This window comes from Methylophaga sp. UBA3613, from assembly GCF_002375415.1.
GTDB lineage: Bacteria > Pseudomonadota > Gammaproteobacteria > Nitrosococcales > Methylophagaceae > Methylophaga.
Map to the genome: position 1 here is coordinate 1 of NZ_DFLS01000004.1, position 57,671 is coordinate 57,671.

At 46.1% G+C, this 57,671-nt stretch carries 54 protein-coding genes (1 of these 54 running past the window's edge); 49 read left to right on the plus strand and 5 right to left on the minus strand.

Annotated features, from left to right (window positions below; genetic code table 11):
• Positions 1–423 precede the first annotated feature (423 nt).
• From pqqA to B3S93_RS02195, 11 genes are all read left to right on the plus strand, one after another.
• Positions 424–495, plus strand: coding sequence for a pyrroloquinoline quinone precursor peptide PqqA (gene pqqA, locus B3S93_RS02145; RefSeq protein ID WP_081443609.1), 72 nt, complete (start codon positions 424–426; stop codon positions 493–495).
• A 139-nt stretch (positions 496–634) separates the two neighbouring features.
• A complete protein-coding gene (gene pqqB, locus B3S93_RS02150) occupies positions 635–1,549 on the plus strand; it encodes a pyrroloquinoline quinone biosynthesis protein PqqB (protein WP_292400490.1) in 915 nt (304 codons plus the stop codon).
• Between the two features lie 20 nt (positions 1,550–1,569).
• Positions 1,570–2,298, plus strand: coding sequence for a pyrroloquinoline-quinone synthase PqqC (gene pqqC / locus B3S93_RS02155; RefSeq protein WP_292353450.1), 729 nt, complete (start codon positions 1,570–1,572; stop codon positions 2,296–2,298).
• Positions 2,295–2,579 (plus strand): pyrroloquinoline quinone biosynthesis peptide chaperone PqqD, encoded by a 285-nt coding sequence (gene pqqD, locus B3S93_RS02160; RefSeq protein WP_292400487.1) that lies wholly within the window; start codon positions 2,295–2,297, stop codon positions 2,577–2,579. Before pqqC ends, pqqD begins: the two co-directional genes overlap by 4 nt.
• Positions 2,551–3,744: a pyrroloquinoline quinone biosynthesis protein PqqE gene (gene pqqE / locus B3S93_RS02165; RefSeq protein WP_292400485.1), complete on the plus strand. Its 1,194-nt coding sequence runs from the start codon at positions 2,551–2,553 to the stop codon at positions 3,742–3,744. The genes pqqD and pqqE overlap by 29 nt, the downstream gene beginning before the upstream one ends.
• Entirely contained in the window at positions 3,734–4,666 is a 933-nt protein-coding gene (locus B3S93_RS02170; RefSeq protein ID WP_292353453.1) for an ABC transporter ATP-binding protein, read from the plus strand. The genes pqqE and B3S93_RS02170 overlap by 11 nt, the downstream gene beginning before the upstream one ends.
• Positions 4,663–5,448 (plus strand): ABC transporter permease, encoded by a 786-nt coding sequence (locus B3S93_RS02175; RefSeq protein WP_292400482.1) that lies wholly within the window; start codon positions 4,663–4,665, stop codon positions 5,446–5,448. The genes B3S93_RS02170 and B3S93_RS02175 overlap by 4 nt, the downstream gene beginning before the upstream one ends.
• A gap of 203 nt (positions 5,449–5,651) precedes the next feature.
• The gene (locus B3S93_RS02180) at positions 5,652–6,311 is read left to right on the plus strand and encodes a protein-L-isoaspartate O-methyltransferase family protein (protein ID WP_292353455.1); all 660 of its coding nucleotides are present in this window, start codon (positions 5,652–5,654) and stop codon (positions 6,309–6,311) included.
• 15 nt (positions 6,312–6,326) lie between these two features.
• Positions 6,327–6,653, plus strand: a complete 327-nt coding sequence (locus tag B3S93_RS02185) for a rhodanese-like domain-containing protein (protein ID WP_292353456.1) — start codon at positions 6,327–6,329, stop codon at positions 6,651–6,653.
• Positions 6,654–6,662: 9 nt separating this feature from the next.
• Positions 6,663–7,979, plus strand: coding sequence for a TolC family outer membrane protein (locus B3S93_RS02190; protein WP_292400480.1), 1,317 nt, complete (start codon positions 6,663–6,665; stop codon positions 7,977–7,979).
• A 21-nt stretch (positions 7,980–8,000) separates the two neighbouring features.
• Positions 8,001–8,552 carry a hydrolase gene (locus tag B3S93_RS02195; RefSeq protein ID WP_292400477.1) on the plus strand — a complete coding sequence of 184 codons (552 nt, stop codon included), beginning with the start codon at positions 8,001–8,003 and terminating at the stop codon, positions 8,550–8,552.
• Here B3S93_RS02195 and B3S93_RS02200 read toward each other — a convergent pair.
• The 4 genes from B3S93_RS02200 to hemL all read right to left on the minus strand — a co-directional run bounded on the left by B3S93_RS02200 (position 8,549) and on the right by hemL (position 13,159).
• Positions 8,549–8,749 (minus strand): DUF1289 domain-containing protein, encoded by a 201-nt coding sequence (locus B3S93_RS02200; RefSeq protein WP_292400474.1) that lies wholly within the window; start codon positions 8,747–8,749, stop codon positions 8,549–8,551. The genes B3S93_RS02195 and B3S93_RS02200 overlap by 4 nt on opposite strands.
• A 131-nt stretch (positions 8,750–8,880) precedes the next feature.
• A complete protein-coding gene (locus tag B3S93_RS02205; protein WP_292400469.1) occupies positions 8,881–10,392 on the minus strand; it encodes a B12-binding domain-containing radical SAM protein in 1,512 nt (503 codons plus the stop codon).
• A 28-nt stretch (positions 10,393–10,420) separates the two neighbouring features.
• Positions 10,421–11,872, minus strand: coding sequence for an exodeoxyribonuclease I (gene sbcB, locus B3S93_RS02210; protein WP_292400466.1), 1,452 nt, complete (start codon positions 11,870–11,872; stop codon positions 10,421–10,423).
• Positions 11,873–13,159 carry a glutamate-1-semialdehyde 2,1-aminomutase gene (gene hemL / locus B3S93_RS02215; RefSeq protein WP_292400462.1) on the minus strand — a complete coding sequence of 429 codons (1,287 nt, stop codon included), beginning with the start codon at positions 13,157–13,159 and terminating at the stop codon, positions 11,873–11,875.
• 129 nt (positions 13,160–13,288) lie between these two features.
• Between hemL and B3S93_RS02220 the strand changes: the two genes are divergently transcribed.
• From B3S93_RS02220 to B3S93_RS02275, 12 genes are all read left to right on the plus strand, one after another.
• Positions 13,289–14,626: an ATP-binding protein gene (locus tag B3S93_RS02220; protein ID WP_292353462.1), complete on the plus strand. Its 1,338-nt coding sequence runs from the start codon at positions 13,289–13,291 to the stop codon at positions 14,624–14,626.
• Entirely contained in the window at positions 14,623–15,258 is a 636-nt protein-coding gene (locus tag B3S93_RS02225) for a response regulator (protein ID WP_292353463.1), read from the plus strand. Before B3S93_RS02220 ends, B3S93_RS02225 begins: the two co-directional genes overlap by 4 nt.
• Positions 15,259–15,591: 333 nt before the next feature.
• A complete protein-coding gene (locus tag B3S93_RS02230) occupies positions 15,592–16,359 on the plus strand; it encodes a DUF3450 domain-containing protein (RefSeq protein ID WP_292400459.1) in 768 nt (255 codons plus the stop codon).
• Positions 16,360–16,364: 5 nt separating this feature from the next.
• Complete coding sequence (locus tag B3S93_RS02235; protein ID WP_292400456.1) at positions 16,365–17,717, plus strand: MotA/TolQ/ExbB proton channel family protein; 1,353 nt, start codon at positions 16,365–16,367, stop codon at positions 17,715–17,717.
• Positions 17,710–18,222, plus strand: coding sequence for a MotA/TolQ/ExbB proton channel family protein (locus B3S93_RS02240; RefSeq protein WP_292353466.1), 513 nt, complete (start codon positions 17,710–17,712; stop codon positions 18,220–18,222). Before B3S93_RS02235 ends, B3S93_RS02240 begins: the two co-directional genes overlap by 8 nt.
• 8 nt (positions 18,223–18,230) lie before the next feature.
• Positions 18,231–18,638 (plus strand): ExbD/TolR family protein, encoded by a 408-nt coding sequence (locus B3S93_RS02245; RefSeq protein WP_226074860.1) that lies wholly within the window; start codon positions 18,231–18,233, stop codon positions 18,636–18,638.
• On the plus strand, positions 18,610–19,317 hold the full coding sequence (locus B3S93_RS02250; protein ID WP_292400453.1) for an energy transducer TonB: 708 nt from the start codon (positions 18,610–18,612) through the stop codon (positions 19,315–19,317). Before B3S93_RS02245 ends, B3S93_RS02250 begins: the two co-directional genes overlap by 29 nt.
• 2 nt (positions 19,318–19,319) lie before the next feature.
• On the plus strand, positions 19,320–20,543 hold the full coding sequence (locus tag B3S93_RS02255) for a tetratricopeptide repeat protein (RefSeq protein ID WP_292400450.1): 1,224 nt from the start codon (positions 19,320–19,322) through the stop codon (positions 20,541–20,543).
• The gene (locus B3S93_RS02260; protein ID WP_292353469.1) at positions 20,536–21,102 is read left to right on the plus strand and encodes a class II aldolase/adducin family protein; all 567 of its coding nucleotides are present in this window, start codon (positions 20,536–20,538) and stop codon (positions 21,100–21,102) included. Before B3S93_RS02255 ends, B3S93_RS02260 begins: the two co-directional genes overlap by 8 nt.
• A gap of 80 nt (positions 21,103–21,182) precedes the next feature.
• On the plus strand, positions 21,183–23,330 hold the full coding sequence (gene ovoA / locus B3S93_RS02265) for a 5-histidylcysteine sulfoxide synthase (protein WP_292400448.1): 2,148 nt from the start codon (positions 21,183–21,185) through the stop codon (positions 23,328–23,330).
• On the plus strand, positions 23,317–24,489 hold the full coding sequence (locus B3S93_RS02270; protein WP_292400445.1) for a MalY/PatB family protein: 1,173 nt from the start codon (positions 23,317–23,319) through the stop codon (positions 24,487–24,489). Before ovoA ends, B3S93_RS02270 begins: the two co-directional genes overlap by 14 nt.
• A 61-nt stretch (positions 24,490–24,550) precedes the next feature.
• Positions 24,551–24,754 carry a winged helix-turn-helix domain-containing protein gene (locus tag B3S93_RS02275; RefSeq protein ID WP_292400443.1) on the plus strand — a complete coding sequence of 68 codons (204 nt, stop codon included), beginning with the start codon at positions 24,551–24,553 and terminating at the stop codon, positions 24,752–24,754.
• Here the strand turns inward: B3S93_RS02275 and B3S93_RS02280 are convergent.
• Positions 24,751–25,323, minus strand: coding sequence for a Tll0287-like domain-containing protein (locus B3S93_RS02280; protein ID WP_292400441.1), 573 nt, complete (start codon positions 25,321–25,323; stop codon positions 24,751–24,753). The two genes, B3S93_RS02275 and B3S93_RS02280, sit on opposite strands and share 4 nt — an antisense overlap.
• Before the next feature lie 345 nt (positions 25,324–25,668).
• Here B3S93_RS02280 and parE point away from each other — a divergent pair, with 345 nt between their 5' ends.
• From parE to B3S93_RS02405, 26 genes are all read left to right on the plus strand, one after another.
• Positions 25,669–27,567: a DNA topoisomerase IV subunit B gene (parE, locus tag B3S93_RS02285; RefSeq protein WP_292353474.1), complete on the plus strand. Its 1,899-nt coding sequence runs from the start codon at positions 25,669–25,671 to the stop codon at positions 27,565–27,567.
• Positions 27,568–27,581: 14 nt separating this feature from the next.
• Positions 27,582–29,822: a DNA topoisomerase IV subunit A gene (gene parC / locus B3S93_RS02290; protein WP_292353475.1), complete on the plus strand. Its 2,241-nt coding sequence runs from the start codon at positions 27,582–27,584 to the stop codon at positions 29,820–29,822.
• 53 nt (positions 29,823–29,875) lie between these two features.
• Positions 29,876–30,346 (plus strand): DUF3305 domain-containing protein, encoded by a 471-nt coding sequence (locus B3S93_RS02295; RefSeq protein WP_292400438.1) that lies wholly within the window; start codon positions 29,876–29,878, stop codon positions 30,344–30,346.
• Entirely contained in the window at positions 30,343–30,804 is a 462-nt protein-coding gene (locus tag B3S93_RS02300; RefSeq protein ID WP_292400435.1) for a DUF3306 domain-containing protein, read from the plus strand. Before B3S93_RS02295 ends, B3S93_RS02300 begins: the two co-directional genes overlap by 4 nt.
• Position 30,805: 1 nt before the next feature.
• Positions 30,806–32,341, plus strand: coding sequence for a 4Fe-4S binding protein (locus B3S93_RS02305; RefSeq protein ID WP_292400602.1), 1,536 nt, complete (start codon positions 30,806–30,808; stop codon positions 32,339–32,341).
• Positions 32,342–32,346: 5 nt separating this feature from the next.
• A complete protein-coding gene (locus B3S93_RS02310; RefSeq protein WP_292400432.1) occupies positions 32,347–32,922 on the plus strand; it encodes a TorD/DmsD family molecular chaperone in 576 nt (191 codons plus the stop codon).
• Positions 32,923–33,053: 131 nt separating this feature from the next.
• Positions 33,054–33,263 (plus strand): Tat pathway signal protein, encoded by a 210-nt coding sequence (locus tag B3S93_RS02315; RefSeq protein ID WP_292353479.1) that lies wholly within the window; start codon positions 33,054–33,056, stop codon positions 33,261–33,263.
• A 12-nt stretch (positions 33,264–33,275) separates the two neighbouring features.
• Complete coding sequence (locus B3S93_RS02320) at positions 33,276–36,152, plus strand: formate dehydrogenase subunit alpha (RefSeq protein WP_292400429.1); 2,877 nt, start codon at positions 33,276–33,278, stop codon at positions 36,150–36,152.
• A gap of 16 nt (positions 36,153–36,168) precedes the next feature.
• Positions 36,169–36,753, plus strand: coding sequence for a formate dehydrogenase FDH3 subunit beta (gene fdh3B, locus B3S93_RS02325; protein ID WP_292353481.1), 585 nt, complete (start codon positions 36,169–36,171; stop codon positions 36,751–36,753).
• 2 nt (positions 36,754–36,755) lie between these two features.
• Positions 36,756–36,935 (plus strand): hypothetical protein, encoded by a 180-nt coding sequence (locus tag B3S93_RS02330; RefSeq protein ID WP_292400426.1) that lies wholly within the window; start codon positions 36,756–36,758, stop codon positions 36,933–36,935.
• A 10-nt stretch (positions 36,936–36,945) separates the two neighbouring features.
• The gene (locus B3S93_RS02335; RefSeq protein WP_292400423.1) at positions 36,946–37,953 is read left to right on the plus strand and encodes a formate dehydrogenase subunit gamma; all 1,008 of its coding nucleotides are present in this window, start codon (positions 36,946–36,948) and stop codon (positions 37,951–37,953) included.
• 334 nt (positions 37,954–38,287) lie between these two features.
• A complete protein-coding gene (locus B3S93_RS02340; RefSeq protein ID WP_292400420.1) occupies positions 38,288–39,985 on the plus strand; it encodes an NAD(P)H-dependent oxidoreductase subunit E in 1,698 nt (565 codons plus the stop codon).
• Positions 39,985–42,786, plus strand: coding sequence for a formate dehydrogenase subunit alpha (gene fdhF, locus B3S93_RS02345; protein WP_292400417.1), 2,802 nt, complete (start codon positions 39,985–39,987; stop codon positions 42,784–42,786). The genes B3S93_RS02340 and fdhF overlap by 1 nt, the downstream gene beginning before the upstream one ends.
• Positions 42,787–42,952: 166 nt before the next feature.
• A complete protein-coding gene (gene surE / locus B3S93_RS02350) occupies positions 42,953–43,705 on the plus strand; it encodes a 5'/3'-nucleotidase SurE (protein WP_041354362.1) in 753 nt (250 codons plus the stop codon).
• Positions 43,702–44,364, plus strand: coding sequence for a protein-L-isoaspartate(D-aspartate) O-methyltransferase (locus B3S93_RS02355; RefSeq protein WP_292400600.1), 663 nt, complete (start codon positions 43,702–43,704; stop codon positions 44,362–44,364). Before surE ends, B3S93_RS02355 begins: the two co-directional genes overlap by 4 nt.
• On the plus strand, positions 44,361–44,936 hold the full coding sequence (locus tag B3S93_RS02360) for a YqaA family protein (RefSeq protein WP_292400414.1): 576 nt from the start codon (positions 44,361–44,363) through the stop codon (positions 44,934–44,936). The genes B3S93_RS02355 and B3S93_RS02360 overlap by 4 nt, the downstream gene beginning before the upstream one ends.
• 1 nt (position 44,937) lies before the next feature.
• The gene (locus tag B3S93_RS02365; RefSeq protein WP_292400411.1) at positions 44,938–45,771 is read left to right on the plus strand and encodes a peptidoglycan DD-metalloendopeptidase family protein; all 834 of its coding nucleotides are present in this window, start codon (positions 44,938–44,940) and stop codon (positions 45,769–45,771) included.
• A gap of 88 nt (positions 45,772–45,859) precedes the next feature.
• A protein-coding gene (gene prfB / locus B3S93_RS02370; protein WP_292353489.1) for a peptide chain release factor 2 occupies positions 45,860–46,937 on the plus strand; the annotation gives its coding sequence in 2 pieces (ribosomal slippage) (positions 45,860–45,913 and positions 45,915–46,937; 1,077 coding nt in all).
• Positions 46,938–46,948: 11 nt separating this feature from the next.
• Positions 46,949–48,442: a lysine--tRNA ligase gene (gene lysS, locus B3S93_RS02375; RefSeq protein WP_292400408.1), complete on the plus strand. Its 1,494-nt coding sequence runs from the start codon at positions 46,949–46,951 to the stop codon at positions 48,440–48,442.
• 214 nt (positions 48,443–48,656) lie between these two features.
• On the plus strand, positions 48,657–50,528 hold the full coding sequence (locus B3S93_RS02380; protein WP_292400405.1) for a hypothetical protein: 1,872 nt from the start codon (positions 48,657–48,659) through the stop codon (positions 50,526–50,528).
• Positions 50,529–50,621: 93 nt separating this feature from the next.
• Complete coding sequence (locus B3S93_RS02385; RefSeq protein WP_292400401.1) at positions 50,622–51,593, plus strand: phospholipase D-like domain-containing protein; 972 nt, start codon at positions 50,622–50,624, stop codon at positions 51,591–51,593.
• A gap of 267 nt (positions 51,594–51,860) precedes the next feature.
• Positions 51,861–52,919: a nucleoid-associated protein gene (locus B3S93_RS02390; protein WP_292400398.1), complete on the plus strand. Its 1,059-nt coding sequence runs from the start codon at positions 51,861–51,863 to the stop codon at positions 52,917–52,919.
• Complete coding sequence (locus tag B3S93_RS02395; RefSeq protein ID WP_292400396.1) at positions 52,916–54,391, plus strand: hypothetical protein; 1,476 nt, start codon at positions 52,916–52,918, stop codon at positions 54,389–54,391. The genes B3S93_RS02390 and B3S93_RS02395 overlap by 4 nt, the downstream gene beginning before the upstream one ends.
• Positions 54,392–54,577: 186 nt before the next feature.
• Positions 54,578–54,835 carry a TIGR02450 family Trp-rich protein gene (locus B3S93_RS15610; protein ID WP_414673847.1) on the plus strand — a complete coding sequence of 86 codons (258 nt, stop codon included), beginning with the start codon at positions 54,578–54,580 and terminating at the stop codon, positions 54,833–54,835.
• A gap of 591 nt (positions 54,836–55,426) precedes the next feature.
• A complete protein-coding gene (locus B3S93_RS02400) occupies positions 55,427–55,759 on the plus strand; it encodes a thioredoxin family protein (RefSeq protein ID WP_292400391.1) in 333 nt (110 codons plus the stop codon).
• A 328-nt stretch (positions 55,760–56,087) separates the two neighbouring features.
• Positions 56,088–57,671, plus strand: partial view of a lytic transglycosylase domain-containing protein gene (locus tag B3S93_RS02405; protein WP_292400388.1) — the 5' portion only. The gene runs 264 nt beyond the window's last position; 1,584 of the gene's 1,848 nt are visible here — the first part of the coding sequence; its start codon is at positions 56,088–56,090; the stop codon falls past the right edge of the window.

Here is a 57,671-nt window from a genome sequence, read left to right on the forward strand (position 1 = left end):
TGGTTGGGCTGGTATCGGTATGGCTATCCCAAGTTTGGAAAATGACTCAGACGGTCTTGGTGCAGTTGGTGCTTACAAAGCACTGTCTAGCTGGACTAACCTGGGTGGTGTTCTGAGCGTATTTAGCCTGTAATACAGCTAGCAAAAGTCTATAGTTAATAAATAGACAGTTAAGTAAAATTAAGAACCCGGCATCGTTGATGTCGGGTTTTTTTTTGCCTGAAACAAAGTTATCTTACTTTAAAAATCTAAAGTCACTTCCATCAAACAAAATCAGGCTATTTTTCCTGGCACCCATTCAGGAAAATCCTGAACCCCAAGGCGTCAATTGCTGACGCTACTTATTCCACATCACCGTAACATTCACCTACCGTGTGAATAGTTCAGACGGTTTTACTTACAATTAATAGAGAGGAAATTATTATGTGGACTAAACCAGAATATTCAGACATGCGTTTCGGTTTTGAAGTAACCATGTATATCTGCAACCGTTAAGATTTAACGACCAGATATGTGTCCGGGGTTTATCCCCCGGGCATCTTCAACCGACCAGCAAATCAGACTGCTTTACGTTACGATGACTATCTTTAATAAATCAGTGTGATTTGCTGAATAGTCGACAGGAAAGAGAAATATGCACATACATGTCATGGGATCAGGAGCCGGCGGAGGCTTTCCACAATGGAATTGCAACTGCAATAACTGTAAAGGTGTGCGTGAAGGAACAGTAAAAGCAAGCAGACGTACACAATCCTCAATTGCCATCAGCTCAGATGGTGTGGATTGGATTTTGTTTAATGCCTCACCGGATATCAAAAAACAGATGGATGATTTTCCGGCACTGCAGCCGGCAAGAGAAGTTCGTGATACCGCTATCAAAGCCATATTGATTACTGATGCTCAGATTGACCATGTAACTGGTCTGTTGACATTACGTGAACATAATAAACCATGGGATATCTACTGCACTGAAGCAGTACATGATGATCTGACTACAGGGTTTCCGGTATTTAATATTCTTGGTCATTTTCGTGGCATAAACTGGCATGAAATAAAAACTGATTTAGAATCATTTACCATCCCGGCAGCACCAGGCCTGATATTTACTGCAGTGCCTTTAAAGAGTGAAGCGCCCCCTTACTCACCGCATCGCCATAACACCGTGCCAGGAGACAATGTAGGCATTCGGGTTGAAGATACCCGTACTGGTAAAAATGTATTTTATGCGCCGGGTCTTGGGGTAGTTGAAGATCACGTACTTGAATTTATGCGTAATGCTGATGTAGTTCTGGTGGATGGCACGGTATGGACCGATGACGAGATGTCAAAAGAAGGCATCAGTGATAAACGGGCTCAGGAAATGGGCCATATTAATCAGTCTGAAGATGGCGGCACCATCAGTTTTTTAAATTCGATGGAACGTCCCCGCAAGATTTTGATTCATATTAATAATACTAATCCGATCCTTAATGAAGAATCGGCAGAACGTCAGGTGCTGAACAACGCAGGAATTGAGTTGGCATATGATGGTATGGATATTGAGCTATAACAATCGGGAAAGGGCAAACGATGGCTGACAACACACCTTGGTCAAAAGAAGAATTCGAACAAAAGCTGCGTGATAAAGAGCAGTTCTATCACATCAATCATCCGTTCCATAAATTGATGCATACGGGTAAGTTGAATCAGAAACAGGTTCAGGGGTGGGTAGCAAACCGCTTTTATTACCAAACCGCGATTCCTATTAAGGATGCGGCGATTATGGCCAACTGTGAAGATGCCGAGGTACGTAAACACTGGGTACAACGCATTCTGGATCACGATGGTTTTGAAGGCCAGGAAGGTGGTATTGAAGCTTGGTTGCAACTTGGAGAAGCCGTAGGCCTGACGCGTCAGGAACTGACTTCCTATGAACATGTTTTACCGGGTGTGCGTTTCGCAATTGATGCCTATGTCAATTTTGCTCGCCGTGCACCTTGGCAGGAAGCTGCCGGCTCTTCTTTAACCGAATTGTTTGCACCAAAAATTCATCAGGCACGTTTGGACAATTGGCCGGAAATGTATCCGTGGATAGATGAGCGCGGTTACCGTTATTTCCGTAAACGGTTAAGTGAAGCGCGTCGTGATGTAGAACACGGCTTGCAAATCACGCTGGATTATTGTGATACACGCGAGAAACAACAGCGTGCGCTGGATCTGTTGCAGTTCAAGCTGGATATCTTGTGGACCATGTTGGATGCAATGTGGATGGCGTATATTGAAGATCGCCCACCTTATTGTATGGATGTTGAAAAATGACAAATCGCGTATTTAACGCAGACAGTGTGCTGGTACTGGCACTAGGTTACCGCTTTCAATGGGAGCCCATGCAGGATTGTTATGTTTTATTGTATCCCGAAGGTATGGTCAAACTGAATCCTGCGGCCGGTGAAATATTGAAACGTATCAGTGAGAAAAAACAAACCGTCAGCGAATTAATTGCTGAACTTAAAGTCGCCTTTGATGGCGCAGATTTAGACGATGACGTCTATCAGTTTTTGGAGGAAGCACATGGCAACGACTGGATCAGAGCAGAATAAAGCGCCCGGCAGCACCGGTGGTGCTCTGGGGATGAATGTACGTGATGCTATCCGACAGCCTTTATGGCTATTGGCAGAGCTGACCTATGCTTGCCCTTTGCAGTGCCCGTATTGTTCAAACCCGATGGATTTCGCCAAAATCAAAAGCGAATTGACCACCGAAGAATGGATTGATGTATTCAAACAAGCTCGGGCAATGGGGGCAACACAGCTGGGATTATCCGGAGGTGAACCTTTGGTTCGTCCCGATATCATCGAATTGATTCGTGCAGCACGGGATTTAGGTTTTTACACCAACCTGATTACCTCCGGTATCGGGCTGGATGCCAGCAAAGCAATAGCCTTTAAAGAGGCGGGACTGGATCATATCCAGGTCAGTTTCCAAGCGAGCTCAGAAGATTTGAATAACCTGATTGCGGGTACTGATGCCTTTCAACATAAAATTGAAATGGCCAAAGCGGTTAAAGCGGCGGGTTATCCGATGGTTCTGTGTTTTGTTACCCATCGGCAGAATATAGATAAAATCGACGAAATCCTGGATCTGGCAATCAATCTGGATGCAGATTATGTCGAGCTGGCCACCACTCAATATTACGGCTGGGCGATGCATAACCGTGATCAATTATTGCCTTTGAAAGAGCAGCTGGTTCGTGCTGAGCGCATTGCGCATGAGTATCAGGAACAGCAAAAAGGCAACATGAAGATCTATTATGTTGTGCCAGACTATTATGAAGACCGTCCGAAAGCCTGTATGAATGGCTGGGGCAATGTATTCTTGACGGTCACTCCAGATGGTACTGCATTACCTTGCCATGCGGCACGTGAGCTACCTGGGATGACATTGCCAAATGTCCGCGATACTAGCGTGAAGGAAATTTGGGAAGATTCAAATGACTTTAATCGCTTCCGTGGTTTTGACTGGATGAAAGAGCCTTGCCGCAGCTGTGATGAGAAAGTAAAAGACTTTGGTGGCTGTCGTTGTCAGGCGTATATGCTGACAGGCGATCCCGCAATGGCTGATCCGGTTTGCAGTAAGTCACCTGATCGTCATGTGGTTGATGAAGCAATTGAACGTGGTCGCAGGGAGTCTGAAAAATCAACTGAAGTTGCCAAGCCATTGGTTTTCCGTAACCCGAAAAACTCGAAACAAATCAGTGGGTTCTGAGTTTGCGATAAAAACCAGCGGCCTGACCAAACAATATGGTCAGGCCGTTGTCGTTAATGGACTGGATCTGCAGGTCAAAGCGGGTCAATGTTATGGCTTGTTAGGCCCGAATGGCGCTGGCAAAAGTACTACCATCCATATGCTCACCACTATGACTTCTCCATCAGCTGGTGAAGCCTGGATTGCCAATCAGTCCATCTCGGCTGATCCGGTGGCAATTCGGGGGTTGGTCGGTTTAGTGTTTCAGGATTCTGCTTTGGATCGCACCATGACGGTGGATGAAAATCTGCAATTTGCTGCAGCGTTGTATGGCATGACTAAAAAACAGGCCAACGAACGTATCGAAGAATTACTTGCCGTCTTTAATTTAGGTTCACGTCGTAATGCCAAATTGCTGGCGCTTTCCGGTGGACAGCGTCGAGCCGTGGATATTGCCCGCGGTGTATTGCATCAGCCGCAAGTATTATTCCTTGATGAACCAACCATTGGTCTGGATCTGCCGAATCGACGTTCTATTTGGCGATTTGTCGAACAGTTGCGCAGAGATCATGGCATGACAGTCTTTTTAACTACCCATTACCTTGAAGAAGCCGTAGCCTGTGATCATGTTGATTTCATTCAGCGTGGCGTATTACAAAAAGGGGGGAAACCAGTTGATTTGATGCGTCAGTTGGCGGCTTATGTACTGGAAATTGAAACTGTCGATATTGAGCCGGTGGTTACTAAACTAACACCACAGTTTGGCAAACCCATTATTGAGGATGAACAGTTAAGCTTTCTCATAAAGGATGCCGAGACAGATCTTCATTCTTTACAACAATCCCTTGGAGACAGCATTACGGCGATGCGTTGGCGTAAACCCAATCTCAATGATGTGTATCTGTGGAAAGTCTGTCCCCCCGAACAGGAGCAGTCAGCATGAGTTGGTTACCAGTTAAAGCTGTTGTAGGTCGAGAGCTGACAAAATTATTTCGTCAAAAAGCCCGCTTATTCAGCTCAATGGTACGTCCGATGATCTGGTTACTGGTGATTGGTTCGGGTGTTGGCAGCATGCTTAGTGGTGCGCAGCAGGAGGGCTATCTACAGTTTCTGGTGCCTGGCGTATTGGCCATGACGTTATTATTTGCGGCATTGCTATCGGCCTTAACTTTGGTCTATGACAAAGAATTTGGTGTGATGCGAATGATGATGATCGCACCGGTTGCACATTACTGGATCGTATTATCCAAACTGATTGCTGCGACAATTACTGCCATGGTGCAGGCTTTATTACTGTTAATTATTCTATTACTGATCGGCTTGATTGATTTACAGATTGCCCTATTATTAATTCCACCTGCTTTACTAACAGCAGTGGCCTGTGCGTCGATGGGCGGTTTGATTGCAGTATTTTCCAAAACATTGGATAACTTTGCGGTCATCATGAATTTCTTTATCTTCCCGGTGTTTTTCCTGAGCGGGGCGTTGTATCCAGTGAGTCAGCTGCCTGATTTCCTGCGCTATGTGGTGCTGATTAATCCGTTCAGTTATGGCGTAGATCTTTTAAAACATGCCGTTCCCGGAGCCCAGTCTGATTTTTCGATTTGGACAGATATGACGGTTCTTGCTGCATTTTCTGCGGCTGCGATTGCCATTGCCTGCTGGCGCTTTTCACGAGAATCAGTTCATGAACCGTTATTTCATCGGGCGACCAAGCGCAGTTAAAGTTAATACTCCAGCACTTCTTTTGCTTATAAACTTCGTTATCCATGAACAATCAAATTCTGCTTCGTATACCTTGCATACAGCAGTGGTCAGATAGCAATTAGCAGCGGGCATCTTCAATGCAGATGCGGTTGCACCGCTTTTGGAAAGGTCATATCCTAGCCGATTGATAAAAACAAGCGGCAACCACTTAGGAATTATCCATGACATTCACCATGAATTCAGCGCATTCCAATATGGTCTGGCAGCAAGTGCGGCCCAATGAAGTTTCCAATCCTGAAGTTTTGAAGGCATTACAGCAAATTGATCGGGCACAGTTTGTCTCGGATGATTACAAAGCGTTGGCGTATTCAGACACACGATTACCAATTGGCTGTGGTCAGTTTATGTGGACACCGCTGGAAGAGGGACGAATATTACAATTTCTGCAATTAAAACCATCTGATTCGGTGCTGGAAGTCGGTACCGGCAGTGGATTTTTTACAGCATTGATTGCACAACTGTCATTAAACGTCATTAGTATTGAATATTTTGCAGAATTGTCCACTTTGGCGGGTTCACGATTAAAAGCTGCAGGCTTACAAAATGTAAACTTGCAGTGTGGTGATGCCAGTCATGGCTGGAAATTGGCAGATCGCATTGATGTTATTGTCCTGACAGCCAGCTGTCAGCAGGTACCGGAAGATTACCTCCATGCACTCAAAGTCGGTGGCCATTTAGTCGCTATCACCGGGCAGGCACCTGCAATGCATGTGCAACGCATTACTCGCACAGGCGAGTGGCAATGGCAAACAGAGAATTTATTTGAAACGGTGGTCGCACCATTGGTGCATGCTGAAACAAAACCAGAATTTAACTTTTAACCCAGAGAGCTTGTTATGAAACAAATGTCAGCAACTCAATTAAATGAGTTTTTGCAGGAAAACGCACAGGAAGCGATTCTGATTGATGTGCGTGAAGCACACGAACTTGCCAATGGCATGCTGGAAAATGCGAAACATATGCCAATGAACAGTATTCCGGTACATGTTGAAGAACTTGAATCTGAAAAAGACAGTCCGATAGTGTTGATTTGTCGTTCAGGCCAACGCAGCGCACAAGTCGGTCAATATTTAGAACAATTGGGTTTTACCGACGTCATAAATCTCGAAGGTGGCATGAATGCCTGGGCAGCGCAGATCGACAAAAATATGAGAGTTTATTAAGGATAGATAATGAAAACGCTGTTTATTGCAGTTTTTTTCGCAGCAGTATTTTCCAGGCCGGCATGGGCGGTTCAGGATCTGGTCGATATATATAATTTATCTGTCCAGAGCGATCCGATATTAATGGCACAGGCAGCGTCGCTTCTTGCCACGAGTGAATTAGAAGATCAAGCTGATGCAGCCTTTTTGCCCCAAGTGGATATGGTCGCTAATAACAGTAAAGTATGGACAGACAGCTCTTCCCAACGTTTTGGTGGCTCCAGCGAATATAACGATCATGGTTATACACTGAGTCTGGTGCAGCCGATTTATCGACGTAACAACTTTGTACAATCACGGCAGGCAACTATTGCGATTGAAGGCGCTACAGCGGATTATCAATTTGTCGAGCAGGATTTGATTGTTCGTGTGGCTGAGCGCTACTTCGCTGTTTTGGGTGCCGAAGATGATTTAAGCTTTGCATTGGCAGAACTTGAAGCCATTGAAAAACAACTTGAGCAAGCTGAGCAGCGATTTGAAGTTGGCTTGGCTACTATTATTGATGTCACCGAAGCCCGTGCGGCTTATGATCTGGCAACTGCCGCCGTTATTGAAGCTGAAAACTTATTGGCAAATGCTCGCGAGGCTTTACGGGAAACCGCCGGTCAATATCCCAGTGAACTGGCTGAATTAAAGGAAGAAACACCTCTGGTCAAGCCTGAGCCAGAAAATATTGATGAGTGGAGTGAGCAGGCAATCGTCATGAATCCGGTATTACTCTCTGCCAATAGTAATGTTGGACTGGCCAAGGAAAATATAGAATTTGAACGTAGTGGTCATTACCCAACGCTGGATTTGGTCGCGCAGAAGGGCTACACCTCTCAAAGTGACAGCAATTTGAGTGGTAGCAATAAAACGCATCAGAAAATTCTGGGGTTGCAGATCAATATTCCTATCTATGCAGGTGGTGTTGTTAATTCAAGGACTCGCGAAGCCAGTTTCAGGTTGGATGAAGCCATGCAAAATGAAGAAGAACAGCGGCGAGCAATTATACGTCAGACCCGTGCCGCCTATAACAGCGTCATGTCAGGCGTTAGCCGGGTCAATGCGCTGCAGCAGGCGGTATATTCCAATAAAAAGGCACTGGAGTCCACTGAAGCGGGTTTTGATGTCGGCACAAGGACAACCGTAGATGTTTTGAATGCGCGTCGAGAATTATTCAGCGCATTACGTGATTACTCCCGCTCCCGCTATGAATATGTCGTCAATACGTTAAGACTCAAACAAGCTGCTGGTATTGTCAGCGTGAATGATATCGAGCAAATTAACCAATGGCTGGTACCCTGAACCTGAGGAGTGGTTATTGCCATGATGGCAAATTCTGAAAACAGTGTTTTAGTGATAATTGATGTTCAACTGAAATTAGCTCAGGCCATGCCTGATGGAGTACGTGAGCGCCTTAATAAACAGATTAGAATTTTACTTTCTGCCGCCAAGGTGCTGAATATTCCTGTTATTGTGACGGAACAATACCCCAAAGGACTTGGACCTACAGAGTCAGATTTACAGAATAATTTGCCCGTAGGCACCAAAACGATTGAGAAAACCTGTTTTTCCTGCCTGCAATCTGAGGATTTCCGCTTTCAACTGGCTGCAACGAACCGTCAGCAGGTTATTCTGGTGGGAATGGAAACGCATATATGTGTATTGCAAACTGCTTTAGCGTTACAGGCTGAAAACTTCAATGTTCATGTAGCTGAAGATGGGGTCTGCTCCCGTTCAAAATCCAATCAATACAATGCTATTCAACGCATGCGCCATGCCGGCGTGGTCATTAGTAATGTGGAATCGCTGCTGTTTGAATGGCTTGGCGATGCCAGCCATGCAGAATTTAAAACACTTGCCAAATTGATTGTCTAACGATTGCGCTGTGCGTTAGCTCTACGCTGCCGCCTTTCTTTGCAGTTCATTACCGTTACCTGCCTGTCCGGTTCACTCATATTTTCCCAGCGTAATATCTCATCCATCGTCCGAAAACAGCCCCGACAGATATCCTGTGTATCAAGACCACATTTGCCAATGCAGGGGCTGGGAGTGAATGATTTATCTGATTCCATATTAGTGTCTGATCGTAGGTTGGCGCTGAGCGTGTGAAGCCCAACATTCAAGGGCAGGGCAGGGCAGGTTGGGGTGAGGTGCGAAACCCAACATCTTAATTTAACTCATAACCAAATTTGATTGTGAAAACTCAAGCATGAAACCGCTGGCGTTTATTGGCCATACCGACTTTGGCAGGTTTGTTTAACGTTGGCAGCGCTTCATAATCCGGCTGGCCTTTAAGACCGGCACGGGCATAATCCAGCCGCAGATGATCTTTCACCAATTCAACCGGTTGATGCATATCTTCTGTCAGCACAACATAAATCAGTTCAAAAAGACGTTTCAAGGCAATTTTGGCAGTTTGACCAGTACGCTGATAAATCTGATCTGACAGGGTCATGAAATGCCAGAACGGTTGATCATCAAGCAGCAACGGCAGGGTATTGATGAACCGCCCTGAGTTCCCGATCAAATCCCAGTAACGGGCAAAACGATTGACCCTTTGCATGGTGATAAAGTCGATTTCACGGCTGCTGAGCAGGTTATACGGCGGCAGAGGATTAAAGCGTAAATCACTGGGTTCATTATGCCGGTTCAATGGCGCGCCACGCAGACGTTTGAGAATGCCGACCTGAATTTCATGAGGATTCAATGCGATTAATTGCTCAAAGCTGTCAGCAAAATTTTCCAGAGTATCGCCGGGCAAACCGAAGATCAGATCGGTGTGTAAATGCGCACCGCTATGTTCACGCAACCAGCGAATATTGTCTTTGCTCTTATCGTTGTTCTGCTTGCGGCTGATTCGTTCCTGGATTTCGCTGTCAAAAGTTTGAATGCCAATCTCAAATTGCAGACTGTTGGGCGGAAATTTCTGCAAGACCGATTTCAATTTATCTGGCAGATTATCCGGCACAACTTCAAAATGCAGATATAAATCATCGCTCATGCGTTCCAGGAAAAACTCCAGAATGGCAATGCTGGTGGTGATTTTCAGATTAAAGGTACGGTCTATAAATTTAAAATTTCGCACACCACGCTGCCACAGCTGATCTATTTCAGCGAGAAACTCATCGAGTGGAAAGGCCGTCGCGGTTTTATCCAAAGCCGATAAACAAAACTCACATTTAAATGGACAGCCACGGGAAGCTTCAACGTAGATCAACCGGTTACGAATATCCTCATCGTTGTAAAAACGATAAGGCAGAATCAACTGTTCCAGTGGTGTTGCTCGGCCATCAATATATTTAGTTGCAGGATTATCATTGGTCAGTAATTTTTCGCAAAGCTCACGAAAATCCTGTTCACCGGGTCCGGCAATCACATAATCAGCCAGCTCACAAACTTTTGGCAAATCAGGTGAATGACTGACTTCCGGGCCACCGAGAATAATGCGAATTTCAGGCTTAATCGATTTTAATAAGGCAACAACGGCTTCAATTTCACTGACATTCCATATATACACACTGAAACCGATAACCTCAGGCTGATAACTAAGCAATTTTTCAGCAATGCTCAGCGGTTGTTCCTGAATAGTGAATTCGATCAGTTCGGCGGCGGATTGATGCTCACCCAGATTGGCATATAAATAACGCAAACCAAATGCCGAGTGCATATAACGGGCATTCAGGGTGGTGAGCAGGATTTTGGCAGTAGTTGACATGCGCACATTGTAAATCAAACGCGGCTGTTCAATTAGAACTGTTCATTCCTAATGCGATTTGTTGCTCAGTGACATAACGTTGCAAGTCGTCCAAAGTTTGCTGTTGGGCTGCGGTGAGCTCTTGCTGCCGACACTCCGCTAAAGCAGCATTAAATTTTTCAAATGTAAGTCCAGGCGATGCAGTTGCGGTTAATTTGGTCCGACAGAATTGCTGCCATTGTTCTGCTTCACTTTCATTTAATGATTCGGGCCAGTTACGCGCTCGGTAGCGAAACAGCATTTCCGGTAATCGCGAATCGTTAAAAGGTATCGATAACGTGCCCAATTGATCAGGAGCCGCTTCGCGGATCAGGGTCATTTTGTTTTTATCGCTGTCATCAAAGAAACCGCCGCCATATAAGCTGGCATCAACATCGTCTATCTCATCAAATGATTTCTGACTGAAAACTTTCTGCAATTTTTGCTGTAATGATTCACCAGCCTCACGTAGAAGTTGCAGATGTTTATGACTTAATTCCCGATCAATCTGCAGCCGCTCGGCAGCAGCATCATCCAGCGTAGCTGCAGGAACAATGACCGGACATTTATTGATATGCACGGTTTTGATTGCCGGACGCGAAACACCCTGGGGGAGATCTTTGGTTGGGGTAAATAACCATTGCCGAATGGTATCGGCATCCTGCTCCAGTAAAGCCGAAGGATCATGGCGCAGATCATAAACAATCACCCCATTATTGTTGTTTGGTTCTTTGGCTAGTGGCACTACCAGTGCCGTATTGCAGTATTCTGAAGGGTACATGCGTGAAGTATGTAATACCGGATCAGCCTGATGCAGGTTCAGTAATGGAGCGAGCTGCTGTTTTCGGCGTAACTGATAAATATAGTCATAAAGTTTTGGCTGACGATCTTTAATCAGTTTTGCCAATGCGATGGTGGCATACACATCCACTAATGCATCATGCGCACCCTGATGTTCAATACCGTTTGCAGCAGTTAAGGCTTCCAGACGAAAACTGGGCTGGCCGTCTTCACGATTAGGCCACTCGATTCCTTCCGGACGAAGAGCCCGGGTGAGACGCACCATATCAATAATGTCCCAGCGTGAATTACCGTTTTGCCATTCGCGGGCATAGGCATCGTAAAAATTACGAAACAGGGCGAAGCGGGTAAATTCATCATCAAATCGCAAACTGTTATAGCCCACACCGCAGGTACCTGGCTGTGACAGTTCATCATGAATTTGTTTAATGAATTCGGCCTCAGTCAGGCCTTCCTGTTGTGCTTTCTGTGGCGTGATGCCCGTTATTAAACTCGCCATTGGATGCGGTAATACATCGGCTGCCGGTTTGCAGTAAATCATCAATGGTTCACCGATGATATTCAGATCTTCATCGGTGCGCACGCCGGCGAACTGTAGTGGCCGATCAAATCGTGGATCGGTGCCAGTCGTCTCATAATCGTGCCAGTACAGCGTATTCATTTATAAGCTCGCCAAAACCAGCTCTGCTGCTGCCAGAGTGGCTTCAATTTCATCATCACCATGTGCAGCAGAGACAAAGCCTGCTTCAAATGCTGAAGGTGCAAGATAGACCCCACGATCCAGCATGCCGTGATAAAACTTTTTAAAACGTTCCTGATCACATTGGGTGACCTGCTCAAAAAACTCAATGTTGGCTTCTTCGGTAAAGAAAAAGCCAAACATGCCACCAACATAATTGATACTCATCGGAATACCGGCCGCATCGGCTTTTTGTTTCAAGCCATTAGCTAATTTAGCTGTCTGTTGACTGAGGTGATCATGAAAGCCGGGTTGTTGTACCAGCTTCAAAGTTGCAAGGCCAGCTGCCATTGCTACTGGATTCCCTGATAATGTACCTGCTTGATATACCGGACCAAGCGGTGCAATAGAATGCATCACATCTTTACGTCCACCAAAAGCTCCAACCGGTAAACCACCACCGACTACTTTACCCAGCGTAGTGAGATCAGGTTTGATTCCATAATGTTGCTGCGCACCGCCCAAAGCGACCCGGAAACCGGTCATGACTTCATCAAAAATCAGCAGACTGCCGTATTGATCACAGACTTCGCGCAAGCCTTCGAGAAAACCCGGAATCGGTGGAATACAGTTCATATTTCCGGCAACCGGCTCGACAATAATGCAGGCAACCTGATCACCGATTTCAGCAAAACATTGGTTGACTGATTCCATATCGTTGTAGCGTAAGGTAATGGTGTGCTCGGCAATCGCTTTAGGCACTCCAGCAGAAGAAGGTTCTCCTAGGGTTAATGCACCACTGCCAGCTTTGACTAATAACGAGTCTGCGTGACCGTGGTAACAGCCTTCAAACTTAACGATTTTGTCACGACCGGTATGGCCGCGAGCCAGACGAATGGCACTCATGGTCGCTTCAGTACCGGAGCTGACCATACGCACCATTTCCATTGAAGGCACTAATTCACAGAGTAAATCTGCCATTTCAGTTTCAATTGCTGTGGGCGCGCCATATCCCAGACCGTTTGCACACATTAGCTGAACGGCCTCAATAACTTGCGGATGCGCATGACCGGCAATCATTGGTCCCCATGAGCCGATATAATCAATATAATTTTTACCTTCAACATCGGTAAGCCAGGCGCCTTTTGCGCTGCTGAAAAATACCGGATCACCGCCGACACCTTTGAATGCACGGACGGGTGAATTGACGCCACCCGGGATATGTTTTTGAGCCTGAAGGAAAAGTTGTTGATTGCTTTGCGCTTGCATTTACAGAGTCCTGATTTGATGATGTGCGATAATTGTAGGTCAATTTGATTTCTCATAGTCGCAACAAACAATGTCGGCTATGAAAGTTCAATAGGCCTTAGCCTATCACAGCGAGATAACTGACCCGACATGAGCCTGAAACTGCGTTTATTGATCATTGTAACCTTGATCCTGGTATTCAACTTTGTCGCCGCTGGCTATTTTATGATTCAGAATGCCCGTCAGGCAGTAGCGGCCGAAATGGCATCCAGTACTCAGTTGGCACGTGGATTATTGATCAATGCCTTGCCGACCTTACGTTTTTCCAACGACTTGAGCGAGCGGGTAACCCTGATTGTTGACAGTGTGCGTCATACAAGACACATCCGCGCCTGGTTTGAAGACATGAACGGCCAACCGTTAATCGGCCATGAAGAGGGAGTACCGTTTACCAACCGGCCGGATGCGCCGGACTGGTTTATCCGTTTGATGGAACCTGAAGCGGTGGCGTTCCGACGACTTATTACCCGCGGCAGTCAATCGTATGGTTATCTGGTGGTTGAGGCCGATCCAAGTGATGAAGTCACTGAAGTATGGCGGGATATGGAAACCCTGCTATTGCTGGGACTGTTTTTTCTGACGGTAATATCCACTCTTATTTATATGGCGTTATTACACGGTTTAAGGCCATTGCAGCAATTAGCCGATGCATTGGGCAGGCTTGAGAAAGGTGATTTTCATGCGCGCGTTGATACAGGAGGCGCCAAGGAGTTAAAGCCGATTCAGATTCGTTTCAATCATATGGCTGATGTGTTGGATACCACAATGGCTGAAAACCATGCATTGGCGGGCAATATGCTGACCTTGCAGGAATCTGAACGGCGTGATCTGGCGCGTGAACTGCACGATGAGTTGGCCCCATGTCTGTTTGGTATTCGAGTGGATCTTGCAGAAATTGAACGCATTGCCATTGAAAACAAATTGCCGGACGTCGAAGAAAAAGTCAGCTCGGTCAAATTAATTACCAGCCATATTCAGTCTTTGGTTCGTAAAATGCTCAGCCGCTTGCGGCCCATGACGCTTGATGATCTGGGGCTGGCAGAAGCCTTACGTGATATGTTGCACAACTGGCGGGATCGTCAGCCTGAAATTGATTGGGAATGGGATTTTATTGGAGATTTCACGGGACTCCCAGACACTCTGCAAGTGACGGTTTATCGAGTGGTGCAGGAATGTACCACCAACTGTGTCCGCCATGCTGAAGCCAGCCATGTGCGGGTTGAAGTGAAGCGTGAGAAACAACATATAAAAGTAACGGTTACCGATGATGGTAAGGGTTTGGATACTTCTGCAGTCAAAGGTTTTGGTTTAATCGGAATGCGTGAAAGGGTCTCGGCATTAGGTGGTAAGATTGCGTTTGATACTGCCGAAGGCCAGGGTTTGCAGGTACGGGTAATGATCCCTTTGAAGAGTGAAAATAAAAAATGAAACAGAACATCACAATCCTAGTGGTAGACGATCATCCGATTGTCAGAGCGGGCTGTCGGCAATTGATTCAGCAAATTCCATCGGCCAAAGTTGTAGAAGCTGAAACTGGAGAAGAAGGCTACCGACTGTTTCAGGAGTTGTATCCCGATATGGTATTACTGGATATCACACTTCCTGGTGTCGGTGGCTTGGAAGTATTACGCCGCATCCGGGCGAATCGCGACACGGCCAAGGTGTTAATGTTCAGCATGCATGAAGATCCGGTTTTTGCTTCCCGTGCCATGCAGGCTGGAGCACGCGGTTACATCACCAAGAACAATGCCGCTGATCATCTGGTCGAAGCGGTCAGTAAAGTGCTGGAAGGTAAAATTTATCTGAGCCCTGATATGGCGCAGCAGCTGGCGATGTTGAATATTGATGCCGGTACCAGTGCCTTAAGTGATCTTTCCCGTCGTGAACTGGAGATATTACGTTTACTGGGTGAAGGTAAAAGTATGAATGAAATTTCCGACGTGTTAGGTATTAGTTATAAAACTGTCGCAAATAACCTGACACAGATTAAAGGTAAGCTGGATATCAACAAAACAGCTGAGTTAATGCGCTTTGCAATAAGCCATGGTTTATCGTCGTAAAGCCCTGTTTTTGCTTGTATGTTTTTGAAAAGGAACATATTCCCGTTTTAATAGGAGAAGTCGCTCATGGCGAATGGTCTTGCGTTCAGTACTATTTGCAACAAGTCCATAGGAATGTTCAGCTTCTATAGTCTTATATTTCTCTCTCCTTCTATGAAGGTTTTAGCCAGACCCTTGGGTCTGGCTTTTTTTTTGCCTGTCATTTGCACTTTTTTCCAACTTATTCGTCTAAATGATAAGAGATCGCATTTAGGCTTCCCACTGTGCGTATTCTCTTGATAAGATGTCGCTTTCATTTCCACCGCCGACATCCGGTAACACAAGGAAAATTTTATGCAATTTAATTTCAGCCGACTATGCTGCCTGCTGGGCATCTGGTTGGTGCCTTCATTCACCTATGCTGGCGCATTGGATCAAGCTGTTGACCAACAGGTTCAGACTGATATTGCCGCCCAGCGTACTCAGCAGCAAATTGATAGTCTTGATGATGAAACCCGTGAACTGCTGGCGGAATATCGCAGTGTGCTCAATCAGAAAGAAAGTCTGGCGGCTTATAACAGCCAACTTGAACAGCTGGTTTCTTCTCAACAGGACGAACTGGTATTAATCGAAGAGCAGTTAGCGAATATTGATACCACCCAACGTGATATCACGCCGTTGATGATTAAAATGGTCGAAGTGCTTGAACAATTCGTGGAATTGGATACGCCATTTTTACCTGAAGAACGTAACAGCCGCGTAGCACAGTTGAAAGAGATGATGGATCGCGCGGATGTGAATCTGTCAGAAAAATACCGCCGCATTCTGGAAGCCTATCAGGTGGAGACAGAATATGGTCGTACCCTTGAAGCCTATCAAGGTGAACTGGATACCGAAGATCGAAATCGTACCGTGGATTTTCTCAGAGTTGGCCGTGTCGGCTTGTATTACCTGACATTGGATCAAATGGAAGCCGGTATGTGGGATCAGGAAACTCAAAGCTGGCAGCAGCTTCCACGTGATTCTGTTCAATCTGTTATTCAGGGTCTGAAAGTGGCACGTAAACAATTGCCACCTGATTTATTAACCCTGCCGGTCAAAACGCCAGAGGCAAACCAATGAGAAGCATGTCTATTTTTATTATTTCCTTAATGGCCTTGCCTCTTACTGTCATGGCCGCTGATAAACCAGCCAATCTCGATCAGTTGCTGGAACAGGTCAAGCGTGAACGTGTAATAGAACAGGAACAGAATCGCATTCGTGAAACAGAATTTCTTGAAGCACGTGATCGTCAGGCCGAGTTGTTGCAACAAGCCAAAGCAGACTTAGCTGCCGAAGAACGTCGTACCGAAACATTGAATGAACAGTTTGAAGAAAACGAATTCAAATTAGCGGAACAGGAGTCCTTATTACAAGAACGTTCCGGCTCACTGGGTGAGTTGTTTGGTACGGTTCGCCAAATGGCCAATGACAGTCGTGCAGTGATTGAATCTTCAATGACCAGTGTGCAATATCCAGAACGAATCGCTTTTTTGACGGAATTAAGTGAACGTAAACAACAGCCTAGTATCGATGAGTTACGTGAGCTGTGGTTAGTGTTGCAACATGAAATGACGCATTCGGGCAAAGTAGTACAGTTTCCCGCTCAGGTGATCACGGCAAATGGTGAAGTTGCTGATCGTAATGTGACTCGGGTAGGTGTGTTTACTGCCTTCAGTGACGGCAAGTTTCTGCGTTATATGCCAGAAAATCGTAATCTGGTGGAATTAGCCAGACAACCAGTTGAGCGCCTTCGCGATCTTATGGAAGAGTTTGAAACCAGTGAAGCCGGAGCTTTAAAAACTGCTGTAGTAGACCCGACGCGGGGTGCGATCATGGCCTTGCTGGTGCAAACACCTAATTTGCAAGAACGCATTAAACAAGGCGGCTGGATTGGTTACATCATTCTGATCCTGGGAGCAATTGGGTTGTTGATTGCACTGATTCGTTTCGTAACGTTGATGCGTATGGAACGGGGGGTCAGTAAACAACAGAAGACCCAGGAATTGAATATGAAAAACCCACTGGGACGGATTCTGTCGGTTTACAGTGACAAGATTGCTCAGGATGTGGAAACTCTTTCACTTAAGCTGGATGAAGCTATCCTCAGAGAAACGCCAAGTATCGAGCGTGGCCTGATTACCTTGGCGATTTTGGCCGCAGTCGCGCCGATGCTGGGTTTATTGGGTACAGTTTCCGGCATGATTGAAACCTTCCAGTCGATTACGCTGTTTGGTACCGGTGATCCGAAACTGATGTCTGGTGGTATTTCACAGGCTCTGGTCACCACGGAACTTGGTTTGGCCGTTGCGATTCCTATTCTATTAATTCATAGCGCTTTATCGAGCAAAAGTAATCGTTTGATTCAGATCCTTGATGAAGAAAGTGCAGCAATCGTTGCTCGTAACGCTGAAACAAAAACTTTGCAACGCGATGGATAATCTATTTCAGATACAACTGCTGATGGAAAGCGGCGGCACCGTGCTGTGGCTTATTCTGCTGGCGTCTATTCTGATGTGGACGTTGATTATCGAGCGCTATGTGTTTATTTGGTTTCTGCATCCGCGTGAAGTTCGCAAGATGATGGATGAGTGGCATCAGCGAGATGATCTGGCCAGTTGGTATGCCCAGCAAATCCGTCAGGGCATGATTGCTGAAAGTCAGGTGATGCTGGAGCGTTTTCTGATTCTGATTCGTACCCTGACAGTGGCGTTACCGATGCTGGGATTGCTGGGCACGGTAAATGGCATGATTCAGACCTTTGATGTTATGACTGTATTTGGAACCGGCAACACACGTGGTATGGCCGGTGGTATTTCAGTGGCATTAATAACAACGATGGGTGGTTTGCTGACCGCTTTATCAGGGCTCTATTTCATTACTCAGCTGGAACAGCGTGTTGCCAGAGAAGTAAATAACGTGGCTGACGCCCTACGCAGAGATTAGGAAAGTTTATGCGAAAACGACATTCCCGCCGTCAAAGTGGCGGTATAGCTGAAATCAACATGACACCATTAATTGATATGGTGTTTATCCTGTTGATCTTTTTTATTGTGACCACTTCTTTTGTGAAAGAAACCGGGGTGGATGTAAACCGCCCATCGGCAAAAACAGCAGTGGAGAAAGAACGCGCTAATATCCTGATATCGATACGTGAAAATGATGAAATCTGGATGGATCAACGACAGATAGATCGTCGTGCAGTGCGTGCCAATGTAGAGCGTATGTACGCGGAAAACCCGGAAGGTTCAGTCATTATTCTGGCCGATGAAGAAGCCAAAACCGGCTTATTGATTGAAGTCATGGATCAGGCACGTTTGGCGGGAGTTGCGAATGTCTCAATTGCTGCTGAACGAGACTAGTCGCGGAGAATCACCTTCTATGCGTATCTTTATTGGGTTATTGCTGGCGATTTTGGTCAATTATGGCTTGTTCACCTTGATGAAAGAAATGACCACGTCAGATAGCAGTCTTTATCGGGATGATAATGAAATGCTGGTGCTGGACTTTGTGCGTTTGAAACAGGAAGAAACCCAACCTGAAACAATCAAGCGTGAAATCCCCAAAAAACCACCACCGCCGGAAGAGCCGCCACCACCAACTCCGACTACAGCTCCTAAAATGACGCAGCCGGATGTGCAGCAACCGCAGATGGATATGCCGAAAATAGATATCCCATTGAATATTGCCGGTCAGCCGTATCTGGGTGATTTCAGTGCTGAACCGGCACCCGCGCCGTCTCCTACGCCGGTGCAGGGACCGCAGATGGATGATGAGGTCGTGCCACTGGTTCGAATTCCGCCGAACTATCCACGTGTCGCGCAGCGGCGGGGTATTGAAGGCGTGGTGACAGTAGTATTCACCATCACCCGTGATGGTCGGGTAAAAGATCCTGAAGTGGTTTCTGCCAGTCCTGAGAATGTATTTGATAATGCAGCGAAGACGGCTATTCTCAAATGGAAATTCAAGCCTAAAGTTGTCGATGGTGAGCCGGTTGAACGCCGAGCGACCCAGGAAATCGAATTTAAGTTGGCCAGATAAACATGAAGAAACTTACGCAAAAATTCGCTTTGATGACGCTGGTTGCCTGTCTTGCATTGCCATTAATCTCAATGGCTGAAGATGAGTACCTGCTCAGTGAAGCTACCTACAAATCGCTTAATGCTGCTCAGGAAAAAATGGAAAAGCAGCAATATCGTCAGGCAGAAGCGGATTTGAAAAAGCTGGTCGGTGAAACCGATGCAGGAAGTTACGAAAGAGCAGTCGTTTTGCAAACTCTGGGGTATTTATACTCTGAAACCGAAGAGTACAAACTGGCAGCAGAACAGTTTGAAGATGCCCTCGCACTGAATGCACTGCCGGAGGATGTCACCCACAATCTGCGCTATAACCTTGCCCAGTTATTAATCAGCGATGGTGCGTATCAGAAAGGCATCGACCTGCTGACACAATGGTTGAACAAAGAACCTCAGGCGAACAGCAGTGCCTATGTGTTACTGGCAACGGCCTATTACCAGATAAATCAGTTTACCAATGCCGTTGAGGCCATTCGTACTGCTATTCAGCGTGATAATTCCCCGAAAGAAAATTGGTACCGACTGCAATTGTCTGCACATATGGAAATGCAGCAATACAACCAAGCCATTAATGTACTGGAGATTCTGATTGAACGTTTTCCAGTCAATAAAACTTATTGGGACCAATTGGCAGCTCTCTATGCCCAACAGGAAAAACGGCTGACCTCGCTGGCCGTACAGATGCTGGCCAAGCGGCTGAATCTTGGTGACAAAGACACCGTATTGCGCCTGGCAAATATGTATCGCTATCTGAATATCCCTTATAAATCGGCCCAGTTACTGCAGAAATCTATGGATGATGGGGTGATAGAGCGTAATTTTAAAAATCTTGAATCACTGGCTGACAGTTGGTTAGCTGCCAGAGAAAATGAAAATGCCACTCAGGTGTTAGCCCAAATGCAATCAATGGATTCCTCAGGCGAAACCGACCTGAAACTGGCCAGAGTATTTATCAGCATGGAACAGTGGGATGAAGCTGCTGGACCGCTTCAGCAAAGTCTGGAAAAATTACCTGAAGCAAAACGCGGCCAGGCCTGGATGCTCTCTGGTATGGTCAACTACCATTTGGGCAATATGCAGCAGTCAGAGCAACATCTTAATCGTGCACTGGCTTACACCGAAGTCCGTAATCAGGCTTCGCAATGGTTAAGACATCTGCAAAATACCCGTAAAGATAACGAAGATGCCTGAAACTTCATTGGCCGAACTCAAAACCCAACTGGTTCAACATTACCGTTGGCTGCGTCAATACGGTTGCAACGATTCACATAGTGGCAATGCTTCTTTTCGCTGGCATAATCAGATTTGGGTGACGCCTACAGGCTGTTGTGCCGATACCTTGACACCGGAAATGCTGGTGCCCTGTGATATTGACGGCCAATGCGGGGAAGGCGCCTCACTGGATGCTCCGCTGCACCTGGCAACTTATCAGCATAATCCCAATACTCGAGCCGTTATTCATAGTCATGGGCCGCATGCGATTGCGATGACGATGAATGGTGAAGATTTTATCCCGGTGGATTTTGAAGGGCAGTATTATTTTTCGACCATCCCGGTTATTTCAATTGACTATGCCGAGTACATAGAGAAATCACCAATGGCAGTGGCGCAGGGGCTGGCCCGTCATAAAGTTGTCATTGTTCGGGGGCATGGTGTTTATGCCTGCGCGGAAACCATCAATTTGGCCTATAAATGGAGCTGCTCGGTAGAGCTTTCTGCCAAAACGGCCTGGCTTGCTGCCCAGCTATAATCTGCTTTAACGCGAAACCTATTTGTCCAAAACAAGTCAGATTAAATTCTTACAGCTATCCTCAAAGGGATTTTTGACCAATGACTGCCGAAAAAGCCGTATCTTTTTCCCACTCAGAACATAGATATTTACGTACACCACGATTGAATGCAAAAGAGCCGGAAGCTATTCGCAACGAACTCGCTGCCTATTTCAATGCAAATTTTGAGCGTTATGAATCGCTGTTTGACAACTTGAAATCAGAAGAAGGCTATTATCAGAAAAGTATTCCGCTTCGCCATCCGTTAATTTTTTATTTCGGCCATACGGCGACTTTTTTTGTTAATAAGCTTTTATTAGCCGGGTTATTGACTCAACGCATCAATCCTCGTTTTGAATCAATGTTCGCGGTTGGTGTGGATGAAATGAGCTGGGATGATCTTAATGATGATCATTATGACTGGCCTTCAGTAGCGGAAGTAAAAGCCTATCGGCAACAAGTGAAAAAAGTCGTTAATCAGCTTATTCAAAAAGCCCCTCTGCAATTACCTATCAACTGGGACAACCCATGGTGGGCCATCATGATGGGGATTGAACATGAACAGATCCATCTGGAAACTTCATCAGTATTAATTCGTCAGCAGCAATTACAGTGGGTACAACCGCATTCGGCGTGGCCGGCATGTGATATTTCCGGATCAGCTCCTGAGAACACAGTTTTGCCAGTGGATGCTGGTCAGGTAAAACTGGGCAAGTCCTTTGATGATGAGTATTACGGCTGGGATAATGAATATGGTCAACATCAGGCAGAAGTACCAGCCTTTCAATCTGCCAAATATCTGGTCAGTAATCATGAGTTTTTAGCCTTTGTTGAAGCGGGCGGATACCAGCAGTCACAATACTGGCAGCAGGAAGGGCTGCAATGGCGGGAATTTACACAAGCTGAATATCCCACATTCTGGCTAAAAACCGATCAGGGCTGGCAATTGCGGTTAATGGCTGAGGTTGTGCCAATGCGCTGGGATTGGCCTGCAGAAGTAAACTATCATGAAGCCAAGGCATTCTGTGCATGGAAGTCTGAACAAACCGGTGAAACTGTACGCCTGCCTACCGAGGATGAATGGTATCGTCTGGTTGATGTTGCTGGTATCGAAGAACTGGACGAGAATGCAGCCTCCGCCAATATTCATTTGGATCATTTTGCCTCCTCCTGTCCGGTAAATCATTTTGCACAGGGTGAATTTTATGACGTCAGAGGCAATGTCTGGCAATGGACTGAAACGCCGATTTATCCATTCGATGGATCACAGGTTCACCGCCTGTATGATGATTTCACCACGCCGACATATGATGGAAAACATAATCTGATAAAAGGTGGCAGCTGGATTTCCTGTGGCAATGAAAGCCGTTTATCATCCCGTTATGCGTTCAGACGTCACTTTTTTCAGCATGCAGGATTCCGTTATGTGGTATCGGATGCGCCAGTGGTGAATCTGGATTCTAACTATGAAACCGACAAAATGTTGTCGGAATATGCTGAATTCCACTACGGTGAAAGTTATTTTGATGTGCCTAACTTTCAAAAAGCCATCGCCCGGATGGCTATTGAGAAGATGGGGGATAAACCCGCAAGACACGCGCTTGATCTTGGCTGTGCGGTTGGTCGTGCCAGTTTCGAATTAGCCAGGCATTTTGATCGGGTCACAGGGGTTGATTTCTCGGCACGGCTGATCAATCTCGGTGTCCAGCTCAAGCGTGATGGCGTCATCCGTTATGCCATAGCCGATGAAGGTGATTTATTACTGTATCGCGAACAACGGCTGGAAAACTTTGGTTTGGAAGATACCGCGCATAAAGTTGATTTTATGCAGGGCGATGCCTGTAATTTAAAAGCGGTCTACCAAGGCTATGATTTGATTTTAGCGGCTAATTTACTAGACCGCTTGTATGACCCGATATTATTTTTAAAACACATACATGAACGAATTAATGTGGGGGGCTTGTTAGTGTTAGCCTCGCCCTATACATGGCTGGAAGAACACACGGATAAAGCCAATTGGCTGGGTGGATTCAAAAAAGACGGAGAAAGCTTTTCCACACTGGATGGCATCAAAAGCGTGTTGGAAAATCACTTTCAATTAATTGATGGGCCATTTTCGCAACCATTCGTACTCCGTGAAACCCGACGTAAATTCCAGCATACTCTGTCAGAGGTGACTATCTGGGAACGTCGAAATGTCGAAGATTGATTTTGATCAGCAAATAGATCGCAGCGGCACGTATAGCCTTAAATACGATGCCCGCCAGCGATTGTTTGGCCGCGAAGATGCCATTCCGTTATGGGTGGCAGATATGGATTTTGCTGCCCCTGAGTCGGTAACAAAAGCGTTGACTGTCAGGGCCCAGCATCCACTTTATGGCTACAGTGAATATCCTGAAGCGTTGTATCAGGCCACCCAGGAGTGGTTTTTACGACGTCATCATTGGCATATTGACGCTGAACATATCCTGATTTGTCCGGGAGTCGTGCCATCATTGCATGCCACCATCATGGCGCTCACCGAAAAGCATGATCAGGTCATAGCCCAGCCACCGGTATATTTTCCCTTTTTCTCGGCGGTGACTGAGACCCAGCGGAATCTGCTATTGAATCCATTGCAGCTGGTGGATGATTATTATCAGATTAACTTTGCTGAGTTGGCCGAACAGGCTGCAGCAGGGGCCAAAATGCTGTTGCTTTGCTCACCACATAACCCGGGTGGTCGGGTGTGGAGCGAGTCTGAACTGCAACAGCTACTGGATATTGCCAGGCAAAATCAATTGATTATTGTAAGCGATGAAATTCATGCCGATCTGGTCTTATCGGGTCAGAAGCATATTCCGTTGGCAACACTAGCGGATGATGTGCCCATGGTGACCGCTGTATCGGCCAGCAAAACATTTAATATTGCCGGGCTTGGGATGTCGATGTTGATAGTCCCTGATAATCAGCATAAAAAAGCGATTGAATCGGTGTTTAACTCCTGGCATGTCAGTGCTGCCAATCCGTTCAGTATTGAAGCAACGATAGCCGCCTACCGGCATGGAGAACAGTGGCTGGATGAACTGTTGTTGTACCTGCAGCAAACCTACCACTGGGTACAGCAATTTTTTGCTGAAAAGCTACCGAAGATACGAATATTGGATTTACAATCAACCTATTTATTATGGCTTGATTGCCGTGAACTAATGCTTAATGACAAACAACTCAGAAGCTTTTTTGTTCAACAGGCGGGTGTGGCGATGAACCCCGGTGTGATGTTTGGCGATGCCGGCAGTGGTTTTATGCGAATGAATATTGCCGCGCCAAGGGCAATGATTGAACAAGCCTGTCAGCAAATCGTTTCTGCCTGGGAAAGCGCGAAATGAAGCTTTACTAAGAACAGTAGAACTTAACAAAAGATTTTACTTCAACGCGATGAGGTTTGTGATGCAACAGACTATTGGGGATGCCGCAGGCAAAATCTGGCAATATTTACAAAAAAATGGGGCGACCAGCATTACCAAGCTGGCTACCGAGTGTGGTCTTGATATCAAAATGGTACAAAGAGCCATTGGCTGGCTGGCGAGGGAAGATAAACTGATCTCAGTGCAAAAAGGCCGTAGCGAAATTATCAGTCTTAAAGAAAGTTAATTATCCGTCAGGTTCTGTTTGACACTAAATGCGCCACGAACGCTACCCACGCTAAATCCCGTGGCCTGATCATCAGGATAGTGTTTTTTCAACTTGGCCTGGATAGGCTCCGGTATCTTTTCACCGTGGCAGGTGACGCAGACTAAATCGGTACCAATCGCTTTCATCATGCGCCATTGTTTAACGCCGTCTGTTTCCACCTGCTCACTGAAACTGAGCTTTTTAATAATTTCACCTTTTTCCAGGCGTTTTTCAAAACTTCTTAAAACAGTTTTTTCCCATTCATCAGGCTTATTTTCAGGGTTACGGATCTTCAGAGCGGTACGACTGACATCAAGATTGTATTTGGTGGAAACCTGTTCGGCCACTCTGGGAGCAATATCTTTACAAACAGCAATAGTTTTCACTGAACCATCTGTTTGCATGGATAACATCAATGCTGATTTGAGTGTTTCGGCAAATTCTTTTATCGCCGCATTGGCCTGGGTTTCAAACTGTTTAGCGTTATCAGCCTGAACTGAAAAGGCAAATAACAAGATTGTGATAAAAAAAACTGGCCGAATATTCATCTTCGTGCTCCACACTGAGTCGATAAAATAGATGTCCTTGGATAACGATAACTTTCTCCTCCATGGCGGGAGAAGAAAACCTTGTTCGCGAGGTTCAGAGAATCAAAATGCTTTTTGTCAGTGAACCATAGCCGTTATTTAATATGCAACATTGATCATCCCCTCAGGCATTCATAACGACACTTTATTTAGCCCTAAATTGAAAATGATAAGTAAGGTTAAATATTAGCATCTAATTATATGTGATGGGGGCTGCGTTATTTTGTTCCAATCGCCAGGATGCTTGTACATCCTGCTTTTATCCTGCTAACCTTCGGGCAACTTGATTTTTTTGACTAAGAGAAAATGACCAATATCTACGACGCTTCGGCAATTGAGGTTCTAACGGGATTGGATCCGGTCAGAAAACGACCCGGCATGTATACCGATACCACAAGGCCGAATCACCTGGCTCAGGAAGTCATTGATAACAGTGTCGATGAAGCCATTGCCGGTCACGCAACAAATATTGAAGTCATCCTGCATCCCGATAACTCGCTTGAAGTCATTGATGATGGACGGGGGATGCCGGTGGATATCCACCCTGAAGAAGGTGTGCCTGGGGTTGAGGTAATTCTGACCCGGCTGCATGCCGGGGGTAAATTTTCCAATAAAAATTATCGTTTCTCAGGTGGTTTGCATGGCGTCGGTGTCTCTGTCGTCAATGCCTTATCCAAACGACTGGAAGTGAATATCCGTCGTGATGGCATCAGCTACAGCATTGCTTTTGAAAATGGTCTGTTAGTTGAGCCTTTAACTGAAACCGGGACAGTCGGCAAAAAAAATACCGGTACTAGCGTCAGGTTCTGGCCAGATACCAGTTTCTTTGATGCACCAAAGTTTCTGGTCTCACGTCTGCGCCATGTTTTGCGAGCCAAAGCGGTATTATGCCCCGGTTTAGTGGTTACCTTTGAAGATTTAAGTGGTGCCGAAAAACAAAATGATCGCTGGTGTTATGAAGATGGCCTGAACAGTTATCTCGCCAATGCGATGACCGATGTGCCCTGCGTCCCAGCCAAACCGTTTGTTGGCCATTTTGCCGATGAAGATCAGGAAGTCGACTGGGCCCTGATGTGGCAGCTTGAACCGGCAGAGGTGATTGCAGAAAGTTACGTCAATCTTATCCCGACCGCACAGGGGGGGACGCATGTAAACGGATTACGCTCAGGTCTGCTCGATGCTTTGCGTGAGTTTTGCGAGTTTCGCAGCCTGTTGCCACGCGGCGTAAAACTATCGGCCGAAGATATCTGGGAACGCTGCAGTTACGTATTATCAGTCAAATTGCAGGATCCCCAGTTTTCCGGCCAGACGAAAGAACGTCTGTCTTCCAGGCAATGTGCCGGGTTTGTTGCCGGTGCAGTAAAAGATTCGTTCAGCCTATGGCTCAACCATCATATTGAAGATGGTGAAAAAATAGCCGAGCTGGCCATTAACAATGCTCAATCACGTTTAAAACAGGCAAAAAAAGTTGTACGTAAACGGGTGCAATCCGGTCCGGCACTTCCCGGTAAACTGGCGGACTGTACTTCTCAGGATCCATCTCGCACTGAACTGTTTCTGGTGGAAGGGGATTCTGCTGGTGGCAGTGCCAAACAGGGCCGAGACCGTGTATTTCAGGCTATCATGCCGTTACGCGGTAAGATTCTGAATACCTGGGAAGTCGAAGCCTCACAGGTGTTGGCTTCACAGGAAGTTCATGACATCGCTGTTGCAGTAGGTGTTGATCCTGGTTCGGATGATCTTACCGGACTGCGTTACGGCAAAATCTGTATTCTTGCCGATGCTGACTCGGATGGTGCGCATATCGCCACATTGTTATGTGCGTTATTTGTCCGACATTTCCGGCCACTGGTCGAAGCCGGACATATCTGTGTGGCGATGCCACCGCTGTATCGGATTGATGTCGGCAAACAGGTGTTTTACGCACTGGATGATGAAGAGCGACAAATCATTCTGGACCGTATCGAACGAGATAAAATTAAAGGCAAAGTCAGTACCCAGCGTTTTAAAGGTCTGGGCGAGATGAATCCTTTGCAATTACGTGAAACTACCATGGCTCCCGATACACGCCGGCTGATTCGACTCACCATTGACGCCGATGATGATACGTTTATGACGCTTGATAAACTGCTGGCCAAGAAACGTGCTGGTGATCGAAAAGTCTGGCTGGAACAGCATGGCGATTTAGCTGATGGTTTAATCTGAACTGAGAATTTTGAATGAGCACTATAGTTGACGATCTGGAACAGCAACCGCTTCGGGATTTTACCGAAAAGGCCTATCTGGGATATTCCATGTACGTCATTCTGGATCGTGCCTTGCCGCATCTGGCTGATGGTCTTAAACCGGTCCAGCGACGCATTGTTTATGCGATGTCCGAGTTAGGCCTCAGTGCTGTATCCAAACATAAAAAATCCGCTCGTACCGTCGGTGACGTATTAGGTAAGTATCATCCGCATGGTGATTCGGCCTGTTATGAAGCCATGGTGCTAATGGCTCAGCCATTCTCCTATCGTTATACCCTTATTGACGGTCAGGGTAACTGGGGCTCAATGGATGATCCCAAATCGTTTGCTGCCATGCGTTATACCGAAGCACGTCTGGCACCTTACGCCCAAACATTATTAACTGAGCTGGGGCAGGGCACGGTCGAATGGATGCCCAATTTTGATGGCACCATGGATGAGCCACAGCTGTTGCCTGCACGACTCCCTAATGTATTGTTGAATGGGGCCACCGGTATTGCCGTGGGCATGGCAACCGATATCCTGCCGCACAACCTGCGGGAAGTGGTAAATGCCTGCCTGTTATTACTGAAATCACCCAAAAGTACGTTAGATGATCTGTTAACTGAAATTCAGGGACCGGATTTCCCCACCGGCGGTGAAATCGTCTCGCCTCAAGCTGAAATCCGTCGCATCTACGAAACCGGACATGGTTCAATTCGTCAACGTGCCGCCTATAAAGTTGAAGACAACGAAGTAGTGATTCATGCGCTGCCATATCAGACTTCCGGTGCCAAAGTGCTGGAGCAGATCGCCGCACAGATGAACAACAAAAAGCTGCCAATGGTTGCGGATTTACGTGATGAATCCGATCACGAACAGGCGGTGCGTCTGGTGATAGTGCCGCGTTCCAATCGGGTGGATATTGAAAGTCTGATGTCGCATCTGTTTGCTACCACTGATCTGGAGCGCAGCTACCGCGTCAATATGAACATGATCGGCCTGGATGGTCGGCCGCAGGTTAAAAACCTGCTGCAGATGCTCAGCGAATGGTTAACCTATCGAATTCAAACAGTACGCCGCCGCTTACAGTATCGTCTGGATAAAGTGCTGGATCGCATGCATGTGCTGGAAGGCCTGCTGGTTGCTTATCTGAATATAGATGAAGTCATTGCCATTATCCGTTATGAGGATGATCCCAAAGCCGAGTTAATGGCCCGATTCAGTCTTAGTGATCGCCAGGCCGAATCGATTCTCGAATTACGTTTGCGTCATTTGGCCAAACTGGAAGAAATGAAGCTCAAAGGCGAAATGGATGAGCTCAGCAAGGAACGTAAATCTCTGGAATTATTACTGAGTTCGGAAACTCGTTTGAAATCGTTGATCCGCAAGGAACTGACAGCTGATGCCGAAAAATATGGTGATGACCGTCGTAGCGAAATCAAACAGCGTGATGCGGCCAAAGCACTCAGCGAAACCGAGTTATTACCCACAGAACCCCTGACAATTGTGTTATCGGCCAGTGGCTGGGTGCGGGCGGCTAAAGGCCATGATGTAGATCCGGGATCATTAAATTACCGAACCGGCGATCGCTATCTTGCATCGGTCAAAACCCGAAGTAACCAGCAGGTCGTGTTCCTGGATGAAAGCGGCCGTAGTTATTCACTGGCGGCGCATACCTTGCCATCAGCAAGAGGCCAGGGAGAACCGCTCAGTGGTCGATTGCAATCCGCGCCGGAAGTACGCTTTATTGCGGTGATTGCGGCTGAGAATGATCAGATGGTGTTGTTATCCAATACTGCTGGTTATGGTTTTGTCACTCGCTTTGATAACTTACTGGCTAAAAACAAAGCCGGTAAAGCTTTATTCAATCTGCCGGAAAAAGCGGCGTTATTACCACCATTGGTGGTCGATACAAAAATGCCGCAACAACTGGCGGTTGCTGCGGGTGATGGTCGGTTATTAGTCTTCCCAATCAGTGAAGTGCCAGAACTCAATAAAGGCAAAGGCGTCCGTTTAATCAATATTCCGCAGGCACGTTTCACCAGTGGCCAGGAATGGTTGCAATCGGTCACACTGGTTCCGGAAAATCACAGTCTGACGCTGCACGCCGGACGTCGTCATCTCACGCTGAAAACCGCTGATTTGCAACACTATGCCGGAGAGCGCGGCAAACGCGGACATAAGCTACCCCGAGGATTGCAAAAAGTCAGTTCCGTTGAAGTAGCCGAGTAAAAAGCTCGGTTACTTGGTATCCTATTAGGCTGAATTCACAATGCCTGATAGAGATGCTGGATATACCTTCTGATCATTTTTCCGTTACCGCTGTATTGCTGAAAAAAGTCAGTCAACACCGCTGGGCCAGACATTCCTGGTCTTTGCTGGGTGTCATTCCTGGTCTCAGCGAAACACAATTGTCCAATGCGCAGACCGAAGGTGAGCTGCATTATTATCCCGATCTGCATCTGCGTTTATTTCGGCATTATTGTGATAGCTATTATCAAAATCTGATGTCAGAACAGGCCAAGATTTATTTTATCGGCCGCTTGGAAAATGACCTGTTCACCCCGGTTTTACTAACCGTGGATTTCGATGAAGCCGCTTCCTATATGGAAGCTGGCGATCACGTGATGGAAGCAGCTTTGCCAGATGAATTATGTGTCTGGCTGGAACGCTTTCTGATCTATCACTATGCACCGGAAGCTCCCAAAAAGCGCCGTCGTGAAAGGTGGAAAGACAATGATGGAGGCGCTCGATGAAAGAAAAATCGGCATCCGAAAATTTTTTATCGCGCTGGTCCCGCCGTAAACAGCAAACCAATATTGAAGAAGAAACGGCAACTGAAAAATCAGCGCCTACCGAACAAAACCTGACAGATGAAACTGCACCAGCCAAAGAGTCAGCTGATTTGCCCCTTTGGCAACGTGAGAATGTTGATCCGGAAACCAAAAAACAGGCATTACGCGATTTATTTCGTAAACCGGGCTTTAATCAGACTGATGGGCTTGAAGAATACGAAAATGACTATAACTATCATGCTTTTGCTGGATTGGGCTCTGTAGTAACCCATGAAATGAAACGGGTGCTGGAACGTGAGCTGGCGCCAGATGAAACAGCTGAACAGCCAGCAGCGGCTGATCCTGCAGAAGATTCTGAACAGAATAACGACACAAAACCGCGAAATAATCGCGACGAGGAGGATAACCCCATTGCATAACGTGGTTTTGGAAGCAGGCCGAATTGAAATTCATCCGGTGCAATTGATTGAGTTTGAATCCCGTGGTCGTTTACTGATTATTGGCAGTGCCGAGGCTGTTTCTGCCGTGGCAGCACATTGTCAGCCATTAACTATCAGTGCATGTGTGACCGACTCATCAACTGTTACAAGCGATGATGTGACCTTGTTAGCAGGTGAACTGGATAGCTTAACCGGCTGGCTGGGTGAATTTGATGCCGTAATTGCAGGGCAAACATTACGCTTTGATTTGGTATTGGATTTAACTGATTCGCCAATTCTCAAACAAAAAGTTTCGCCTTTAGGTTATTTCGCCCCCGGTGAAAATCAACAAGCTCTGGCCGAAGCCATACAGCAATTGCCCGATCTGATTGGTATTTTTGATAAACCGCGGTATTTCCAATACAAACCGAATATCTGTGCCCATTCGCGCCGTGGTATTCAAGGCTGTAATCAATGTCTTGAAGCCTGTCCCGCTGAAGCAATAAGCCATGCAGGTGACGAAGTTCGGGTAGATCCCAATTTATGCCAGGGTTGTGGCAGCTGTGTGGCCGTTTGCCCATCCGGTGCAATGAATTATGCGTTGCCAACGCTGGACGTTAGCCTTGAACGGTTACGTTCAATGATGCAGCAATATGACGAACTGGAAACCCAGCCACCGCATATTCTGATTCATGATGAATCCAATGCTCAAACCTTGTTGGAGATGCGCGGTCATGAACTCACTGACAATGTGATTACCTTCTCGATTGAAGAAGTTGGCGCATTGAGTATGCCATTCTGGCTGGCGGCGATGGCCTATGGCGCCGCTGGTGTCACGGTTTGGGATGCGCTCACCCATAGTGATCATGATTGGCAGGAATTGCAGCAGCAAATAACCTTAACCAACGAATTATTGAACGGCATGGGCTATTCAACCGCCATTCACTGGCATCAAGGCAATGATTTTACGGCCTTAAAATCCCACATCCAGCAGTTACCCAAAACAGAGGCTGCCACTCCAAGCCGCTTTGCCGGTATGGATAACAAGCGGCGGGTCAGTACCATGGCTTTGTCGCATCTGTATGAAAATGCCCCCTCACCTCAGGCAGAAATCAAACTGGAAAAACCGGCTCCCTTTGGGGAGATTCTGGTCGATAAACAAGCCTGTACATTATGTATGTCTTGCGTATCGGTCTGCCCGGTTGGGGCGTTGGTTGATGGCGTCGATAAACCGCAACTCAATTTTATTGAAGATTTATGTGTGCAATGCGGTATTTGTGAAACGGCCTGCCCTGAAAATGCCATCAGTCTGGCACCACGTTATTTGTATCAACGGGATCAGGCACGGCAAAAGCGTATTTTGCATGAAGAGGCGATTTTTCATTGCATCAGTTGTGCAAAACCGTTTGCCACTCAGAAAATGATCGACACGATTACCGCAAAATTAAAAGATCATCATATGTTTCAGGGCGCGGCGCTGGAACAGCTGAAGATGTGTGAGGATTGTCGTGTCAAAGCCATGTTCAAAAAAGGTTAACAAACGTGGAAGAAATTGAAGAAACTCAGTGGCGTGCCCAAACCTATGCGCTTTTAGCCAATTTGCTGGCAACGCCACCAGAGCAGGACTTGCTTGATAATATCAGCCGTTTGCAAGTCACTGAACCGGAAAGTCCTCTTGGTCAGGGCTGGCAGGCTTTGATCGATGCGGCAGCACACAACATTGCTGAACAAATCGCCGATGAATATCAATTATTGTTTATCGGACTGGCTCAGGGAGAGGTGATTCCATACGGGTCATATTACCAAAGCGGTTTTTTAAATGAAAAACCCCTGGCAAGATTACGTGTTGATCTCGGAAAACTGGGGTTGGAGCGGCAAGAGGATAAAGCTGAACCCGAAGATCATATCGCCGGTGAGTGTGATGTGATGCGACTTATCCTGTCAGCCAATGGCATCCCGGTCATTGACGATAAAGCCTTTTTTAATGCGCATTTACGCCCCTGGGCAGCCAAGTTCTTTACGGATTTGGCCAAGGCAAAAAGTGCCGTTTTTTATGCAGCCGTCGCATTATTGGGCAAACATTTCATAGAAGCGGAACTTCAACGACTCGAACAATGACAGATAGTTTGAATTTGCAGGCGAATCTCCTTGAACAGTAACCTCGTCTGCGCGATAATTAGGGCTCAATTTGTTGTCAACGTTGACAACCCCTTGCGTGTCACTGCACTGAATTTCATTCGGAGAAATCCATGACTGCAAAGCCATCAAATAGCCGCAGAGAATTTCTGCACAAATTGACCGCCACAATTGGTGGCACGGCAACGTTGGCTTTAACAGCAAATACGTTGCAAGCTGCTCCGCAAAAAATTGTACAAACTCCCGCCGAACCCGCTCCTGCTGCAAAAGGTTATCAACATACTGAGCATGTTGAAACTTACTACCAGCGTGCTGACTTTTAAAAGACTGACGTTATGAAACTGACTAAACGTGATCCGGCAGCCATTATCAGTGGTATCTCTGGCGTAAATCGTAGAACCTTTCTGAAAGGTTCAGGTATCGCGGCAGGTGGCGCAGCCTTTATGAGTTTGCTGCCTAATGCAATGATTCAGAAAGCCGAGGCAGCTGAAGGGCGGCAACCCGCATACGATGAAGGTGAAATCACCCGGGTTCGCAGTGTTTGCAGTCATTGCAGTGTAGGCTGCGGTGTCACCGCTGAAGTACAAAATGGCGTGTGGATTGGTCAGGAACCCAGCTTTGATCATCCTTTCAACCTTGGTTCGCATTGTGCCAAAGGTGCTTCAGTTCGTGAACATGGTCATGGTGACAAACGACTCAAATATCCAATGAAAAAAGTCGATGGCAAATGGCAGCGTGTGTCATGGGAACAAGCCATTGATGAAATCGGCACCCAGATGCTGAACATTCGCGAAACATCTGGTCCGGACTCAGTTTACTGGCTGGGGTCAGCAAAATTCAGCAATGAACAGGCTTATCTGTTCCGCAAATTTGCCGCGTTCTGGGGCACCAATAACGTTGATCATCAGGCGCGGATCTGTCATTCCACCACAGTTGCCGGTGTTGCAAACACCTGGGGCTACGGGGCAATGACTAATTCCTATAACGATATTCATAATTCCAAAGCAATTTTTATTATCGGTGCTAACCCGGCCGAGGCACATCCTGTTTCATTACAGCATATTTTCCGCGGTAAAGAGCGTGGTGCACCGGTTATCGTTGTTGATCCGCGTTTCAGCCGTACTGCTGCCCACGCCGATCAATTTATTCGTATTCGTAGCGGTTCTGATATCCCGTTTGTCTGGGGCATGCTCTGGCATATTTTTGAGAATGGCTGGGAAGATAAAAGCTTTATCGAACAGCGCGTTTACGGAATGGACGAAATCCGTAAGGAAGTCGCTAACTGGCCACCTGCTGAAGTTGAAAAGGTTTCCGGAGCCAAAGAAGCCGATGTTTATCAGGCGGCTAAAACCATGGCCGAACATCGTCCCGGCACTGTCATCTGGTGCATGGGCATAACCCAGCATACCGTTGGTAACAGCAATACCCGTGCTTTATGTATCCTGCAACTGGCGCTCGGTAATATGGGTGTTTCCGGTGGTGGGACCAATATTTTCCGTGGTCATGATAACGTTCAGGGTGCCACTGATTTTGGTGTGGTTTCTAATAGTCTTCCGGGTTATTACGGACTGGCTGAAGGTGCCTGGCAGCATTGGGCTCGTGTCTGGGATGTTGAGCTGGACTGGCTGAAACAAAAATTTGATCAGAGTAAATACGAAGAAATCGATGGCACGGCAGTGTCACCAATGTATACCAACGGTATAACAGTCTCTCGCTGGATCGATGGGGTGTTGGAAAACAAAGATAACATCGATCAGAATGATGCCATTAAAGCCATGGTGTTATGGGGACACGCACCCAACAGTCAGACGCGTGGCCCTGAAATGAAAAAAGCCATGGAAAAACTGGATCTGCTGGTAGTGGTTGATCCGTATCCTACTGTTTCAGCGGTAATGAACGATCGTACCGACGGTGTATACCTGTTACCGGCTGCAACACAGTTTGAAACTTATGGTTCATTGACGTCATCAAACCGCTCAGTGCAATGGCGTTTCCAGATTATCAAACCGCTGTTTGAGTCTTTGCCTGATCATACGATCATGTATAAATTCGCCAAAAAATTCGGTTTTGAAAAAGAGCTTTGTAATCAGATTACCGTGAATGGTGAAGAGCCATTAATTGAAGATATCACCCGTGAATACAACAGAGGCATGTGGGCAGTTGGGTACACCGGTCAATCACCAGAACGTCTCAAACTGCAATCGGAAAACCTGCATACCTTCAATACCACCACTTTGAAAGCTGAAGGCGGACCCTGTGATGGTGAGATTTATGGTCTTCCATGGCCATGCTGGGGACCACCGGAAATGAAACATCCTGGCAGCCATATTCTGTATGACAACTCGACACCGGTAGCAGAGGGTGGTGGTCCATTCCGTGCCCGCTTTGGTGTGGAACGTGATGGCGTTAATCTGTTATCCGAAGAAGGTTCCAGTACTGTGGGCGCTGAGCTTACCGATGGTTACCCTGAATTTACCGATGCGATGCTCAAAGAGCTGGGCTGGTGGGATGACCTGACCGCTGAGGAAAAAGCTGAAGCTGAGGGTAGAAACTGGAAAACTGATTTATCCGGTGGTATTCAGCGTGTAGCGATCAAACATGGCTGTGCACCCTATGGAAATGCCAAAGCGCGTGCCATCGTCTGGCAGTTCCCGGATCCAGTACCGATTCACCGCGAACCGCTTTATACAACACGTCGTGATTTGGTAGAGAAATATCCTACTTACGAAGATCGCCGCAGCTTCTATCGTCTGCCGACTCGCTATGGATCAATTCAAGCGACGGATTTTAGCAAAGACTTCCCATTGATTATGACCAGTGGTCGTTTGGTTGAATACGAAGGTGGTGGTGAAGAAACCCGCTCCAATCCATGGCTGGCTGAATTGCAGCAGGATATGTTTATTGAAATCAACCCGGTTGATGCGAACAATGCAGGTATCAGAAATGGTGAACAGGTTTGGGTCGATGGACCTGAAGGTGGCTCCATTAAAGTAATGGCCATGGTGACTGAACGTGTTGAACGGGGCGTTGTGTTTATGCCGTTCCACTTTGGTGGTCATTATCAGGGCAAGGATTTGATTGATAACTATCCTGAAGGCACTGTGCCACATGTTCGAGGTGAATCGTGTAACACCGTATTCACGTATGGTTATGACTCCGTAACGGCAATGCAGGAAACCAAAGTTTCTCTCTGTCGTGTCCGTGCTGCCTAATTAAGGGGATTGCTAAATGGCTCGAATGAAGTTTTTGTGTGATGCCGAGCGTTGTATTGAATGCAATGCCTGTGTCACTGCCTGTAAAAATGAACATGAAGTACCCTGGGGAATTAATCGTCGTCGTGTCGTCACCATTGATGATGGTATTCCAGGTGAAAAATCTATCTCAGTCGCCTGCATGCATTGTACCGATGCACCTTGTCAGGCGGTCTGTCCGGTTGATTGTTTCTACACCACCGATGATGGGGTGGTATTGCATGACAAAGATATCTGCATCGGCTGTGGTTACTGCTTTTATGCCTGCCCGTTTGGCGCTCCGCAATATCCACAGGAAGGTGCCTTTGGTGCACGTGGCAAAATGGACAAATGTACTTTTTGTGCTGGTGGTCCTGAAGAAGATAATTCGGCTGAAGAAGTTGAAAAATATGGGCGTAATCGTTTAGCCGAAGGTAAATTACCATTGTGTGCTGAGATGTGTTCGACCAAAGCATTGATTGCTGGTGATGGTGATATCGTCGCTGATCTGTTCCGCAGCCGCGTTGTTCGTCGTGGTGGCCGTCCGGATAACTGGGGTTGGGCAACAGCCTACAAGGATTAATCATGAGACTGCTTGTTTTAATGCTTGGCGCCTTACTACTGACCGCTTGTTATGAATATACTGACGTAACCATGCATCAAGCTGGCGTGTATAAAGGTAGTGAGGACAATCATGCTCTATCAGCAGAAGAACGCGCAGAAATATTGAAGCAGCGTTTCAACAGCGTACAAACGGATCGCTAACGGAGAAGGCATGTCTGCAACTGCTGCTATGAATAATCGTAAAAAAACATCGCTCTGGGCGATGTTGATCATTGTGCTGGCAATCCTGATATTGCCGTTAACCGGTTATCTGTATGTCAGTATGACGGACCAACCGGCAGCAGATGAGCAGACCAACCCTCGTTCTGATACCTGGCGACAAGTGCGTGAAAATCAAGAAGGTTATAGCGCTGTTAAAGGTCAGGAAACCAATGAACTGATCCAGGGAGCAGGTCAAAACTGGCGTCAGCTGCGCAATGGTCCGATTGCGACCTATGGTGCATGGTTGCTCAGTGGTGTGCTGGTTATTCTTGCTGCATTTTATTTGTGGCGAGGCGAGATCAAATTAACCCATCCGCGTACCGGTAAAACGGTACAGCGCTGGACGTTGAACGAACGTCGCCTGCATTGGACAACAGCCACCTTATTTATCTTGCTGGCCATTACTGGGCTCAGTCTATTGTATGGGCGTTTCGCCTTGATTCCGCTGCTCGGATATCCGGGCTTTTCAGCCTACGCTACTGCAGCCAAATGGATACATAACGTGCTTGGCCCGGTATTCATGGTGGCGTTGTTTATTATCCTTATCAAATGGTTCAAAAATAATCTGTTTACCAAAGTTGATATTGAATGGTTTAAAGCCTTTGGCGGCATGGTAGGGGATAAACATCCTTCTGCAGGCAAGTTTAATGGTGGTGAAAAAGCCTGGTTCTGGACGTTGGCCACAGCAGGTGTGGCATTGTGTTTCTCAGGCCTGGTTTTGGATTTCCCCAATTTTGGACAGGAACGTGAAGTCATCATTGGCGCGCATCTGATCCATATCCTGACCGCGATGTTACTGATGGCATTTTCACTGGGCCATATCTATATCGGTACCCTCGGAACCGAAGGTGCTCTGGAAGGCATGACAACCGGTCATGTTGATGTTGCCTGGGCCGAACAGCATCACGACCTTTGGCTAAAAGAAGTCGAGGAACAACAGCAAAATACACCTCAGTAATTTGCGCAAATCAGATACCTGTTATCAGCCAACTCGCAAAAACGGGTTGGCTGTTGTTTTTTTGATGCCTTAGAAAAAAATTTTTCATGATCCATATTGGATCATTTTTCCTTTATGTAATGCACGAGAAACGTGCCGGCTCAGGCAATGTGCATTTATTTAGTGCATTTTTGAACTCTCGCAAAAGCTCCCCATCTTATCTTTAAACAAAAGCTTGATTTCGCTTTGATTTTTGCTCGTCATCAGGCTTCACATCAGCCGTTAGCCATGATAGTTTTGACTGGATTTTTATTATAAAAAGCCAAAGCAGGCTACGAAGTGAGAGAGGCAGTTCATGACCGAGCAAACCATCAATGCTCAAGCAATTGGAAAAAAGACCAAGCGATCACGTATTACCAGTAAAGGTAGACAGATTGAGCCGAAAGCACTGGCAGAAGTGCGTGAATTACTCGGTAATGCATCCAGACAAAAAGATTTACTGATAGAGCATCTACATAAAATCCAGGATTTCTACAAACATATCTCAGCAGCACATTTAGTCGCGCTGGCGTATGAAATGAAACTGTCTCGCGCTGAAGTCTATGAGGTTGCCACTTTTTACCATCATTTTGATGTGATTAAAGAAGGTGATGCTGTTCCAGCCGATTTAACCGTTCGCGTCTGTGACTCAATGAGTTGTGAAATGGCCGGAGCTGAAGACCTGATTGGTTCTCTTGAAACCGCCATGGGCGAAAAAGTCCGTGTTCAGCGGGTTCCCTGTATTGGTCGTTGTGATAAAGCACCGGTTGCAGTTGTAGGTATGCATCCTGTCGAATTCGCTGATGTTCAAAAAGTCGACAATCTGGTCGAGCAAGGTATCACCGAGCCGGAAACCCTTGCACCGATTTTGTTTGAGCAATACGTAGCTAACGGTGGTTATTCTATTTATCAACAATGTATGGCCGGCCAGCATAATGTCGATAAAGTGCTCGACATGATGGATGACTCAGGACTGCGTGGTCTAGGCGGCGCGGGGTTCCCGGTGGGTCGTAAATGGCGAATTGTTCGTGATCAACCTGCCCCAAGATTGATGGCCGTCAATATCGATGAAGGCGAGCCGGGTACATTTAAAGACAAATATTATCTGGATCGCGATCCCCACTGTTTTCTGGAAGGTATGCTGATTGCTGCCTGGGCCGTAGATATCAATGAAATTTATATTTATCTGCGTGATGAATATGCCGCCATCCGTGTGATGCTGGAACAGGAGCTTGCTAAATTGCGCTCCCACCCTCCGGTAACCAATCTGCCAACGATTCATTTACGTCGTGGTGCCGGTGCCTATATTTGTGGCGAAGAGTCGGCAATGATTGAGTCCATTGAAGGTAAACGTGGCATGCCACGCTTGCGACCACCATTTGTTGCTCAAGTGGGTTTATTCGGACGGCCGACACTTGAACATAATATGGAATCGCTCTATTGGGTTCGCGATATTCTTGAAAAAGGCCCAGAGTGTTTTACCGAACATGGACGTCACGGCCGTAAAGGTCTGCGTTCATTTTCCGTTAGTGGTCGTGTCAATAATCCGGGTGTGCATCTGGCACCTGCAGGTATCACCATGCGTGAACTGATTGATGAATATTGTGGCGGCATGCTCGAAGGGCATAAGTTTTATGGCTATTTCCCCGGCGGTGCATCAGGCGGGATTTTGCCCGCGTCGTTAGGTGATGTGCCATTGGATTTCGACACTTTGCATGAATATGGCAGTTTTATCGGTTCAGCTGCAGTGATCGTCTTTTCCGATAAAGACAGAGCACGCGATTTGGCTGTTAATGCTATGCGTTTCTTTGAGGATGAGTCCTGTGGCCAATGTACGCCATGTCGTGTCGGTACCGCCAAAGCGGTTACCTTAATGAAACAGTCTAAATGGGACGAACCATTGCTCGAAGAGTTGTCTCAAGTAATGGTAGATGCGTCGATTTGTGGTCTGGGGCAGGCTGCTCCAAATCCGCTGCGTAGCGTCGTCAAGTATTTCCCTGAGGAGTTGAAATAATGGCCACTCAATTACAAGATAGCGTTGAAATGGTCGAATTTACACTTAACGGCCAGAAAATCAGTGCCCGTGCCGATGAAACGATTTTAAAAATTGCCGAGCGCGAAGGCATTGAAATCCCGCATTTATGTTATTCCGAACGTGAAGGGCAGGATGGAAACTGCCGCTCATGCATGGTGGAAGTTGAAGGTGAGCGTGTTTTAGCACCTTCATGCTGCCGTTATCCCGGCAATGATATGAAAGTGCAGACAAATAGCGAACGTGCTTTGCATTCGCAAAAAATGGTACTGGAACTGCTCAAATCTGATGTTTCCGAAAAGCCGCATACCCTGCATTCCGAACTCGATTACTGGGCAGGTAAACTTAAAATCAGTACGCCAAGATTTCAGCCTCGCAAACAAGTTGCTCCTGATCTTTCGCATCCCGGTATTGCCGTCAATATGGATGCCTGTATCCAATGTACCCGTTGTGTTCGTGCCTGTCGTGATGAACAGAATAACGATGTAATTGGTCTGGCAATGCGCGGCAGCCACACCGAAATTGTCTTTGATCTTGACGACCCGATGGGGGAAAGCACCTGCGTCGCCTGTGGCGAATGTGTGCAGGCTTGCCCAACCGGTGCATTGATGCCTGCCAATGAAGTGGGCATGGTGGAACCGGACCGTCAGGTTGAATCGGTTTGTCCTTATTGTGGCGTGGGTTGTCAGCTTACCTACAATATTAAAGACGATAAAATTCTCTACGTTGAAGGCCGTGATGGCCCGGCGAACCATGGTCGTTTGTGTGTGAAAGGCCGTTATGGGTTTGATTATGTTCATCATCCACATCGCCTGACCAAACCGCTTATCCGCCGTGAAGGTGCACCGAAAACCGGTGAATTTACGATGGAACCCAACGATATCGACAAAATCTTCCGTGAAGCCACTTGGGAAGAGGCATTGGATATGGCCGCTCAGGGGTTTTTGAAGATCCGCGATCAAAAAGGCCCCAATGCATTAGCCGGTTTTGGCAGTGCCAAAGGCAGCAATGAAGAAGCTTATCTGTTCCAGAAACTAATTCGTACCGGCTTTAAAACCAATAATGTCGATCACTGTACGCGTCTTTGCCATGCCTCATCGGTTGTGGCCTTGCTTGAATGTCTCGGCTCAGGTGCCGTATCCAACCCGGTTGCAGACGTCGATAAAGCAGATGTAATTGTATTGATCGGTGCAAATCCGACAGTGAATCATCCGGTCGGTGCGACGTGGATGAAAAATGCGTTGCGTTCCGGCACCAAATTGATTCTGCTGGATCCACGTACTACTGAACTTTCTCGTGAAGCTACGCATCATCTGGCCTTTAAGCCAGGCAGTGACGTGCCAATGCTCAATGCCATCATGCATGTCATTGTCGAAGAGAATCTGGTCGATCAAAGCTTTGTTGCCGAGCGTACGCAAGGCTTCGAAGATATGAAAAAACACCTGCAGAAATATACGCCGGAATTGATGGAACCGATTTGTGGCATTCCTGCACAAACCTTAAGAGAAGTCGCGCGGCTCTATGCTAAAGCTGATGCGGCGATGATTCTGTGGGGCATGGGTGTTTCGCAACATGTTCATGGTACTGATAATGCCCGTTGCCTGATTTCACTGGCATTAATGACGGGTCAGATTGGCCGTCCGGGTACCGGTCTGCATCCACTGCGTGGACAGAATAATGTTCAGGGTGCATCAGATATGGGGCTTATCCCAATGCGTCTACCGGATTATTACAAAGTAACGGATGATGATGCCCGGCATAATCTTGAACAGTTATGGGGCTCGGAGATTGATTCAAAACCGGGGCTCACCGTTGTAGAAATCATGGATGCCATTCATGCCGGTAATTTGAACGGCCTGTATATCATGGGGGAAAACCCTGCGATGTCGGATCCGGATGCCAATCATGCCCGTGAGGCTTTGTCTGAGCTCGATATTCTGGTGGTACAGGATATCTTCCTGACCGAAACCGCCTATCTGGCAGATGTTATTTTGCCTGCATCAGGCTTCCCGGAAAAAACCGGTACCTTTACCAATACGGATCGATTGGTACAAATGGGACGTAAAGCGATTCCAATGCCGGGAGATGCCCGGCAGGATTTATGGATCATTCAGCAGATTGCCCAGAGAATGGGGCTGGATTGGCATTATGATGGCCCGAAAGAAGTCTTTGAAGAAATTCGTAAAGCGGTTCCATCCATGGGGGGAATCACCTGGGAACGTCTGGAACGTGAACATGGCGTGGTTTATCCCTGTGAACAGGAAGGTGATCCGGGTGAACCGATTATTTTCACCGATCGTTTCCCGACAACGGATGGGCGCGGTCTGTTTGTACCAGCGGATATTGTCGAACCGGATGAACGTCCTGATGAAGAATATCCGTACATCTTAATCACCGGCCGTATGCTGGAACATTGGCATACCGGTTCAATGACCCGTCGTTCCAATGTGCTGGATGCACTGGAACCTGAAGCGGTGGCCACCATTCATCCACTGACACTGGATGAAATGAATGTCAGACCGGGTGAGATGGTGACCTTATCAACCCGTCGCGGTGAAGTATCCGTGGTAGCAAGGGTTGATGAAGCGGTGCCGACCGGAGCGATATTTATGGCCTTCTGTTATTACGAAGCGGCGGTAAACAAACTCTCCAACGCCGCTCTGGATCCGGCAGCAAAAATTCCAGAGTTCAAATATTGCGCGGTGAAAGTCACGCCAGGTGGAGAACCCTTGAAGTTTCATAGCTACGGTGGTGGTCAAGCTGTTAATAAACTCAGGCCTTGATGCACTTTAGTGGCTGTTGTTCCGTGTAGCTGTGGTGGAAATGAAAGATCAACAGCGCCTTACATCACAAAAGGGCATGTTTTCATGCCCTTTTTTATGTCATAAGCGCGCATTCTTGCTAAGATAGCGGCGAATAATCTCTTGACGCAACAGGTCAAAAAAATAAATGAAAATCCTCATAAGTAACGACGACGGCTACATGGCAAAGGGTATCCGTACGCTGGCACGCTCGCTTGCCGGTCTGGGGGAAATCACAGTGGTTGCGCCAGATCGTAACCGCAGTGGTGCCAGTAACTCGCTGACATTGGAAAATCCCTTACGACTGGACCGGATGGAAGACGGTGTTTATCGCGTAGAAGGTACGCCGACAGACTGTGTACATCTGGCCATTACCGGTTTACTGGAAGATGAACCCGACATGGTGGTTTCAGGCATTAATGCAGGAGCCAATCTGGGTGATGATGTGCTGTATTCAGGCACCGTGGCTGCCGCAATGGAAGGACGATTTCTGGGATTGCCCGCGATTGCTATTTCGCTGGCAAGCTTCGAAGGCAAACACTACGAAACAGCAGGCTGGGTGGCCCAACAGTTAGTCGAAAGACTTAAATCTGTAGCATTACCCGCTGATACTATTCTGAATGTGAATGTGCCCGATCTGCCCATTGAAGAAATTATTGGTTTTGAAAGCACCCGTCTTGGTCATCGGCATAAAGCCGAACCCGTGATCAAAGAAATGGATCCGCGTGGCAGACCCATGTATTGGATTGGTCCCGCCGGAGCAGAGCAGGATGCGGGGCCCGGAACCGATTTTGATGCGATTCGCCGTGGTGCAGTATCGGTTACACCATTGCAAATTGATTTAACTCGATACGATGCGATTGATGGCGTCTCAAGATGGTTGGAAAGCACTTTGCCATGATCGCCGATCCACGTGGAATAGGAATGACCTCGCAAAGGACTCGGGATCGACTGATCCAGCGTCTGCAGGAGCGTGGTATCCAGAATATTCAACTGTTAACGGTAATGCGACAGTGTCCTCGGCATTTATTTGTCGACGAGGCTTTAGCCAGCAGAGCATACGAAGATACGGCATTGCCAATCGGCCTGGGCCAGACCATTTCGCAACCTTACATTGTGGCGCGAATGACCGAAATTCTGTTGCAGGGTGGCCCCAGAAACAAAGTATTGGAAATCGGCACTGGCTCTGGCTATCAGACGGCAGTGCTGTCTGCATTAGTGCCAAGAGTCTTCAGTGTTGAGCGTATTGCACCATTACTCAAGCAGGCGAGAGAACGTTTTTATCTGTTAAAGCTTAATAATATTCGCCTCAAACACAGTGATGGCAATTGGGGTTGGCCGGAAAATGGGCCCTATGACGGCATTATTGTCACCTGTGGTGCAGAACACATACCGCCCACATTGTTGGAACAACTTGCACCCGGTGGACGATTGGTCATTCCAGTCGGTGGCAGCAAGGGACAGATCCTGAAAGTGATAGATCGGGTCGGTGGTAAATTTGAAGAGACGGAATGGGACGCCGTCAGTTTTGTCCCGCTTTTAACTGGACAGATTGGATGAAATTATTTTCAGGGCTTTACGCAAAAGTCATGCAATGGGCCAGGCATAAACACGCCACCTATTGGCTGGCATTAGTCAGCTTTACCGAATCATCCTTTTTCCTGATACCACCCGATGTGATGCTGGCGCCAATGTCGCTGGCAAGACCTGATAAAGCCTGGTTTTATGCCGGATTAACCACGATAGCTTCCGTGTTAGGCGGTTTATTGGGCTACATTATTGGGGTGTTTGCTTTACAGATGGTTGAGCCCTTGATCATTCAGTTTGGCTATACTGAAGCCTATGAAACTGCCCAACAATGGTTTGCTGATTATGGTTTCTGGGCCATCTTTTTAGCGGGCTTTACACCGATACCGTACAAGATATTTACCATTGCTTCCGGTGCGGTGGGGATGCTGTTATTACCCTTTATTCTGGGTTCTTTGATTGGTCGTGGTATGCGGTTTTTCCTGGTCGCCGGTTTAATGAAATGGGGTGGTCAGCCGTTTGAAGAAAAATTACATCTGTGGGTGGATCGACTCGGCTGGATCACGGTCGGTCTGTTGGTTTTGGCTTATTTGATATTTGTCTGATATGAAACGGCTGTTCATTGTGCTGATGGTTACGTTGACTGCTTGCAGCGGTAACAATGCGTTAGCGCCGGTCGGCAGGGAAGATTCGGGTAGATATCAGCAACGTCCTGCCCCGACGCCAGCACCCAACAGCTATACCGTCAGAAAAGGCGATACGCTGTATTCCATCAGCTTCCGCTATGGCATGGATTATCGTGATGTTGCACGTATCAACGGCATTCGGCCGCCTTATACCATTTATGTCGGACAAAAAATCAAATTCGATGGTAAGCCGGTTACTACGGCATCCACCACCCGTCCGGGGACTGTAAAACCGAGCCCTGGCAGATCTTCATCACCCTCGGTCACACGTCCTTCAACCACCACTCAACCGTCACGGCCTTCAACCGCCACCCAAACACCGCAGGTGAAACCATCCACACCTAAACCAACATCATCACCAGCGTTGACCTCAGGCAGTGAAAGCCTTATCTGGCGTTGGCCGACTGAGGGCAGGGTGGTGTCGACATTTTCAGAATCTGCCGCGGGTCGAAAAGGGATTAATATTATCGGCAAACCCGGACAGCCGATTTTGGCAGCAGCGGATGGCAAGGTGGTCTACAGCGGTGATGGCTTGCCGCGCTATGGTAATCTGCTGATCATCAAACATAATGATGTCTATCTAAGTGCATATGCCCACAATGATACTTTGCTGGTGAAAGAGGGCGATACAGTGAAAAGTGGTCAGCGCATTGCCACACTGGGTCGGTCCGGTACCCAGGTCGAACAATTGCATTTCGAAATTCGTCGAAACGGTAAACCCGTCGATCCAATCCGCTTTCTGCCTAAACAATAAGCGGCATTATCCGTTACAATAACGGGTTTGCTGCGGCAGCTTTATCAACTAATTTCAATGAGGTACTAGCGTGGAACTCGGCGCGACGATGCAACGAATTAAAACTCTCCGTGATCGCAGTGACGATCTCAGGGGGTATCTTTGACTTCGATACTAAAGCAGAACGCTTAGTCGAAGTCACCCGTGAGCTGGAAGATCCCAATGTCTGGAATGATCCGGAAAACGCCCAAAAATTAGGCCAGGAACGCTCAAGCCTGGAGCGTATTGTCAAAACCCTGTCATCGCACAGTGAAGTTTTAGACGATGCCAAAGACCTGCTCGAACTCGCTGTAGAAGAAAACGACGAAGACACCTTTAATGCCGTCAACAATGATTTAGACGAGCTGGAAAAAGGTCTGGAAAAACTCGAATTCCAGCGCATGTTCTCCGGCAAGCTCGACGCCAACAGCGCCTATCTGGATATCCAATCCGGTTCTGGCGGTACCGAAGCACAGGACTGGGCCAATATTATTCTGCGCATGTATCTGCGTTGGGGCGAAGCCCAGGGCTACAAAGTCACGCTGATGGAAGTCTCCGAAGGTGAGGTTGCTGGTATCAAGAGCGCCACCGTGCGTTTTGAAGGCGAATACGCCTTTGGTATGTTGCGCACCGAAACCGGTGTTCATCGTCTGGTACGTAAATCACCATTTGATTCCGGTGCCCGTCGTCATACCTCATTTGCCTCGGTGTTTGTCTATCCGGAAGTGGATGACACTATCGAAATCGATATTAATCCGTCTGATTTACGTATTGATACCTACCGCTCTAGCGGTGCCGGTGGTCAGCACGTTAACACCACCGATTCAGCGGTACGTATTACCCACGTACCCACCAATACTGTAGTGCAATGTCAGATGGAACGCTCACAGCATAAAAACCGTGACCAGGCGATGAGCCAGTTACGCGCCAAACTGTATGAGCTGGAATTACAAAAGCAAAACGAAGTCAAACAAGCCGCCGAAGAATCCAAATCGGATATCGGCTGGGGCAGTCAAATCCGCTCCTATGTACTCGATCAATCACGCATCAAAGATTTACGTACCGGTGTCGAAACCGGAAACACGCAGGCTGTTCTGGATGGCGATCTGGATCAATTCATTGAAGCCTCACTCAAATCAGGTTTATAAGCGAATCCAACATGACCCAAGAAACAGAATTTGACGAAAACCGACTGATTGCCCAACGTCGTGAAAAACTGGCAACCATTCGCGAACAAGGCAATGCCTTTCCCAATGACTTCCGTCGTAATGTGATGAACGGCGAGTTGCAAACCGAATATGCCGAGTGGGATGGCGATCAACTCAAAGCCACACCGCGTCGCGTCGCAATCGCCGGTCGAATGATGACCAAACGGGTTATGGGGAAAGCCAGCTTTGCCACCGTGCGTGATATGTCCGGCGATATCCAGCTTTATGTCGCACGTGATGAATTACCAGAAGGCGTCTATCCCCAATTCAAAACCTGGGATAACGGCGATATCATCGCTGCCGAAGGCACCTTATTCCGTACCCAAAAGGGTGAATTGTCGGTACATGTTGAAAGCATCAAATTACTGACCAAATCACTGCGTCCATTACCAGAAAAATTCCACGGTCTGTCCGATATGGAAACACGCTATCGCCAGCGGTATGTTGATCTGATCATGAACGAAGCCAGCCGTGAAACCTTCCGGATTCGCACCAAAGTGATCGATGGCGTGCGTCGTTATCTGATGGACAAAGACTACCTCGAAGTCGAAACGCCAATGATGCAAGCTATTCCCGGCGGTGCCACAGCCAGACCGTTCACCACCTATCACAATGCATTAGATATGGATCTGTTCCTGCGTATCGCGCCGGAGCTGTATCTGAAACGACTGATTGTCGGCGGCTTTGAACGCGTGTTCGAAATCAACCGTAATTTCCGTAACGAAGGTCTGTCTACCCGCCATAATCCTGAATTCACTATGGTCGAGTTTTATCAGGCCTATGCAGATTTTAATGATCTGATGGATCTCACCGAAGATATGCTGCGTACTGTGACCCAGAATGTATTAGGCAGCAGCCAGATACATTATCAAGGTCTGGATATTGATTTTGCCCAGCCGTTTGATCGCATGACCGTTAAAGACTCGATCCTGCATTTCAACCCGGATCTGAAAGCCGAACAACTCGACAGCATCGAAGCCGCCACAGAAGTGGCCCAAGGCTTGGGTATTCCACTAAAAGACAGTTACGGACTAGGCAAAGTGCAAATCGAAATCTTCGAAAAAACCGTCGAACATCAACTGATGCAACCGACCTTTATCACCGCCTACCCAACCGAAGTCTCACCTTTGGCAAGACGCAGTGATAACGACCCGTTTGTCACCGATCGCTTTGAATTCTTCGTCGGTGGCCGTGAAATTGCCAATGGCTTTTCAGAGTTAAATGACGCCGAAGACCAGGCCGAACGTTTCAAAGCCCAGGTCGCAGAAAAAGATGCCGGTGATATCGAAGCCATGCACTACGACGCCGACTATATCCGTGCCCTGGAATACGGTATGCCACCAACAGCGGGTGAGGGAATTGGTATTGATCGGTTGGTGATGTTGTTGACCGATTCTCCGTCGATCAGAGACGTGTTACTGTTTCCGCATATGCGGCCAGAGTAGATCACTGGATAATTGATAAATAAAAAAACGGGCTTAATGGCCCGTTTTTTATGCGACATCGAAAGTGAAGCCGAGACATTTTTATCTTGTCACTTATTAAAAATCGGTCTATTGTCCACCCTAATGATCTTGAGAAGCTGGTCGTTCTAAGTGTCAGAATGATATTAAGTTTTTTGGGCTCTAGTGAGTTTTTACTCGTAGATAAGGAGGTCCAATGAAGCTTCAGCAAGTTCTCTCATCAATCAACCAGATTGAAAAATCCAAATTTATTACCTGTCTGGATAAGCTCTGTACCTCAGCAGAGAAATCAAACAAATCTATCTCCGAAGCCTTAAAGAAAGTTAACAAAGAAATCAAAGATGCTTCTGGTGTTGAAATAACCCAATTATTTAATGCGGTTTCCTCTGACTATAAATGTTCAATTCAATCACAGCTGGCAATGGCTGGAGCCTCAACCGGGTTATTAATAAATATATTAACAAGGGATGGTAATGCTGTTGCAAGAACATCATGGATTGAACAGCTATATTCAAAAGAGCAGGAACGTTTAGACAAACTATCTCAAGAATTAATAAACGAAATCGAAAAAGCCGACCAAGAAAATTATGATCATGCTCATCGATTGAGTATTTTTCGAAATTGTATTGAGGTCGCATACAAAAACGATTTACAAATTAATCGACAAGCAAATATTTCAGATGATGAACGAAGTATTCTGAATATTTTGGCACATGAATTAAAAATTTCTCAGGATGAAGCTGCTGCGATAGAACATCTTTCCGATCCCATTAAAGCCGGTAAAGAGACTGTTGAAGCATGCCTTCAGACTCTTCGAGAAATGGGCATAATTTTTATTAATCGACGGACTTCAGAAGTTCTAATTCCTGATGAAATCATTCTTGTATTGAATGAAATACAGAATAAAGAATTAGCAGATAAATACTTATTACGTATTTTCCGCTGTTTATCAGATGCTGAGTTATCTAACATCTTGAAAAGTTACGACAAGCGTATTCGTGGGATAACAAGGGCAGAGAAAATCAATACGATTTTACATGCTGGAATTAGTATCAGAGATATTCTCTCAGATGATTTATTCGACAAAGACGAAAATCAAAATCAGCGTAAAGAACGACTTAAAGAATTAATTAATGAGCTTGATATCCCAGCGGAAAGATTGGGTACTACTCTGGATGAGCGGATTAATATCATTATTGAAAGTTTAAGATCGGCTACAGAACGGGAATTTGATGCTATCAGTGCCACTAGTTATAAAGAATTATTCGAAGCATTAGAAAGTAATTTTAATAGTTTAAATAATGAGTCTAACGAAACATTTATTGAACGTCTCAGACGAGAGTTCGAACTGGAAGACAATGAAGAGCTTGATACAGAAAGATTACGCGCTCTTTCAATTACTCCTCACGATATTCTTTACCTCCTTTCCAATGAAGAAATAAAAAACCTTAGAGACAGCATGAAGCTGTCCAAGAAAGGTAATCCACGGGTTGTCATTCTGGAAGCTTTCGCCAGTGCAAATGATAAATTAATTGAAAACTTTGGTTTGCTTTCACGCCGTGATTTAGCTGGCTTAAGAGCGGCTGGGGTTGAAATTAATGAGTCCGAACTCGGCAGCAAATTTGAGGAAACCATAAAAGCAATATTAGAAAGTCTTGAGCTTAATGTTAACGAAGAGCTTAGAAAATCTTTAAATACAGCCAAAGATAAAGCCGACATTTTGATTTCACTCAGCGAAGATGACGTAATTGTTGGTGAAGCAAAATCATTTAAAAATGGAGATTACGCAAAATATTCCACCACTTCGAGACAGGTTAAAGCCTATGCCAACCGCTGTGAGAAGGAGGGGAAAAGAGTGGCACAAGTCCTTATTATTGCCCCGAGTTTTTCAGCGGATTTTATTGAATCAGCAGCAATGGACACGGATATTAATATTTCATTATTAACAGCGGATGGTTTAAAGCTGATTTATGACACATACAAAACGAAGCGGAAACCAAATTTTTCAGCAAAGTTACTTACAAAAGGTGGGTTATTAAAAGCTGAATTGATAGCGAAGAATTTGTGAAAATTAAATTATCTACTGCACCATTTATCTCTTTAATTATAGTTTGGCGGAATGTTTTTAACAGATTTTTATTTGTAATAAAAGGTTAAAAGTATGATTGTGGTTCCAAATTATTCGTGTTGGGGCATAAAAGATTCTGGAGAAGATATATCTCAAGATATATTGGATATTTTAAACGATGCTACTTCATTCATAATTGTAGGTGGGTACAATTTCACATTTAAAACTGCTGGTTATACTTTTTTTAATATACTAAGAAAAAAAGTATCTTATGGCATCCCAGTCTTAATGATAATCCCAACTAATTTAGCTGGGCCTTGGAGCAATCAACCAAAAATAATTAACTACTGCAACATGCATGGAATTGGAATCATACTAAATGGAAACAATCATTCAAAATGGTTATTGACGGAAAATGATTTGTACTATGGCTCTAGTAATTTTACTGAAACAAGCTGGAAGCAAAGAGTTGAAGTTGTAACGATACATAAACACTCGAATATTCAAAAAAACTGGAAATACTCGACTGTCTTAGATTTTCGTAAATTCGTTCAACGAGAAATCGTCCGTTTAAATAAAAGAAAGGCGATGAAAAATATTCCGGGTCTTATTACGCATACAATAACTGTATGGAAGAACATTAAACCACTAGTAAAAAAACTAAATCCATCTATCGAAAAAGTTATACAAACGCTCCAAAACTATCATCTAGTTGAACAGATGATTGAAGAGTTAACAGCAGAATGGTTTGCTTTCTATCCCTTGGAAATATTTGAGCAGATATATAAAATGAATAGCGATTTACTATTTAAGATAAATGGACTTTGTGAGTTCGCCTATTTTCATATTTATAATGAGTTCACAGAGATAGTTGAATTTGAAGATGTTGAGGTAATAAATGAATATAATTCTTTATATAATGACATCATAATTTCTATTGAAAATGATATTATAAATTTATCAGATAAGTCAGACAACATACTAAATATCAGCTCTAATTTCACCTCTAAAAATGATGAGTTAATTGAACTCATTAATAGTAGAATCACTATAGATGATACATAACAAATGGATGAAGTTGTAATTGAGACAAGGATTAGTCAATTTTGTTTAGTTTAAAAAATGGGGACACTTACCTTTAATTGATGTTTTATTGCTGTGCTGAAAATAGTCTGGCATGTATTCCTAAAACAAAGTTAAGTTGGCTGCCCCCCTTGACTCTCTGTTCGCTAACAAAACTGGAATTAACCTGCTCAAATGAGAGATGATAGCAACTTAGCGTTTTGGCGGGCAGTGCCTCCAATGAAATTGACATAAAACCAAGGCGGGAATATGCCAAAAGAGAGCTCTCTATCTAACAAAGTCAAAGAGTCAGTGGTAATTGAGAAATTCATTTTCCACATTGTTATCAAAGGCGAAGATGAGCCGCGAACAATGACAAGGGTCGATCTGGAGCCGAATCAACGGGAGTTCTTCTGTCAGCGAATAGCGGATTCTGCCGAAGGGACACAATTCAAGTTTCGAGAGAAAGACATGGGGACAGCGCTACGCTGCAAGCGAATCATCGAAAATCCTGATGAATACTTTCTCCCCGAATCAATTAGTCTCGCGACAGATTTCCAAGAAGAACACAAAGGCAATGTGACGGATGGTGCCTTCATTGTTGCATTTTTTAATATTGAAGTAGAGGAGCAAAGAGTGCCTATGATCGCTATGATCAAAATGGATCATAGCCGAGTTCTAGAGTACAAAATTAAGCAGGAAGCAGGTGGTTCTGTAGCCAAGATAAGTGAAATCCTGAACTCCTTTGTAGAGAGTAAAACTGCTGTTCAAAAATGCGCTATCGTTGATGTCGGGGATACATTCGACTGGGATGTTCTCGCATTTGAGAAGCGAAAAAAGGTAGGCATCGCTGACTATTTCAGAATTTTTCTTAAGGTCACAGAGGCTGACAATGCAAGCAATCTGACAAGGAAAGCCGTGAGCTCAACTTTCACTTGGGCACGTACTAACAGCCAAGATCTGGCTGAATTGCCACGCTACTACAAGGATAGGGCCATCGCATACTTAGAAATGCATGATCATTTTGACACCGAGACTTTTGTTAATGCGGTTGTGAAAGATGATGACGAGGAAAGAAAAGCTCGACTTATGAAAAGCCTACATGAAGAGCTTTCAGTCACTGGTGTAGCTGGGCAGAGATTCGCTCCAAGGCCCGCTTCAATTCTTGATGCAGATAAGAGAAATAAAATCGTAACGGATAAAAATGTCCAAGTTATCTGGTCGGGAGATGAGGAAGCCGCAGGCATTACAATCGGCGATCCTGATGAGAGTGGAATGATCGACATTCACATTAGAACAAAGTCAAACCCAAAAAACAGAGTCAAATGAAAGAAAAGAATCTGATTTTTAAGTTAAGAGACAAGATTTTTGACCTCTACGCAAAAGCTGTTTCATCTGAGGACGGCGTTGAAGACGTGTGCATGGATGGCGAGGAAAGTGTCGAGCTCTTAAAGTTGGCGTCAGAAATAATTTTTCTCGCCAAGAAGCTTGACGTACAGACATCCATTCGACTCGAAGTAGATGAAGAGTATACGGAAATCGATAATTTAGAGCCGTACCTCAATGAAACGTATCGGTTTTCGAAATGGCGTCTAAACATTAGCAAGCCCGTTTTATCAAAAGGGTTAAAAACTAAAGACGACGATCCGTCCATATTATTTTTCTTTGAAGAAAAAATATTCAAAGCTTGGCTTGACGCTTTGAACCCCTTGAAGAGCATTAATAACTTATTCGTTGAAAACCAATCCGTTTTAATATTCGTGGCTGGGCTCAAAGCTAGCTTTGGGGGGCCTAGACTTGCTGTGTTACCTCTTGATAGTACAGAAGTTATCGACAGCTGGTGGCCGTTTGAAAGTGAGTTACCCGAAGAGAAAACTCTCAGAGAGCACGTGCATTTAGTTCCATCTGAACCAATTAGCCTTTCTCCTCAGTCTTTTGAGCTCACATGGGGTGATTTTGGGTGCAGCTTAGCCAGCCCATTTCGTAGAATGTCCGGCATGTGTGCGGCAGCGGGCTTTTCTGACGTCATCTATGGCCAGGAAAAAATAGTTCTTAAAGGTGTCCGGCACCTACAGATCCCACTTCTGTATAAATCTGAAGAAGTGCCCGATAAAGATGCATTAACTTTAATACAAAGTGCCTTATCGTGGGTATACGAAGAAAGAGTCGATACAAGGAAAAGGCTTCTCTCAGATAGGTTATGTTTGGAGTCAGATAACGAAGCCAGTTTTCTCTCTTTATTGGTTCAACATTTGGAAGACTCGTTAAAACAATCAAAGGACCAATATCGATTTGTAATTCTAGATCGAAAAGATGAGTATGCTAAGGAGTTGCGAGATCTTTTAAAAGATTTAAGGCAACAAGCTGATTTATACGCAGAGAAAGTAAGAGGTTTAATAGCTGGGTTGCTCAGGGATACGCTTGCCGCTTTCGTGTTTGTTGCACTCTCGTTAAGCTCTCGGCTTGGTTCAAAGGTTGACGTTTTAATGTCTGACGCCGGTGTTCTTTTTTTTAAGGCATTAGCTATCTATTTTATCGTTTCTGCTTTGTTTCAGGCGACTTCTGCTGTAAGAGATATATGGCTTTCCGATAAAGAACTTGAAGAATGGTCTGAAGTAACTAGAGAGTATTTTTCTAGGAAAGAAATACACGAAAGAATCAATAAAGATTTGCGAGGACGACGTAACACTTTTTATTTTTATATGGTTCTTATTGTGCTTTCGTATTCAATCATGGCAGGTCTAAGTTGGAATATGTTATGTATCGCGCAATATTTTATTAATGTCGGCGGCACTAATTAGTAAAAGTGTATCAAGGGTTCAGCCAACTTGATTTGGTTTGATTCCGCGAATCAATGGGGTCAGAGTATTTGATTTTACTCTAAGCCACTATTTATGCAGCCGATGAAATCGTTATGTGAGACCTTTTAACGCCAGCTGAAAACGCTCAGTCACTATTTAAGATGGGAGCTTATTTACCATCGTGTCATGTTAATCTTGAATTCCATACTGTTCTTATCAGGTCTTACTGTGAATCGAATAAACCCAGCTAAGCTACATAACAGTAAATGGACGGCGGTGAATCCGATAAATCGAGAAAAGCATTTCCTGGTATCAGACATCGAGTTTGATGAAGATGGTTCAGTTATCTCATGCAAATTGGAAGCGATTATTTCTAAGAAGCTCTATTTAATCGACTGGACGGAATTAAAAAACCAAGAAAAATGGATTCAGGGTTGGAAATAGCTATTAGCAGTGGTGGAACCAAAAGGGGCAGAGTATTTGGTTTTGAGATACTTTACCCCTTGATCCCTTAAAAGCCGAGAATAAAACTGGGTTAAAAAATCAACGCAAAAAGGCCGATCACGACAAGCAATCCGATAATAAAAATAATCCCTGCTACACTGCCTAAAAATTTAAACATGAATATCTCCTCGTTGTTTTCAATGGATGTGGGCCGATTTTGTTTGGCTCACTAACAACTCATACTTGCATGCTTCTCAAATAGTGAGCGATAACATCAGTTAACTTGTACCTTCCACAACGAGTGAGGTGCTACTACTTTTTTACGGGCTGTTTGGCTAGATATAATCAAAAGAAATTAGTGGGACCAGTTTCTTATTAATAGTAATTTTTTAATTAGTAAAAATTACTTTTTTCATCCTGTGAAAACGCCTGGACGACCAAGACTGAATATCTGCATACGTGATTGTTTCTAGATATAAACTACAGATTATGTTTGTGGCAGAAGATGGTTATTTTTTTTAGTTTGGGCTTCTTTATGAAGCGCCAACAAAATATAGTTGTAGTCTACATTCATAGTGGGGAATAAATGTGATGAATGATATTGGTTCTAACGCTGATTACGCAGAAGAATCCTTTACACCTGAACAAATTAGCGAGTTGTCCGGTGACACGTTACTGGAGTTTGGCGCACCCTGGTGTGGTCACTGTCAGGCGGCAAGTTCGGCGATAAACGAAGCCGTATCTGAACATTCAGAACTGCGTCATCTAAAAATATATGATGGAAAGGGCAAACGACTGGGGCGTGCGTTCAAGGTAAAGCTTTGGCCGACGTTGATACTGCTGCACGATGGTCATGAAGTGGATCGTCTGGTGAGGCCATTACGTTCGGATGAAGTTCGCGAATTAATGTCGAAACTCAACTAAAAGCGGCTAATAGGTTAAGGCATCTGACGCCCTCAACGTTGTCGCTTCTAAGAACATTCCCTTTCGCTGCTCTTAAACGCAAAACCTTCGAAATCCCTTTTTGGAATAATCTTAAAGACCTGGAACAGCCGAATTGAAGTGGCTGGATATCGCGAAAAACTGACTTCAAATTTGATAAGTGACGGCAGCCTGGCAAGGCCATTAGCCTTGATGACCGATCGTTGCAATTCATAACACTTGTTAAAAAAGATCGGCATAATATTGCAGGCCAGTATTAGGCTCGGGTCCCTGACCCAGAATCAAGTCGCTTTAACCTTTGGAACATCGCATGAAACATATTGGATGGCTGCTTTTCGTCATGTACAGTTCGAACGCGCTGTCTGCTGGCGAAGTTGAAATCCCTTTGCTGGCTGAAACCGCGCATCTCCAGACAGCGATCAGTCGCGCCCTTGAATTCGATGAGAATGGCCAGAGCACCATTAGCAACGACCCATGTAACCGGGTTGAATTGTCCGATATGGTGGTGGTTACCGAAGATGCCCAATTGTCTGTCGGCATGGCCTTGACTGCCACGACAGGTGCTTATGTACTCGGTGCTTGTCGGGGCCCAAAACCGTGGCAGGGTCGTCTTGCGTTGAAACTGACCCCACAGGTGATGGCTTCGGGACTGGGCATAGAGTTTCTGCCTGATTCGATCGAGTTATCTCGCCCGGATAGCACCCCCGGCCTTTTGAGTAAACCGGTTCAGCTCATTGCCGATACACTGGTACTGCCGCGCATGAAGCGGGTGCAAATTGACCTGGCCGGGCCGCTGAACAGCCTTGATGGATTAATCGTGCAAATGATGGGGGCGGGGAGAGAGCAAGGTGGTGAGCAGTCCCTGCTTCAGCGAACTCATATTACCCGCCTTCAAACGGAAGAAACAGGCGTCAGAGCCTGGCTGGCGTTTCAGGTTCGCCCCCCTGAACCAGCCGAACAAGCAGTTGAACCAACATTTGACGACAGCGAGTTGGCTCAATGGCAAACGCTTGAAGATGAGTTAGATGGCTTTCTGACGACCATTATTTCGGCGCTGGCCTACTCGACGGAGTCTCGTGCCTTACGTCTGGAATTACTCGCCGTGCTGCTGGACGCGCGACACGCGATTGCTGAAGCGCTGACGGTCGATGATCCTGCATATGATCCGGTTCGAGAACTTTTCCTGACGACATGGGAGCGGTTGCGGCCACTGATGAGCGAACTGGAAGGCCTGAAGACACCGGGACTGGAAGTGGATTTCAAGCTTGCCGCGTTTATAGCTGGTGGTGACGCGCTGCGAGCACTTGACGCCCTCGGGCCGGAGTATGGTTTTGAAATTACCCGTGACGGACTGCGCCGGCTTGCCCGCTTGCTGCTCGCCGAAGCGGTGCCTCCGAGTTTTACACCTTTGCCATTGGAGGTTGATCCAGAGTTTCGTGATTTGTTTGGGTTTAATGCCAAAGACGAGGCCGTATTTACACCAGCAGAATTGACGGGACAAATCTCCGGTGGTTTTGGCTGGATAGGGTCTTGGCTGATGTCGAACGCTCATGCTGAAAGTATCCAACCAGCCGAGGCTCTAAAGGGGGTGGTCCCGCGACCGGATAACCTTAATGATTACCTTGAGCTGGTCGACAGCTTACTGGAGGAAGAAGCCAGTGCCTGGCTGGCTAAAAATGATAGCGTACCTGAGATGATGGCGGAGCGACTGGATCCTTTGGTTCGTGCCACAGCATGGAAAGAGTCCTGCTGGCGCCACCTCGTAATTTCGAGTGGCGAGCCTCAAGTGTTGCGTTCAGCCGGAGGGGCGGTGGGCATGATGCAGATCAACGGTCGGGTCTGGCGCAAGGTCTACGATCTGGACCGTCTCGTGGATGAGGTTGATTACAATGTG

What these genes read in the sequence shown, in the direction of transcription:
- pqqB (WP_292400490.1), top strand. Translation starts at nt 635, where the DNA reads ATGCACATACATGTCATGGGATCAGGAGCCGGCGGAGGCTTTCCACAA.
- pqqC (WP_292353450.1), top strand. Translation starts at nt 1,570, where the DNA reads ATGGCTGACAACACACCTTGGTCAAAAGAAGAATTCGAACAAAAGCTG.
- pqqD (WP_292400487.1), top strand. Translation starts at nt 2,295, where the DNA reads ATGACAAATCGCGTATTTAACGCAGACAGTGTGCTGGTACTGGCACTA.
- pqqE (WP_292400485.1), top strand. Translation starts at nt 2,551, where the DNA reads ATGGCAACGACTGGATCAGAGCAGAATAAAGCGCCCGGCAGCACCGGT.
- B3S93_RS02175 (WP_292400482.1), top strand. Translation starts at nt 4,663, where the DNA reads ATGAGTTGGTTACCAGTTAAAGCTGTTGTAGGTCGAGAGCTGACAAAA.
- B3S93_RS02180 (WP_292353455.1), top strand. Translation starts at nt 5,652, where the DNA reads ATGACATTCACCATGAATTCAGCGCATTCCAATATGGTCTGGCAGCAA.
- B3S93_RS02185 (WP_292353456.1), top strand. Translation starts at nt 6,327, where the DNA reads ATGAAACAAATGTCAGCAACTCAATTAAATGAGTTTTTGCAGGAAAAC.
- B3S93_RS02190 (WP_292400480.1), top strand. Translation starts at nt 6,663, where the DNA reads ATGAAAACGCTGTTTATTGCAGTTTTTTTCGCAGCAGTATTTTCCAGG.
- B3S93_RS02195 (WP_292400477.1), top strand. Translation starts at nt 8,001, where the DNA reads ATGATGGCAAATTCTGAAAACAGTGTTTTAGTGATAATTGATGTTCAA.
- B3S93_RS02200 (WP_292400474.1), bottom strand. Translation starts at nt 8,749, where the DNA reads ATGGAATCAGATAAATCATTCACTCCCAGCCCCTGCATTGGCAAATGT.
- B3S93_RS02205 (WP_292400469.1), bottom strand. Translation starts at nt 10,392, where the DNA reads ATGTCAACTACTGCCAAAATCCTGCTCACCACCCTGAATGCCCGTTAT.
- sbcB (WP_292400466.1), bottom strand. Translation starts at nt 11,872, where the DNA reads ATGAATACGCTGTACTGGCACGATTATGAGACGACTGGCACCGATCCA.
- hemL (WP_292400462.1), bottom strand. Translation starts at nt 13,159, where the DNA reads ATGCAAGCGCAAAGCAATCAACAACTTTTCCTTCAGGCTCAAAAACAT.
- B3S93_RS02220 (WP_292353462.1), top strand. Translation starts at nt 13,289, where the DNA reads ATGAGCCTGAAACTGCGTTTATTGATCATTGTAACCTTGATCCTGGTA.
- B3S93_RS02225 (WP_292353463.1), top strand. Translation starts at nt 14,623, where the DNA reads ATGAAACAGAACATCACAATCCTAGTGGTAGACGATCATCCGATTGTC.
- B3S93_RS02230 (WP_292400459.1), top strand. Translation starts at nt 15,592, where the DNA reads ATGCAATTTAATTTCAGCCGACTATGCTGCCTGCTGGGCATCTGGTTG.
- B3S93_RS02235 (WP_292400456.1), top strand. Translation starts at nt 16,365, where the DNA reads ATGTCTATTTTTATTATTTCCTTAATGGCCTTGCCTCTTACTGTCATG.
- B3S93_RS02240 (WP_292353466.1), top strand. Translation starts at nt 17,710, where the DNA reads ATGGATAATCTATTTCAGATACAACTGCTGATGGAAAGCGGCGGCACC.
- B3S93_RS02245 (WP_226074860.1), top strand. Translation starts at nt 18,231, where the DNA reads ATGCGAAAACGACATTCCCGCCGTCAAAGTGGCGGTATAGCTGAAATC.
- B3S93_RS02250 (WP_292400453.1), top strand. Translation starts at nt 18,610, where the DNA reads ATGTCTCAATTGCTGCTGAACGAGACTAGTCGCGGAGAATCACCTTCT.
- B3S93_RS02255 (WP_292400450.1), top strand. Translation starts at nt 19,320, where the DNA reads ATGAAGAAACTTACGCAAAAATTCGCTTTGATGACGCTGGTTGCCTGT.
- B3S93_RS02260 (WP_292353469.1), top strand. Translation starts at nt 20,536, where the DNA reads ATGCCTGAAACTTCATTGGCCGAACTCAAAACCCAACTGGTTCAACAT.
- ovoA (WP_292400448.1), top strand. Translation starts at nt 21,183, where the DNA reads ATGACTGCCGAAAAAGCCGTATCTTTTTCCCACTCAGAACATAGATAT.
- B3S93_RS02270 (WP_292400445.1), top strand. Translation starts at nt 23,317, where the DNA reads ATGTCGAAGATTGATTTTGATCAGCAAATAGATCGCAGCGGCACGTAT.
- B3S93_RS02275 (WP_292400443.1), top strand. Translation starts at nt 24,551, where the DNA reads ATGCAACAGACTATTGGGGATGCCGCAGGCAAAATCTGGCAATATTTA.
- B3S93_RS02280 (WP_292400441.1), bottom strand. Translation starts at nt 25,323, where the DNA reads ATGAATATTCGGCCAGTTTTTTTTATCACAATCTTGTTATTTGCCTTT.
- parE (WP_292353474.1), top strand. Translation starts at nt 25,669, where the DNA reads ATGACCAATATCTACGACGCTTCGGCAATTGAGGTTCTAACGGGATTG.
- parC (WP_292353475.1), top strand. Translation starts at nt 27,582, where the DNA reads ATGAGCACTATAGTTGACGATCTGGAACAGCAACCGCTTCGGGATTTT.
- B3S93_RS02295 (WP_292400438.1), top strand. Translation starts at nt 29,876, where the DNA reads ATGCTGGATATACCTTCTGATCATTTTTCCGTTACCGCTGTATTGCTG.
- B3S93_RS02300 (WP_292400435.1), top strand. Translation starts at nt 30,343, where the DNA reads ATGAAAGAAAAATCGGCATCCGAAAATTTTTTATCGCGCTGGTCCCGC.
- B3S93_RS02315 (WP_292353479.1), top strand. Translation starts at nt 33,054, where the DNA reads ATGACTGCAAAGCCATCAAATAGCCGCAGAGAATTTCTGCACAAATTG.
- B3S93_RS02320 (WP_292400429.1), top strand. Translation starts at nt 33,276, where the DNA reads ATGAAACTGACTAAACGTGATCCGGCAGCCATTATCAGTGGTATCTCT.
- fdh3B (WP_292353481.1), top strand. Translation starts at nt 36,169, where the DNA reads ATGGCTCGAATGAAGTTTTTGTGTGATGCCGAGCGTTGTATTGAATGC.
- B3S93_RS02330 (WP_292400426.1), top strand. Translation starts at nt 36,756, where the DNA reads ATGAGACTGCTTGTTTTAATGCTTGGCGCCTTACTACTGACCGCTTGT.
- B3S93_RS02335 (WP_292400423.1), top strand. Translation starts at nt 36,946, where the DNA reads ATGTCTGCAACTGCTGCTATGAATAATCGTAAAAAAACATCGCTCTGG.
- B3S93_RS02340 (WP_292400420.1), top strand. Translation starts at nt 38,288, where the DNA reads ATGACCGAGCAAACCATCAATGCTCAAGCAATTGGAAAAAAGACCAAG.
- fdhF (WP_292400417.1), top strand. Translation starts at nt 39,985, where the DNA reads ATGGCCACTCAATTACAAGATAGCGTTGAAATGGTCGAATTTACACTT.
- surE (WP_041354362.1), top strand. Translation starts at nt 42,953, where the DNA reads ATGAAAATCCTCATAAGTAACGACGACGGCTACATGGCAAAGGGTATC.
- B3S93_RS02355 (WP_292400600.1), top strand. Translation starts at nt 43,702, where the DNA reads ATGATCGCCGATCCACGTGGAATAGGAATGACCTCGCAAAGGACTCGG.
- B3S93_RS02360 (WP_292400414.1), top strand. Translation starts at nt 44,361, where the DNA reads ATGAAATTATTTTCAGGGCTTTACGCAAAAGTCATGCAATGGGCCAGG.
- B3S93_RS02365 (WP_292400411.1), top strand. Translation starts at nt 44,938, where the DNA reads ATGAAACGGCTGTTCATTGTGCTGATGGTTACGTTGACTGCTTGCAGC.
- lysS (WP_292400408.1), top strand. Translation starts at nt 46,949, where the DNA reads ATGACCCAAGAAACAGAATTTGACGAAAACCGACTGATTGCCCAACGT.
- B3S93_RS02380 (WP_292400405.1), top strand. Translation starts at nt 48,657, where the DNA reads ATGAAGCTTCAGCAAGTTCTCTCATCAATCAACCAGATTGAAAAATCC.
- B3S93_RS02385 (WP_292400401.1), top strand. Translation starts at nt 50,622, where the DNA reads ATGATTGTGGTTCCAAATTATTCGTGTTGGGGCATAAAAGATTCTGGA.
- B3S93_RS02390 (WP_292400398.1), top strand. Translation starts at nt 51,861, where the DNA reads ATGCCAAAAGAGAGCTCTCTATCTAACAAAGTCAAAGAGTCAGTGGTA.
- B3S93_RS02395 (WP_292400396.1), top strand. Translation starts at nt 52,916, where the DNA reads ATGAAAGAAAAGAATCTGATTTTTAAGTTAAGAGACAAGATTTTTGAC.
- B3S93_RS15610 (WP_414673847.1), top strand. Translation starts at nt 54,578, where the DNA reads ATGTTAATCTTGAATTCCATACTGTTCTTATCAGGTCTTACTGTGAAT.
- B3S93_RS02400 (WP_292400391.1), top strand. Translation starts at nt 55,427, where the DNA reads ATGAATGATATTGGTTCTAACGCTGATTACGCAGAAGAATCCTTTACA.